Annotated in this window: 40 protein-coding genes and 1 tRNA gene; 9 read left to right on the top strand and 32 right to left on the bottom strand. The window is 53.8% G+C overall.

Annotation, left to right across the window (positions count from 1 at the left end; genetic code table 11):
• Positions 1–782 precede the first annotated feature (782 nt).
• Complete coding sequence (locus K5753_02315; protein ID MCR4726035.1) at positions 783–1,400, bottom strand: flavodoxin family protein; 618 nt, start codon at positions 1,398–1,400, stop codon at positions 783–785.
• 159 nt (positions 1,401–1,559) lie between these two features.
• Here K5753_02315 and K5753_02310 point away from each other — a divergent pair, with 159 nt between their 5' ends.
• From K5753_02310 to spo0A, 3 genes are all read left to right on the top strand, one after another.
• The gene (locus tag K5753_02310; GenBank protein MCR4726034.1) at positions 1,560–3,350 is read left to right on the top strand and encodes a flavin reductase; all 1,791 of its coding nucleotides are present in this window, start codon (positions 1,560–1,562) and stop codon (positions 3,348–3,350) included.
• Between the two features lie 20 nt (positions 3,351–3,370).
• Positions 3,371–3,526 (top strand): rubredoxin, encoded by a 156-nt coding sequence (locus tag K5753_02305; protein ID MCR4726033.1) that lies wholly within the window; start codon positions 3,371–3,373, stop codon positions 3,524–3,526.
• A 253-nt stretch (positions 3,527–3,779) separates the two neighbouring features.
• The gene (gene spo0A / locus K5753_02300) at positions 3,780–4,535 is read left to right on the top strand and encodes a sporulation transcription factor Spo0A (GenBank protein ID MCR4726032.1); all 756 of its coding nucleotides are present in this window, start codon (positions 3,780–3,782) and stop codon (positions 4,533–4,535) included.
• A gap of 123 nt (positions 4,536–4,658) precedes the next feature.
• Here spo0A and K5753_02295 read toward each other — a convergent pair whose 3' ends face one another.
• From K5753_02295 to K5753_02250, 10 genes are all read right to left on the bottom strand, one after another.
• Entirely contained in the window at positions 4,659–5,228 is a 570-nt protein-coding gene (locus tag K5753_02295) for an NUDIX hydrolase (protein ID MCR4726031.1), read from the bottom strand.
• A gap of 50 nt (positions 5,229–5,278) precedes the next feature.
• A complete protein-coding gene (locus K5753_02290) occupies positions 5,279–7,492 on the bottom strand; it encodes a bacterial Ig-like domain-containing protein (protein ID MCR4726030.1) in 2,214 nt (737 codons plus the stop codon).
• Between the two features lie 83 nt (positions 7,493–7,575).
• Entirely contained in the window at positions 7,576–11,016 is a 3,441-nt protein-coding gene (gene mfd / locus K5753_02285) for a transcription-repair coupling factor (GenBank protein MCR4726029.1), read from the bottom strand.
• A 44-nt stretch (positions 11,017–11,060) separates the two neighbouring features.
• Positions 11,061–11,621, bottom strand: coding sequence for an aminoacyl-tRNA hydrolase (gene pth, locus K5753_02280; protein MCR4726028.1), 561 nt, complete (start codon positions 11,619–11,621; stop codon positions 11,061–11,063).
• 1 nt (position 11,622) lies between these two features.
• Positions 11,623–12,444 carry a UDP-N-acetylglucosamine diphosphorylase gene (locus K5753_02275; GenBank protein ID MCR4726027.1) on the bottom strand — a complete coding sequence of 274 codons (822 nt, stop codon included), beginning with the start codon at positions 12,442–12,444 and terminating at the stop codon, positions 11,623–11,625.
• A 553-nt stretch (positions 12,445–12,997) separates the two neighbouring features.
• Entirely contained in the window at positions 12,998–14,605 is a 1,608-nt protein-coding gene (locus K5753_02270) for a glutamine--tRNA ligase/YqeY domain fusion protein (GenBank protein MCR4726026.1), read from the bottom strand.
• A 22-nt stretch (positions 14,606–14,627) separates the two neighbouring features.
• Positions 14,628–16,277 carry a formate--tetrahydrofolate ligase gene (locus K5753_02265; GenBank protein MCR4726025.1) on the bottom strand — a complete coding sequence of 550 codons (1,650 nt, stop codon included), beginning with the start codon at positions 16,275–16,277 and terminating at the stop codon, positions 14,628–14,630.
• A complete protein-coding gene (locus K5753_02260; GenBank protein MCR4726024.1) occupies positions 16,274–16,651 on the bottom strand; it encodes a GNAT family N-acetyltransferase in 378 nt (125 codons plus the stop codon). The genes K5753_02265 and K5753_02260 overlap by 4 nt, the downstream gene beginning before the upstream one ends.
• A 190-nt stretch (positions 16,652–16,841) precedes the next feature.
• Positions 16,842–20,342 carry an InlB B-repeat-containing protein gene (locus K5753_02255; GenBank protein MCR4726023.1) on the bottom strand — a complete coding sequence of 1,167 codons (3,501 nt, stop codon included), beginning with the start codon at positions 20,340–20,342 and terminating at the stop codon, positions 16,842–16,844.
• Between the two features lie 10 nt (positions 20,343–20,352).
• Entirely contained in the window at positions 20,353–21,402 is a 1,050-nt protein-coding gene (locus tag K5753_02250; protein ID MCR4726022.1) for a mechanosensitive ion channel family protein, read from the bottom strand.
• 253 nt (positions 21,403–21,655) lie between these two features.
• Here K5753_02250 and K5753_02245 point away from each other — a divergent pair, with 253 nt between their 5' ends.
• From K5753_02245 to K5753_02235, 3 genes are all read left to right on the top strand, one after another.
• The gene (locus K5753_02245; GenBank protein ID MCR4726021.1) at positions 21,656–22,327 is read left to right on the top strand and encodes a response regulator transcription factor; all 672 of its coding nucleotides are present in this window, start codon (positions 21,656–21,658) and stop codon (positions 22,325–22,327) included.
• Positions 22,324–23,556 (top strand): HAMP domain-containing histidine kinase, encoded by a 1,233-nt coding sequence (locus K5753_02240; protein ID MCR4726020.1) that lies wholly within the window; start codon positions 22,324–22,326, stop codon positions 23,554–23,556. The genes K5753_02245 and K5753_02240 overlap by 4 nt, the downstream gene beginning before the upstream one ends.
• Positions 23,557–23,701: 145 nt before the next feature.
• Positions 23,702–25,606, top strand: coding sequence for a carbohydrate-binding domain-containing protein (locus K5753_02235; GenBank protein ID MCR4726019.1), 1,905 nt, complete (start codon positions 23,702–23,704; stop codon positions 25,604–25,606).
• Between the two features lie 248 nt (positions 25,607–25,854).
• Here the strand turns inward: K5753_02235 and pyrB are convergent, their stop codons facing one another.
• The 21 genes from pyrB to K5753_02130 all read right to left on the bottom strand — a co-directional run bounded on the left by pyrB (position 25,855) and on the right by K5753_02130 (position 52,029).
• Entirely contained in the window at positions 25,855–26,946 is a 1,092-nt protein-coding gene (gene pyrB / locus K5753_02230; GenBank protein ID MCR4726018.1) for an aspartate carbamoyltransferase, read from the bottom strand.
• A 9-nt stretch (positions 26,947–26,955) separates the two neighbouring features.
• Positions 26,956–27,585 (bottom strand): orotate phosphoribosyltransferase, encoded by a 630-nt coding sequence (pyrE, locus tag K5753_02225; protein ID MCR4726017.1) that lies wholly within the window; start codon positions 27,583–27,585, stop codon positions 26,956–26,958.
• A gap of 18 nt (positions 27,586–27,603) precedes the next feature.
• Positions 27,604–28,305, bottom strand: a complete 702-nt coding sequence (gene pyrF, locus K5753_02220) for an orotidine-5'-phosphate decarboxylase (GenBank protein ID MCR4726016.1) — start codon at positions 28,303–28,305, stop codon at positions 27,604–27,606.
• Entirely contained in the window at positions 28,305–29,219 is a 915-nt protein-coding gene (locus K5753_02215) for a dihydroorotate dehydrogenase (GenBank protein ID MCR4726015.1), read from the bottom strand. Before K5753_02215 ends, pyrF begins: the two co-directional genes overlap by 1 nt.
• Positions 29,213–29,941, bottom strand: coding sequence for a dihydroorotate dehydrogenase electron transfer subunit (locus K5753_02210; GenBank protein ID MCR4726014.1), 729 nt, complete (start codon positions 29,939–29,941; stop codon positions 29,213–29,215). Before K5753_02210 ends, K5753_02215 begins: the two co-directional genes overlap by 7 nt.
• Before the next feature lie 10 nt (positions 29,942–29,951).
• Positions 29,952–33,143, bottom strand: a complete 3,192-nt coding sequence (gene carB / locus K5753_02205; GenBank protein ID MCR4726013.1) for a carbamoyl-phosphate synthase large subunit — start codon at positions 33,141–33,143, stop codon at positions 29,952–29,954.
• Positions 33,144–33,171: 28 nt separating this feature from the next.
• A complete protein-coding gene (locus K5753_02200) occupies positions 33,172–34,362 on the bottom strand; it encodes a dihydroorotase (protein ID MCR4726012.1) in 1,191 nt (396 codons plus the stop codon).
• 13 nt (positions 34,363–34,375) lie between these two features.
• Complete coding sequence (gene pyrR / locus K5753_02195) at positions 34,376–34,909, bottom strand: bifunctional pyr operon transcriptional regulator/uracil phosphoribosyltransferase PyrR (protein MCR4726011.1); 534 nt, start codon at positions 34,907–34,909, stop codon at positions 34,376–34,378.
• A 183-nt stretch (positions 34,910–35,092) separates the two neighbouring features.
• Positions 35,093–35,674 (bottom strand): hypothetical protein, encoded by a 582-nt coding sequence (locus K5753_02190; protein MCR4726010.1) that lies wholly within the window; start codon positions 35,672–35,674, stop codon positions 35,093–35,095.
• A 356-nt stretch (positions 35,675–36,030) separates the two neighbouring features.
• Positions 36,031–36,783: a hypothetical protein gene (locus tag K5753_02185; protein MCR4726009.1), complete on the bottom strand. Its 753-nt coding sequence runs from the start codon at positions 36,781–36,783 to the stop codon at positions 36,031–36,033.
• 293 nt (positions 36,784–37,076) lie between these two features.
• Positions 37,077–38,129: a hypothetical protein gene (locus K5753_02180; protein ID MCR4726008.1), complete on the bottom strand. Its 1,053-nt coding sequence runs from the start codon at positions 38,127–38,129 to the stop codon at positions 37,077–37,079.
• 15 nt (positions 38,130–38,144) lie between these two features.
• A complete protein-coding gene (locus K5753_02175; GenBank protein ID MCR4726007.1) occupies positions 38,145–39,122 on the bottom strand; it encodes a WYL domain-containing protein in 978 nt (325 codons plus the stop codon).
• 76 nt (positions 39,123–39,198) lie between these two features.
• Positions 39,199–40,470 carry an AAA family ATPase gene (locus K5753_02170; GenBank protein ID MCR4726006.1) on the bottom strand — a complete coding sequence of 424 codons (1,272 nt, stop codon included), beginning with the start codon at positions 40,468–40,470 and terminating at the stop codon, positions 39,199–39,201.
• A 380-nt stretch (positions 40,471–40,850) separates the two neighbouring features.
• A tRNA-Arg gene (locus tag K5753_02165) sits at positions 40,851–40,927 on the bottom strand.
• Between the two features lie 161 nt (positions 40,928–41,088).
• Entirely contained in the window at positions 41,089–42,924 is a 1,836-nt protein-coding gene (locus K5753_02160) for a glycoside hydrolase family 13 protein (GenBank protein ID MCR4726005.1), read from the bottom strand.
• A 68-nt stretch (positions 42,925–42,992) separates the two neighbouring features.
• Positions 42,993–45,413: a glycogen/starch/alpha-glucan phosphorylase gene (locus K5753_02155; GenBank protein MCR4726004.1), complete on the bottom strand. Its 2,421-nt coding sequence runs from the start codon at positions 45,411–45,413 to the stop codon at positions 42,993–42,995.
• Between the two features lie 27 nt (positions 45,414–45,440).
• The gene (gene glgA, locus K5753_02150; GenBank protein MCR4726003.1) at positions 45,441–46,922 is read right to left on the bottom strand and encodes a glycogen synthase GlgA; all 1,482 of its coding nucleotides are present in this window, start codon (positions 46,920–46,922) and stop codon (positions 45,441–45,443) included.
• 26 nt (positions 46,923–46,948) lie between these two features.
• Positions 46,949–48,058 (bottom strand): glucose-1-phosphate adenylyltransferase subunit GlgD, encoded by a 1,110-nt coding sequence (gene glgD, locus K5753_02145; GenBank protein ID MCR4726002.1) that lies wholly within the window; start codon positions 48,056–48,058, stop codon positions 46,949–46,951.
• A complete protein-coding gene (locus K5753_02140; protein MCR4726001.1) occupies positions 48,059–49,264 on the bottom strand; it encodes a glucose-1-phosphate adenylyltransferase in 1,206 nt (401 codons plus the stop codon). It abuts the gene before it with no gap.
• Positions 49,261–51,159, bottom strand: coding sequence for a 1,4-alpha-glucan branching protein GlgB (gene glgB / locus K5753_02135; GenBank protein MCR4726000.1), 1,899 nt, complete (start codon positions 51,157–51,159; stop codon positions 49,261–49,263). Before glgB ends, K5753_02140 begins: the two co-directional genes overlap by 4 nt.
• Positions 51,160–51,276: 117 nt before the next feature.
• The gene (locus tag K5753_02130) at positions 51,277–52,029 is read right to left on the bottom strand and encodes a sugar phosphate isomerase/epimerase (protein MCR4725999.1); all 753 of its coding nucleotides are present in this window, start codon (positions 52,027–52,029) and stop codon (positions 51,277–51,279) included.
• A 149-nt stretch (positions 52,030–52,178) separates the two neighbouring features.
• Here K5753_02130 and K5753_02125 point away from each other — a divergent pair, with 149 nt between their 5' ends.
• From K5753_02125 to K5753_02115, 3 genes are all read left to right on the top strand, one after another.
• Positions 52,179–55,238, top strand: coding sequence for a hypothetical protein (locus K5753_02125; GenBank protein MCR4725998.1), 3,060 nt, complete (start codon positions 52,179–52,181; stop codon positions 55,236–55,238).
• Between the two features lie 99 nt (positions 55,239–55,337).
• Positions 55,338–55,574, top strand: a complete 237-nt coding sequence (locus tag K5753_02120) for a DUF378 domain-containing protein (GenBank protein MCR4725997.1) — start codon at positions 55,338–55,340, stop codon at positions 55,572–55,574.
• Between the two features lies 1 nt (position 55,575).
• Positions 55,576–55,716: a hypothetical protein gene (locus tag K5753_02115; GenBank protein MCR4725996.1), complete on the top strand. Its 141-nt coding sequence runs from the start codon at positions 55,576–55,578 to the stop codon at positions 55,714–55,716.
• Positions 55,717–56,077: the final 361 nt, after the last annotated feature.

Genomic DNA, 56,077 nt, shown 5'->3' with positions numbered 1-56,077 from the left:
CGTTCGTCCTGAGCCAGGATCAAACTCTTAAGTTTAATCTTGGTTTTCCGCAGCCCTCTCGGACTGCGCTCAAAACTCATAATAAATTATGAATTGACAGAAATCACTTGCTTTAATTTTTTGCTCAATCTATTCTGTTTTGAAGTTTCGCTTTGTCGTCACCTACGGGCGACAACCTCTATATGTTAGCAAATAAAAAAAACAATGTCAACGATTTTTTTCGAAAATTTTCGAAATTTTTCAGGTTTTTTTAAGATATTTTTTTTCGCGAAAAAAACCACAACATATTGTGGATTTTGAAGGAAAAAAACACTATTTTTCAGAGAAAAACTTCCTTATTTTCCGAATGTTTTTTATTTTTCGCATCGGAATTTTCCGAAAAAAACGAAAAACCGTCGTACGGGGTGACGCGTTTCGCCGAAATTCCCGACCGCTCGCCGCCCGCCGCGCGAGGATTTTCTTTCGATTTTTTTCAAAAATCATTTTTCCCGCCTTGCCCGTTAGCCCGCCGAAAGAGCCGTTCGGGGAAAAGCGGATCGTTCGATGTCTTAAAATGAACAATAAAAAACGGGCATACTACAATAAAAGAAAAAGAAGTGAGCCTGATCCTGCGTAAAGCACTTTCAATTTCCCTTTGGGGAATATCTCACTTCTTTAATTAGTATATAGTCGTTAAGGTTAAAAGTCAAAGAGTCTTTCCGAAAAACGCCGAAACGCATCCTTAATAATATTGCGGGTGCGTGCGCGCTATACGCATACGCGCGCCCGCGCGACCCTTGCAATTAACGAATAAACGACGTCTTCGCGATGGTCTCCGCCTCGGGAAGCCCGTACTTTTCTTTTCCGAGCGCGATCGAACGCATCAAAAAAATCATATTTCTCGCGACGATACGCGCGTTCTGCAAACCTTCCTCGTCCGCTTCGATATCGCCTTTCGCGCCGCCGAACCCGTTATTCCAATAGCGGCCGCTCGCGATCGGCATTTGATTGATCGTAAAATACTTGTTGAGCTCGTCGAACGTGGCGACCGTTCCCGCGCGGCGGGCGACCGCAAACGCCGCTCCGACCTTCATCCTCTTATCGCAATGGGACGAGAAGAACAAACGATCGAGCAGGCTGACGACCGAGCCGTTCGCCGACGCATAATAGACGGGAGAAACGACGATGAACCCGTCCGCTTTTTCAAAGGACGCGGCAAGTTCGTTCACGCCGTCGTTAAACGCGCACTTCCCGTGCTCCGAGCAGTAGCCGCAAACGGCGCACCCGCGAATCGCTTTCGCGCCGATCTCGAAGATTTCCGTCTCGATCCCTTCCGTTTGAAAAATCTTGACCGCTTCTTCGATCAATCTCGAAGAATTCCCGCCCTTTCTCGGGCTTCCGTTTACGATAAGTACTTTCATATTCTTCCTCCGAATTCCGAAATTCTATTTTATTATACCACGCGCGCGGCGACGGGAAAAGATTTTTGAAAGAAAAGTTTACACCTTGCGTCCGCTCGCCCGGATGTGCTATAATTCTCTCATAAAACACGTCGGCGGATTTCCGCCAAAGGAGAAAAAATGAAAATCGCTCCCGAAACTATTTACGTCGGAGTGAACGATCACGAGATCGATCTGTTCGAAGGGCAGTACGACGTCCCGAACGGAATGGCGTATAATTCCTACGTCGTCAAAGATTATAAGATCGCGGTCATGGATACCGTGGACGCGCGCTTCGGACACGAATGGCTCGACAATATCGCCGCCGCGACGGACGGCGCCGCGCCCGATTATCTGATCGTTCAACATATGGAGCCCGATCACTCCGCGAATATCGTGAACTTTATGAACGCCTATCCGAATGCGACCGTCGTTTCTTCTCAAAAAGCCTTCGCGATGATGAAGAACTACTTCGGAAAAGAATTCGAAGATCGCAGGATCGTCATAAAAGAGGGCGACACCCTGCCCCTCGGGAAACACGTCTTGTCCTTCGTGGCTGCCCCGATGGTCCACTGGCCCGAAGTCATCGTCACCTACGACAGCTATTCCAAGGTCCTTTTCTCGGCGGACGGATTCGGGAAATTCGGTGCGCTCGACTGCGACGAAGACTGGGCTTGCGAGGCGCGCAGATACTATTTCGGCATCGTGGGAAAATACGGCGCGCAAGTTCAGGCTTTATTGAAAAAAGCCGCCGCGCTCGACATTCAAACGATCTGCCCGCTGCACGGCCCCGTTTTGACCGAAAACCTTTCCTACTATCTCGGGCTCTATAACGTTTGGAGCTCTTACGAAGTGGAAAGCGACGGGATCATGATCGCCTACACCTCCGTCTACGGACACACGAAAGAAGCCGCGACCCTGCTCGCCGAAAAATGCAAAGCGAAGGGTTGCCCGAAAGTCGTGCTTTGCGACCTCGCGCGCGAAGATATGGCGGAAGCGGTCGAAGACGCCTTCCGCTACGGAAAGCTCGTCCTTGCGACGACGACCTATAACGCGGACATCTTCCCCTTTATGCGCACGTTTATCGAGCATCTGACCGAGCGCGGCTATCAAAACCGCACGATTGCCCTCATCGAGAACGGCAGTTGGGCGCCGCTCGCCGCGAAAGTCATGAAAGGAATGTTTGATAGCTCCAAAAATCTTACCTTCGCAGAGCCCATCGTCCGCATTACGTCCGCGCTGAACGACCTTTCCAAAGCCGCGATCGAAGACCTTTCGAACGAACTCTGCAAAGATTATCTCGCGCTGCAAGACGCGACCGCGAACAAAAGCGACTTCAAAGCCCTCTTCAATATCGGCTACGGGCTGTACGTCGTCACTTCGAACGACGGAAAGAAGGATAACGGGCTTATCGTAAATACCGTCTCGCAGGTCACGAACGCGCCGAACCGCATCGCCGTCACGATCAACAAACAAAACTATTCGCACCACGTCATCAAGCAAACGGGCAAAATGAACGTCAACTGTCTGTCCGTGGAAGCGCCGTTCTCCGTCTTCGAGAATTTCGGCTTCCAAAGCGGGCGAACGGTCGATAAATTCAAAGGAACGGATATCTATCGCAGCGATAACGGACTCGCGATCCTTCCGAAGTACGTCAACAGCGTCATGTCTCTCGCCGTGGAATCCTACGTCGACCTCGGCACACACGGAATGTTTATTTGCTCCGTGACCGAAGCGCGCGTCCTGAGCGATCAGGAGACGATGACCTATACCTACTATCAAAAGAACGTCAAACCGAAGCCGCAAACCGAAGGCAAGAAAGGATTCGTCTGCAAGATCTGCGGCTACGTCTATGAGGGCGAGACCCTTCCCGAGGATATCGTCTGCCCGCTCTGCAAACACGGCGCGGCGGACTTTGAACCTATTCAATAAAAAAAAGGAGGAAAAAAACAATGAAATACGTTTGCAATCTTTGCGGCTGGGAGTACGACGAGGCGATCGGCGATCCCGAAAACGGCATCGCGCCCGGCACGAAATTCGAAGACCTTCCCGAGGACTTCGCCTGCCCGCTTTGCGGCGCGGGAAAAGACGAATTCGCGGAAGCGTAATTCAGAAAAAACGGGGCGGTCGCGCAAGCGATCGCCCTTTTTCACCGCCGTCTTCCCCGCCCCGCCGTTTTCAAAACTCGTTCAAAATTCATAATTTTGTACAAAATTCGAAAATTCGACAAAATTGCGACTTTTTTGTTCGAAAATACGTCCATTCTTGTTGCCATTCAGTATATTTTCTGTTACACTTGTATACATAAAAAAGGAAAATTCCCCGGAATTTGAACGACATTTCTATAATAAGGAGTCCAAAATGAAAGACATTAATATCGTAATCGTTGACGACGATCCCGAGTTTTCTTCCTCTGTAAAATGCTTCTTCGAGGGAGAACGAGGCTATAAAGTCGTCGGCAAAGCGGAAAGCGGAAGCGAAGGCGTAAAAGAGATCCTGAAATGCGAGCCCGATCTCGTGATCCTCGATATGATCCTACCCGAGACGGACGGATTCGAGGTCATAAGCGAAGCCCGCCTCGGCGGCAGCAAAGCGAAGTTCATCGTCCTTTCCGGCATCGGAGGCGACGAGTACGCGGCGCGCGCGATCAAAAACGGCGCAAGCCATTATATGCTCAAACCCGTCAGCTTTCTTTCCTTGAAAAACCGAATCGACGAGCTTTTTGAAAGCGTCGCGCCCGCGCCCGTCTCTCTGAGGCTCGTCCAGAACCGAATGCTCGACGAACGAATCACGAATATCTTCATCTCCGTCGGCATTCCCGCCCATATCAAAGGATATCAATTTTTGCGCGAAGCGATCAAAATGGCGGTCGCCTGCCCCGACATCATCAACAGCATAACGAAAAGGCTGTATCCCGAAGTCGCCGGTCGATTCGACACCTCGGCAAGCAAAGTCGAGCGCGCGATCCGACATGCGATCGAAGTCGCTTGGAACAAAGGCAAGATCGAAAACATCAATCAAATCTTCGGCGTTAAAGTCTATTCGGGCAACGAAAAGCCGACGAACGGCGAATTCATCGCGCTGGTGGCGGATAAAATGCTGATCGAGTGCGCCTGACGCGCGCACCGTTTCCGAAGAAAATCAAAGAGGAGAATCGGCGCAACTCAAAAAAAACGCCGCAGGGGGCATACGAAACGTATGCGCCCGCGGCGTTCTTTTGTTTCAAGAAAAGTCGTGCCTTTATTCGCGCGCTCCGTAGTATTTCAGGACGGCGACGAGCGTCTTTCCGTCCACGATCTCGCCCGAAAGGCACTTCTCCCGAAGTTCGTCGAGCGGGAAATATTTGATCTCCAAGAATTCATCCTCATCCGGCTTCGCGCCGACGTAGGTCAGACCTTTCGCGAGGTACAGGCGAATGATCTCGTTGCTGTATCCGACGGTCGGATAAAACGAACCGAGCGACGTGATCGATTCGGCTTCGAGCCCCGCCTCTTCTCTGAGTTCGCGGCGGATCGCGCTATCGGGCTCCTCCCCGATTTCGAGTTTACCCGCGGGGATCTCCCAAAGATGCGCGCCGAGGGGATAGCGGAATTGGCGAACGAGAGGGACGAACCCGTCGTCCGTAACGGCGAGAACGGCGACGCCGCCCCGATGCTCGATGAATTCGCGCTGCGCCGCTTTCCCGTTCGGAAGGCGGATCAAGTCGTTTCGCAGATTGACGATCCTTCCCTTATAGACGGTATCGCATTCCGTCGTCGTCTCGGTAAAATCTTTTCCCGCATTAAATTCTCTCTCTTCGTATTGAGCCATAATTCCCCTCTTTCAAAAAAAGCCGGCGATCAAGCCGGCTTCTTTTCTTCTTATTTCTCGTACGCTTTGATCAGATCTTTATACACTTTGTGATAGGAGATCTTCGCGTCTTCCTTCATTTCGTTTTGGTAGAACTCTTTCTTGAACGCGCCGGTCAAATCATTCTTCTTCTCTTCAAGGAGCGCATCCTTCAAGTAGTTTTCGAGCGTGCCTTCGTCGAGCTGATCCGATTCGGTCGCGGCTTTGTAATCCCAAATATCGGTCACGGCGTTCGCGGGAACAGCGTAATAACCGTCGCCGAGATCTCTCGCGGAATCCTTATCGAAGGCGTAACCCGTCAGCATAATGACGTGGATGCCGTACTCGGTGTAGCAATAGCCGTAAGAACCGACGCCTTCGCCGACGACGTTCCACTCCGCTTTTTCCGCGGCGTCACCGTACGCGAGAGCGCGGGAGAGCGCGGTGAAGTTCTTAACGTAGGACGATTCGTCCATCGAGAGCGAATAACCGACTTTTCCGTCCGTAAACGCGGTAAACGCGCCGTCGTCCTCGTTGCACATATAGATCCACTTGCGGAACTTTTCGACGATCGCTTTTCTGTCCGCGAAGGAAGAAGCGTTCGTAACGCTGCCGAGATCCGCGTACATCGCGTTGATAACGGCGTGGACGTTGATCGTCCCGTTCTCGTTTACGTCTTGCGCGGCGATATGATGCTCGGTCGCAAACTCTTCGTTAATAAATCTCTTATTCGGACACTTGACGCAGGAACAATTCGGATCTTCGCAAACGCCGGGGTTCTCGCCCTTGTAGTTTTCGCAAGCGACGCAGGAGCAATCCTCTTCCTCGCACTTCTTATCCTTATCGTACTCGACGTTGGAAACGTAGACGCCGACTTGATCGATCATGTCGTTCAAATAGGCTTCGAGCGCGTCCGCGTTCGCGGTTTTTTCGTTCTTGAACGCATCGTACTTCGCTTGGAGATCGTCCGTAATCTTGAAGAGGACGTGTTGGACGTAGAAGTATTTGCCGTCCTTATGGACGATTTCGGTCTTTTGGCTCGTGCCGTCGATCGCTTCGGAGTACTTTTTCGTCCCGAGAACGAGCGCGTTCTTTTGATCTTCCAGATCCTTCTCGTATTTTTCGAGGATATCCGCGCCGGTCACGCTCGCGGTCTTGCCGATCGTTTCCTCGACGGTCGAGACGGCTTGCGTCTTCAACTTGGTCAAATAATAGTAGGGATAATTGCGATAGTTGGTCTCCATTTGCTTTTCAAGTCTGCGTTTCGCTTCTTTGAGAGCTTTGAAGGCGTCGGTGTCGCCCGCGGTCTTCGCGTCGGCGATCTTCTTATCGAGCTCGATCTCGAAAAGCTCGGGGAGCTCGGTATCCTCTTCTTCGTCCTCATCCTTGGGCATAGCCGGGCGGGAGGGTTTCGCTTTGACGATCTCGATATCGAAGGTCGCGGAGACGCTTCCGAAGGTCACGGAAATCTCTTGCTTGTCGGTCACTTCCTCGCTCTTGAAACCGGTAACGGTGTATTCGCTTCTATCGAGATCGACGGTCGTGCCGTCCTTATATGTCACGGAGACTTTGAGCCCGTTCAGATTCAAAGCGGATTCGCCGACTTCGTAGGTCTTTTTCGCGGGTTCGGAGACGATATTGACCTTATCGATGTTTTCGACGGACGTCGTGGAACGGTTGCTGCTCTTGATCTCGTTCTCATAGGCTTCTTTATACTCGTCGAAGGATTCCTGCATATCTTCGTTATACGACTTTCTCGCTTTGACGAGGTCTTTCAAGGGAAGGACGTTTTCGATCTCTTTGATACGGTCGGCGACGCTGAAAGACTTTCCGACGGTGGACGCCGCTTGCGCCGCCGCTTTTTGCTCCGCCGTCCCACTCGCGAGGATATCCGCGTAAAGCTTATCGATGCATTTCAGCGTGTACGCCTCGGTCTGCGCCAAGCTTTCGTTCGCTTGATCGTAGCTCTTACCGATATTTTTTAAGACCGCCTGATAGTTTTCCGCGGTCATGTAGCCTTGCTGATAATAGCTGTAATACTGGTAGACGAACTGGTTGATCGTCGCGTTCAGGTCGAGCTTATCCACCTGAGCCGCTCTGCCCGCGAAAGAAACGTCCGCGGTGACCTGCGTCATATTGCGCTCTTCGTTTTTACGGATCATACCGTCGTCGCTGCAAGCGGCGGCCGCCGCCAACACGGCGACGAGAACGAAGACAACCAAAATCGTGAGTAACTTCTTTTTCATTCCGAACTCCTTAAAGGGGACTAACCCCTATTATAACTAACGCACTTGTTTATTATACATAATATAAAGCGTCCTTGCAAGTATTATTCGCCGATTTTATCCTCGGCGGCGTCGATCGCTTCGCCGCGCGCGGCTTTTATAAGCTCGATCAACGTCTCGACCTTCCGCATAACGCCTTGTTTCTTGGACGCGAGACGAAGTTCGCCGCCGTCCAGCCCGATGACCGTAAACTCGCCGCGAAGAACGTTCAAAGCGTTTTTGACGCTTGCGCTCGAAGCGACCGATTCATCCGAAAAAAGGAGCGTCGCTTCCTTTTGGGAGACCGAAACGCGACGGATATACAGCCCCGCGCACATCTTTTTCAAAAGCGCGATCAAGATCAAATTATGAACTTTTACGGGCGGCATCCCGTAGGCTTCTTCAAGCTCCGCAAGAAGCGCGTTTTTGCTCTTTTCATCGGATATTGCGGAAATTTTCTTATAGTAACGAATACGCGCGAGTTCGCTCTCGATATAGTCTTGCGGGATATACGCGTCCGCTTGGACGAGCATCTCCACGCTTGATTCGGAAGGCAGAACTTCGCCGTTGAGCTCCGCGATCGTCTCTTTCAAAAGGGTGCAGTACATATCGTAACCGACCTTTTCAATATGCCCGTGTTGCTCCGCTCCGAGGACGTTTCCCGCGCCGCGGATTTCGAGATCCATCATCGCGAGGCGGTATCCGCTTCCGAGGTCGCCGTTCTCCACGAGGGCTTTGAGCCTCTTTTCCGAATCTCCCGTCAAAAGCGTCCCGCTCGGATAGGTAAAATAGGCGTAGGCAAGCCTTTCGCTTCGCCCGACACGCCCTTTGATCTGATACATTTGCGAAAGCCCGAGCTTATTCGCTTCGAGGACGACGAGGGTATTCGCGTCCGGGACGTCGATCCCGTTTTCGATGATCGTCGTACAGATCAAAATATCCGCTTGCTTTTTATAGAACTTGCGAATATTTTCTTCCAGAAGCGACGCGGGCATCTTCCCGTGCCCGACGACGACCGAATGCTCCGGGAACGCTTCGCGAACACCGTCCGCGAATGCGTCCAAACGCGCGATATTGTTATAGAGGATAAAGACCTGCCCGCCGCGTTCGAGTTCCGCGGAAACCGCTTCTTTGAGCATTGCGGGCGTGTACTCCGCGACGATGGTTCGAACGGGTTTGCGGTTCTTAGGCGGCGTCTCGATGACGCTGATATCGCGAATCCCGGAAAGCGCCATGTGCAGCGTCCTCGGGATGGGCGTGGCGGACATCGAAAGGACGTTTATGCTCGTCCGAAGCGCTTTGATTTTTTCCTTATGCTCGACGCCGAAACGCTGCTCCTCATCCAAGACGAGCAAGCCGACGTCGTAAAATTCCACGTCTTTCGACAAAAGGCGATGCGTTCCGACGACGACCCCGATCACCCCGCTTTTGACCCCTTTCAGGATCTCTTTGGTCTCTTTCGGCGTGCAAAATCTCGTCAGACAGGCGCACTTTACGCCGAACTTATTGAACCGCTCGGAAAGGGTGGAGAAATGCTGTTCCGCAAGGATCGTCGTCGGCGCGAGGAAGGCGACCTGCTTTCCCGCGAGAACGGTCTTGAACGCGGCGCGAAGCGCGACCTCGGTCTTTCCGAAGCCGACGTCGCCGCAAAGAAGGCGATCCATGACCTTGCCGCTCTCCATATCCCGCTTAACGTCGCGGATCGCGTTTTCCTGCCCTTCGGTCTCCTCGAACGGGAAATCGTCCTCGAACGCTTTCATCAGCGGAGAATCGGGCGGATATTTTACGCCCTTGCTCTTTTCCCGCTTCGCATACAGTTCGACGAGGTCGAGCGCCATTTTGCGGATCGATTTTTTCGCTTTCGCTTTTTCCTTCGCGAAATCTTCCTTATTCGGGTTGGAGAGTTCGGGTTCTTTTTCCGAGCCCGTGTAGACCGTCAGCATATCCATTTGCGAGACGGGCAAATAGATCTTATTGCTTTCGGCGTACTGCAACGCGCAGTAATCGCCTTCGCCCGCGTAATTCTTAATATGGACGAGTCCCAAGCATCGCCCGATACCGAATTCGTCGTGGACGACGTAATCGCCGATCTTCGGAAGGATCAACGGGCGCGCGGGCGTGCGGAAAGCGGAAGTCTTGGACATAATATCGCCGCTGCCGACGATCGTCCGCTTTTGCGTTTTGGAAATAAAACCGTGTTTGAGCTTGTCCGTAACGAAAGTCACCGACTCGGCGTCTTTCCCCAAGAGATTGAAAAGCGTCGCGCGGTGCGTCTCGTTTTCGCAAAAGATCAGGACTTTTCGCCCTTCTTTGAGTTCTTCGGAGACGAAGGACGCGAGCATATTGGAATTTTTCAGATAGGAAGGAAGCGCGGAAGAACGGAAGGTAAACGTCCCTTCCCTGCCGCTGATCTTTTCTTCGAAAGAGGACAAGCCGAGTTGCGGCATCGCGGAAAGCGCGGTCATGATCTCCTTTTCAGACGCGATCGCGTTTTTATGCGCCGTTAAGACTTCGCCGTCTTCCGAAAGGCGTTGCACCCGCCCGTAATGATCGATCAAAAAAGAGGAAAAGCCTTCGAAGATCTTCTTCGGCTCGTCCACCGCGACGGAAAAGCCCACGGTGTAATCGAAGACCGTGGCGAGTTTTTCGCGCATAAAAGGGAGGAAATAGGAAAGGCCTCCGTCCGACGGGCAAGCGGCGGCGCGAAGCGAAAGGTCGGAAAGGATCTCGTCCGTCCGAAGCCGCGCGGCGCGGTTTTGCAAGCGACGCGCACTTTCGATCTTATCGAAAATAACGGGGATATCCTCTTCTTTCAAAAGGATCTCGGACGCGGGCGGGATCTCGACTTCGGAGACGCGCGCCAAAACCGAAAGAAAATCGGGCGCATACGCGCGGACGCTTTCGATCTCGTCATACAAAAAATCGATCTTATAGGGGCCTTCCGCGGAGATCGGGAAAACGGACAAAGAATCGCCGATCAAGCGGAATTCTCCTTTCTTCGGCGCGCCTTCCGTCCTTTCGTAACCGGCATAGGCAAGTTTTTTCGTCAGGAGCGGAAGAGAGACCGTCTCTCCTTCCGCGAGGCGGATCGTAGCCGCCGAAAGATCTTCGGGGCGCGGGAGATAGGAAAACGCGCCTTCCACCGTCGTCACGAGGATATCGGCGCGTTTTTTGACGATCTTTTCCAGCGCCGCGATGCGCGCGTAAGACAAAGCGTCCGTCCGCCGCCCGAGAAGGACGTCGCCGCGCGGAGGGAGATAAGCCGCCGCGCGCCCGTAAGACTCGATCTCTTCCGCGATCTCCTTTGCGGATTCTTCGGTCGACGCGAGATATAAAAGCGGAACGGGCGACGCCGCCGCAAGGTGCGCTTTTTGCGGGGATGAAATCCCGAAAACGAGCGCTTTTCGGGGGTCGGGTATGCCGAAAACCGGCGATTTTTTCTCGCCGGTCAGTTGCGCGTATAATTCGTCGTATCCTTCAAAGCCCTCTTTATAAAGACTCTTCATAAGCAGTGATTCGGGAGCGAGCCCCGCCTTTTCTCAAAAGAAGATCACGCGTTCTCGTTCAACGTCCTTTGCAGCGCCGCCTGATCCCCCGTAAGCAGATACCGCTCGATCGCGTTCGCCGCCTTTTCCGCAGCCGCGACGAGCTTTTCATTGGCTTCTTTTCCCGCCTTTTTCAAGACGTAAGACGCGAGATCTTCGCCTTCGTGCGGTCTGCCGATCCCGACGCGCAGGCGCGGGAGTTCGCCGCAAAGCGCGGTCACGTTTCGCATTCCGTTATGCGTTCCCGCGCTTCCCTTTTCGCGAAAGCGCGTTACGCCGAGCGGCAGGTCGATATCGTCGTAGCAGATCAAGACGTCCGTCTCTCCCTTGAACTTCAAAAGGAGCGGCTTTACGCACTCGCCCGAAAGGTTCATAAAGGTTTTGGGTTTCGCGATCACGATCTTTTTCCCGCCGACGTTTCCTTCCGCCAAAAAGCCTTGGAGCGAAGGCGCGTCCTTAAAGGATAGCGAGAGACGTTCCGCGAGCGTGTCCGCCACGAGAAATCCGACGTTATGAAAGGTGCCGTCGTAACGGTCGCCCACGTTTCCGAGTCCGATAACGATCATTTTATTTCTTTTTCCTTTCCTTTTCTTCCGCGCGGCTTCGCCCGATCACGAACGCGCCGTCCGAAACGTTTTTCGTTACGGTGGTCGCCGCCGCGATAAACGCGCCGTCCCCCACGGTGACGGGAGCAATCAAGTTGACGTTCGCGCCGATGAAGGCTTCGTTCCCGACTTTTGTTTTGTGTTTATTCTTCCCGTCGTAATTCGCAAAGACCGCGCCGCATCCGATATTCGTCTTTACGCCGATCTCCGCGTCCCCGATATAGGTCAGGTGCGCGGCTTTCGCGCCGTCCGCGACGAAGGACGCTTTGACTTCGACGAAATCGCCGATCCTGCACTTTTCCCCGATCGCGCTCCCCATTCGGATATAGGCGAACGGTCCGACCTTCGCGCCTTTTCCGATCACACTGTCATAGACGCGGGACTCGATCACTTCCGCGCCCTCCGCGACTTCGCTTCCGACGAGGGTCGAAAAACTGCGGATTACCGCGCCCGAGCGAACGATCGACCGCTCGAGTTTTACGAAGGCTTCGATTCTCGCGCCCTTTTCCACGACGCAATTCGCGGAGATCTTGACGAGCGACGGATCTTCGAGGATCACGCCCTCTTCTTGCAATCGCCGCGCGATCCGCTCCGAAAGCAAGGTTTCCGCCTTTTCACGGTTCCCGCTTTCCGCGAGATCGGTCAAACAAACGGAATGAAACGCGATCTTCGGCTCCTCGAAAAAGGCTTCCCTGCGCGCGATCTTTCCCCTGCCGAGTTCGGCGACCGAGATCGAGCGCTTTTCCAGCTCTTTTACGCAGGAGAGCAAGTACTCCTTTTCCATCAAGGCAAGCGACCGCGGCACCGCCGCGATATATCTCGCGTCGGGAAGGGGCGTCGCGATCTCGCGCGTTACGGTAAACGGCAGATCGCCGAGAGAGGATTCTATCCATTCGAGCGAGGTCTTCCCCGCGATGGGTTCTTCTTTGCGGGGGAAATCCTCTTCTATAATCAAAACGTGTAATTCGGTCATAGCATAACCTATGCCGAAAGAGACGTTTTTATTCTTTATCGCAACCGTTCGAGCGCACTTTTCGCGTTCGAAATACGCGGCGGCAGCAAACGAAGCAATCGCCCGAGCTTCCCCGCCAAGCGACTTCGGAGATCGAGGCGAATGCGAGGCTCGACAAGGAACGCGTAGGCGCGTACTCCTTGTACGTAACTGCGCCGTTCCGAAGTCAGTAAACGAAGCAATCACCCGAGCTTTCCCGCCAAGCGACTTCGGAGATCGAGGCGAATGCGAGGCTCGACAAGGAACGCGTAGGCGCGTACTCCTTGTACGTAACTGCGCCGTTCCGAAGTCAGTAAACGAAGCAGTCGCCCGATATACGAAGTCGCTACGCTTTGTAGCTGTCTTTTAACCCCACGATCAGATTATACTCCCCTTTCTTATTCTTAACGTAGTAACCGAGGCGCATAAACTGGAACTTATCCTGCGCTTTCGCCCCAGAGAGGAAAGCTTCCGCCTTACCGTGATAGACGACTTTGGTCACGGGGTTCAAGCGATCGTTGAAATCGCGCCCGTCCTCGATTTCGTCCAACAGGTAATCGTAATCGTTGATGACGACGTCTTCCGCAAAGGACGGCGCCCAATGCAAAACGCCTTTGACCTTGATCCCGGCGTTCGCTTCGCCCGACATCGTCTCGGGGATATATTCGCAAAGGACTTTCGTAACGTTGCCGTTTTCGTCCGTCTCGTGAGAAAGGTACTTAATGACGTACGCGCCTTTGAGCCTGACCATTCCGCCGACCTTCAAGCGGTGATACTTCGGGGGCGGATCCAAAGAAAAGTCGCTCTTTTCGATATAGATCTCGCGGGTCAGGGTCGCTTCGTGCGTCCCCGCTCCCTCGACCGCCGGATTGTTGTCGATTTGAACGGCGACGGGAGAATCGAGATTGACGATTTCGAGCTTTAAGGGTTCTTTGACCGCCATAACGCGGGTCGCGTTCGCGTTCAGATTTTCTCTGACGCAATGCTCCAACAGGCTCGCTTCGACCATCGAATTGCTTTTCGCGACGCCGATACGATCGCAAAAATCGAGAAGCGCTTCGGCGGGATACCCCCTTTCGCGCATTCCGGACAGCGTCGGCATACGGGGATCGTCCCAGCCGTCCACGACGCCGGTGTCGACGAGTTTTTTCAGATAACGTTTGCTCATGATCGTGCGCGTCAATCCGAGGCGCGCGAATTCGATCTGGCGGGGATTGTCGCCGAAACCGCAATTATATTTGACCCAATCGTACAGGGGGCGATGATCCTCGAATTCGAGGGTGCAGATCGAGTGAGTGATCCCCTCGATGCAGTCGCTGATCGGGTGCGCGAAGTCATACATCGGATAGATGCACCACTTATCGCCCGTGCGGTGATGTTTGGCGCGGAGAACGCGGTAGAGAACGGGGTCGCGCATATTGATATTCGGGCTTGCCATATCGATCTTTGCGCGAAGGACTTTTTCACCGTCCTTGAACTCGCCGTTCTTCATTCCCTCGAAGAGGCGAAGATTCTCTTCGATCGAGCGACCTCTCGCGGGACTTTCCACGCCGGGTTCGGTCAACGTTCCGCGGTTACGGGAGATCTCTTCCGCGCTCATATCGCAGACGTAGGCTTTGCCGTCCTTGATGAGTTTGACCGCGAATTCGTACATTTGATCGAAATAATCGCTGGCGTACAGCTCGCGATCCCAAGTAAAGCCGAGCCACTTGATGTCCTCTTTGATCGAGTTGACGTACTCCACGTCCTCTTTGGTCGGGTTCGTGTCGTCAAAGCGGAGGTTGCATTCGCCGTTGTACTTTTTCTTGATCCCGAAATTGATCGCGAGACTCTTTGCGTGACCGACGTGCAAATAGCCGTTGGGTTCCGGGGGAAAGCGGGTAACGATCTTTTTGACCTTGCCCTCGGCGAGTTCGCTTTCGATGATCTCTTCAATAAAATTCGTGCTTTCCATAGTTCTCCTCTTTTTCTTTTTCTCAGGACAAACCGTCTATGACGCCCTCTTCCGAGATCGTCATCTTATACGCGTTGGGTTCTTTCGGGAGCCCCGGCATCAGCATAACGGAGCCGCATTCGACGACGACGAAACCCGCGCCGCCGCGAACGGTGATATCGGTCACGGGGAAAGTAAATCCCGTCGGGCGACCGAGCGCCTTCTGGTCGGGGGACAACGAGTATTGCGTCTTCGCGATGCAGACGGGGAAAGAGCCGAAGCCCTGCTTTTCCGCCGCCGCGAGCTTTGCTTCCGCTTCGGGAGAGAAAGTGACGTCCTTCGCGCCGTAGATCCTCGTCGCGACCTTTTCGATCTTGACCTTCAAAGGATCGGTCAATTCGTAAGCGTAGGTCGGTTCGTAGGGCGTCTCCATCGCCGCAAGGACTTCTTTCGCGAGATCGACCGCGCCTTCGCCGCCCTTCATAAAGCATTCGTTGACGACGGCTTTTACGCCCCTTTCCGCGCAGTACTTTTGAACGAACGCGATCTCTTTATCCGTGTCGGTCGCGAACTTATTGATCGAGACGACGAGGGGCAAAGAAAAGACGCCCGTCAGGTTTTCGATATGTTTACCGAGGTTCGCGATTCCCTTTTCGAGCGCGGGGATGTTCTCGGCGGTCAGCGCGGATTTTTCCACACCGCCGTTATATTTCAGCGCGCGCACCGTCGCCACGAGGACGGCGGCGGAAGGTTTGAGCCCCGCGCTGCGCATTTTGATATCGAGGAATTTTTCCGCGCCGAGATCCGCGCCGAAGCCCGCTTCGGTCACCGTTATGTCGGATAAAGAAAGCGCAGTCTTGGTCGCGATCACGCTGTTACAGCCGTGCGCGATATTCGCGAACGGACCGCCGTGGATAAACGCGGGCGTCCCGCCGATCGTCTGGACGAGGTTGGGCTTGACGGCGTCTTTCAACAAAATCGCCATCGCTTCCTGCGCGCCGAGATCGCCGCAAGTAACGGCGGCTCCGTCCTCGTCGTAGCCGATGATGATCTTCGCCAAACGGCGCTTTAAGTCGGTCACGCTCTCCGCGAGACACAGCGTCGTCATCACTTCGGAAGCGGCGGTGATATCGAATCCGCCTTCGTGCGGCTCGCCGTCCGCGCCGCCTTTCGCGCAAAGGACGATCTTACGGAGCGAGCGCTCGTTCATATCCATCGCGCGGCGGAACGTGATCGTCTTGATCCTTTTCTCGTTGCCGAATTTGATATGGTTGTCGATGAGCGCGGCGAGGAGATTATTCGCCGCCGTGACCGCGTGGATATCCCCGGTAAAATGCAAGTTGATATCTTCCATCGGGAGGACTTGGCTGTAACCGCCGCCCGTCGCGCCGCCTTTGATCCCGAAGACGGGTCCGAGCGAAGGCTCGCGCAACGCCAAACAGCAGCGTTTGCCGAGAATGACGAACGCATCCGCAAGACCGATCGAAACGGTCGTTTTCCCTTCGCCGAGCGGCGTCGGATTGATCGCGGTAACGAGGACGAGTTTTCCCTTCCTGTCGCCGGGTTTTTGGTCGATCTTCGCTTTATACTTGCCGTAAAATTCCAAATCGCTCTCTCCGAGCCCGAGCTTCCGCGCGATCTCCACGATCGGGCGCAGCGTCACTTCTCTTGCGATCTCAATATCGGTCTTCATTTTGCCTCCTTGCACCGAGACGGAAATTTGATTTTTTCACTTTCTATGACCATACCGTCGCCGCTTTCCTCGAATCCGAATTTAAGAAAATAGCCGCTTTTGTAGCCGACCTCGAAGACGGGAAGCGAGCGCGTGTAGGCGTCCATCACCGCGCGGGTCAAAAAGTCTCCGAATCCGTTTTTACGAAACGCGGGAAGCAGGCAAACCGCTTCGAGACGCGCTTTATCTTCTCCGAAGGACACGCGCGCCGCGCCGATGAGTTCTCCGTCCGAGAACAAACCGACGTCGATCCCCGCGGGCAACGACGCGCCCGAAAGGACTTCTTCATAGATCTTTTCGCATTCGTCCGACAGACAGGGTTTGACGTGAAGCATTTTTTCTCCTTATAAACGGCGATGATTTCCGTATTTATAATCATAAACGCCTTTTCTTCTTTTGTCAAACCGCTAACGGAAGGAATAAATAAAATAAATAAAGAGAAAGTACTCCCACGCGCGCTCCTTTCCCGATGGACGAAAACGAAAAAAGGCGGCGAATTTTCGCCGCCTTCTCATTTTTTGTTCTTTATTCCGATATCCAATTTGCGTACAAGGTGATATACAAATCGTGGACGGGTTCGTCGAAATCAAACGGGATCATATGGTCGGAATCACGATACCAACCGTCGAATCTCCATCCGAAGAGCGTCGGATCTTCCGGTCGCGTCACGTAATCGCCGTCTTCGAGATATTGCGGCGGGACCTCACTGCCGCCGTCGCTGTCGAACCAAACTCCGATGAGTTCTTCCAGCTCGATTTCTCCGTTACGGATCACAGGACGGAACTTCGGATAATCGGAGAAGAGTCCCGCGATCTCATCGCCCTCGTTGTTTTCTCCGTAACCCGAGGTGACCGCGCCGCTCTCATACGATTCCGCAAGGAAGCCGATCTCACCGGTCCACGCACCGTCCACGACGATGACGGCGCCGGGTCCCAAACGGACGTTGCACTCCGCGTTGCCGGTGATCGTCGCTCCGCCCGAAACGAGGAAGGTCTGATCTTCGCTTCTGACGTAGACGCCGCCGCTGTTTTCATTATTACGGATCGCGCCGCCCGTCATTCGGAAGACGCCGCCCGGATCCGAGAAGAGCATATTGACGACCGCGACGCCCGACTTCTTGTTATTTTCGATCACGCCGCCCGTCATAACGAACGTTCCGCCGTCGATCACGATAATTCCGTCCGCTTCGGAATTTTGATAGAGATAATCGTTGGAGCTGTATGCGATCCTACCGCCCGACATCGTAAAGATGCCCGCGCCTTCGATGCCCGCGGAAGGCGCGCGGATCGTGCCCGCGCGGCAAGCCGCGTTATACAAAAGTTCGCCCGCGGACAAGGTAACGACGCCGCTTCCGCTGTACACCGCGCCGCCCGCGCCCTCGGAACCCGAGGAAGGCGAATTCACGGTGCTCGCCGTGTTGCCGATGAGGTTCGCGCCCGCGAGGTTCAAGGTCGCGTTTACGTTCGGCGCGCTGTAATAGACGCCGCCGCTTCCGCCGTTCGTGGCGTTGCCGATGATCGTCCCTCCTTTGAGGTTTACGACGCTGCCTTCTTCCGCGTAAATGACCGCGCCGTCCTCGCTCGTCATACAGCTGCTGATATAGCCGCCGTAGAAGATGCCCCACGGAATATCGGTCTCTTCGATGTGGCTTTGCTCGTGCTCTTCGTCCGTCTGCAATTCCGCCAACAGAGAATCTTGACTGATATAGTAATAATGCCCGACGCTGTCGTCGCACTCGTACAAACCGAACGTCGCGTTTTCTCCGAGATTCAGGAAGCGCGCGTCAAAAGCCTCCATCGTGATCGCGTGTCCGTTCAGGCAAAGGTTGATCTCTTTGCCTTCCGCGATCTCCCACGTCTCGGTCAGGACGACGTTTTCGGTCAGGTAATAGTTGCCCTCTTCCGCAGGCAAGCTGTCGCTCTCGTTCCAAGACGTAAAGACTTTGCCGTCCAACGAAGTCAGTTGCGCAAGATTCGGGTTCGAAATCGGCTCTCTCGCCGCCTCGTCCGCAAACGTCTTTCCGCAGACTCCGCAGACCCAGTGTTCGAGGCGACCCGCATGCTCGAAGGTCGCGGGAATCCTTCCGTAAAGTTCCATTTCGCGATGACCGAGAGCGGTGCCCTCGTAGGTAAAGACGTGATCTTCTTCGTAATTTTCTCCGTCGTACGTCGCCGACGCGGTGTAGGTCGAATAGCCGTCCGCGTCGCAGAGCGGCGCGGTATCCGCCTTATTCACCGCCGCTGCGGTGTCGAGGACATGCAAAGCGTCGCGTCGGCAGACGCAGCGCAAAACGGCGGTAAAGCCGATCGGAGTCTCGTCTCCGCTCGACGAAGGATCGTCCTGTCCCGCTCCGCTTACGATGATCGGATCGGAAGAATCGTAGACGGGCGTCCAGACGAACGCGGGCGCGCCGTAATCATGGCCGAGCGCGGCGACGATGAGGTCTTCTTCTCCGATCTCCGCCTTCGCCGCGTTAAAGAACTTTTCGCAAGACGCGCAGCAATAATAGGCGATCGAGCCCGCCTCTTCGCAGCTCGCGGGAACCGCTTCGATTAATTCTCCGTAATCGTGACCGAGCGCGGAAAGCGTAAGCGCGGAAAGCGTCGTTTCGCTCTTCTCTTCGTCGAAATACTTTTCACACGCCGAGCATTGATAATAAGGAAGAAGTCCCGTTTCTTCGCACGATGCGGGAACCGCTTCGTTAATCTCTCCGTAGTCGTGACCGAGCGCGGCGACGGTGAGGTCTTCCTCTCCGATCTCTTCCTTCGCCGCATTAAAGAATTTTTCGCAAGCCGCGCAGCAATAATGAGCGATCGAGCCCGCCTCTTCGCAGCTCGCGGGGATCGCTTCGATTAATTCTCCGTAATCGTGACCGAGCGCGGGGATCGCGACGGTCTTTTCTCTTAAATACCTTTGCCCTTCTTCGTCATAGATCACGGCGGAGAACAAAACAGACCCCGCTTGCTCACACGCCGCGGGAGTTTCCGCGCGCGAAACTTCGGGGAAAAGGACGAGGGGATCGCCGCCGCCCTGCCGAGGAACGGTGACGGTAAGTTCGCCGCCTTCGCCCCAATCCCAAATCGCGTCCGCATAGGAGTATAAAGGCTCCGAAGCGGCTTCCACCCGACACGCCGCCAAACTCGCGTTTCCGACGCGGACGGAGACGAAGACGCTCGTATTCGCTTCCAAACGGAAAGAGAACTCGGCGGGATCTCTCGTGTCGTCCGCGGCGAAAAGGATCTTTCCCGCGTCGTCTTTCGCCGTCACGGTGTACATCTCGTTCTTCCCGAGCGAGACGCCCGACAAATAAATTCGGACTTCGTTTTCTTCCGTCGCCACTTCGAGCGAAGCCGTCCTCGGAGGAATGGCGGCTGTGCAGTAGCTTTGGTTGACGTAGACCTTACCGTCTTCCCCTTTTACGGTCAAGAAGTATTCCTTATTCGGTTCGAGCCCTTCGAACGAGAACATGCAGTTCCCGACGACGGACTTCTCTTTAAAAAAGCCCCCGCTCCCTTCGAGCGTGGCGATAAAGGCGGGCATTTGCGCCTCGCCCTCTCCTTCGGACTTTTCCACTTCGACTTCCATTTGGAAAACGAGACGATCGACGTCCGCCAAAACCAAAGAAATATTGACGCTTAAAACGGAAAGAATGACGGTAACGACGGCGACCGCCGCTACGACCGCGGTCGCGACGACGCCGACCGCCGCGCCGATCCCGCTTCCGACGGTGGCGGTAACGGAAGTAACGTTAAGCGCGGGAGCGACAGGAGACGCGGGGGGTACGGGAGACGCGGGAGAAGCAGCCGAAGGCGCCGCATTGCGCCCGCCGGCTTTCGGAGCGGGACGTTTTGACTGCGCGAAAAATTCCTCTTGAACGGAAGAAGTCTCCTTTACGTCGCGCGTAAAGTTCTCTTTTATATAGCCCGACCTGTCGTTTGAATAGGAAACCTTACCGACGTTGAATGGTTTTTCCGACTTGCCGTCCGGGTTTTTTATCCCGTAATTGTCAAATTCGTCTTGTCTCACCGTTTACCGATCAAATATCGTTGACGTCTCCGTCCGCAAGTCCTTTCGAAAGCTCTTTCTGCTCTTCCACGAATTTTTCCGCGTCGCGCTTTTGCTTCTTCGTCACGTCCGCAAAAGAATTCGGCTGATTGACGACGACTTGCGGGAACGGAATGTTGATGTTGTTTTTATCAAACAAAAGTTTGAACTGGCGATTCATATCCCTTTCGACTTGGTATTTCACGTCCTCGACGCAGTTCGCGACGAAGCGAATGACGACGGCGGAATCGGCAAGCTCCGAAACGCCTTTGTAGAAGGGACCTTCTTTGATGTCGGGGATCGCTTCTTTGATCGCGGGCAGGTTCGCTTTCAAGATCGATTCCACCCTTTCGAGCGACTCGCCGTACTCGATGCCGATATCGCAGATCGCGAGAGAAAGCTGGTTCGTCATGTTGATGACCGTCTTCAAATCGGCGTTATTGATGATCTTGACGTTACCGCCGATATCCACGATCTGCGTCGTGCGGATGCCGATCTCTTTGACCGTCCCGCGGAAGCCGTCCACGACGATGATATCGCCGATCTCAAAGACCTTTTCGAAGACGATGAACAATCCCGCGATAATATCCGCGATCAACGGTTGCGCGCCGAGACCGACGACCAATCCCAAGATCCCGATACCGGTCAAGATCGCCTTCGTGTCCACGCCGAGTGTCTTCAAGACGAAGAACACGAGGACGATGACCGCCGCATATTTGATCAAGCTGCAAAGGATATCCACGATCGCTTTGCCTTTATGGAGCGGGATCGCGACGAGCCTCAACAAGACCCGAATGATAAAACTCGATCCGAGGAAAAAGACGATATAACTCGCGATTCGGATCGGGACGTTATAGACGCCCGCTTTCAGGAAAAAGTTCAAGCTGCGCCAGAACGAATTCATCGGCGAGAAGAAAAACTTGCCGAACGCCATCAAGACGATATACGCGATCAGCACCGCATACGCGAACGCCTTGATCAAAAAGTCCGCGGACAGTTTGAAGTTCTTAAAATAACTCTTGGTATTTTCGAGGATTTTCATAAAAAACTCCTTTTTGAAATTCTCCGCATTCCATTATAGAAAATCTCGATCGAAAAGTCAACGACGCCCGAAAGAAAACCCTTCGAAAACGGCGAACGGATCGGCATTTTTTCGCCACGCGCCTCGATTCGGGTCGCCATGCGCGCCGCGCCGCGCGTCCGATCGATTTTTTAAGTTTTATTTAAGTTTTCTGGCTTATAATCGTGATATAATAAAAAAAGATCGGGTTGAGATCCGATCGAAGGAGGGATTCATGCGCATCTTACTCGCGGAAGACGAACGGGATCTGAATCGCGCCCTCGTCGCGCTCTTTACCAAAAACAATTATTCCGTGGACTCCGTTTTCGACGGAGCGGACGCCATCGTCTATCTGACCGAGGGATCTTACGACTGCGCCGTGCTCGACGTCATGATGCCGAAAGCGGACGGGATCACCGTCCTCAAAACCATTCGCAAAGCGGGAAAGACCCTCCCCGTCTTGATCCTGACCGCGAAATCGGAGATCGACGATCGCATCCTCGGATTGGACAGCGGCGCGGACGATTATCTGACCAAGCCCTTCTCCGCCAAAGAACTTTTGGCGCGCGTTCGCGCGATCACGCGCAGACTGACGACAAGCGTCGACTCCGACTTGACGTTCGGAAATTGCAAGCTTTCGCGTTCGACGTATTTTCTTACGACGGAAGAGGGCGAAACGCGTTTGACGAATAAGGAATTCCAAATGCTGGAAATGCTGATGAGCGCGCCGGGGCAAGTCGTCTCGGCGGATCGCTTTATGGAAAAGATTTGGGGATACGACAGCGACAGCGAGATCGGCGTCGTTTGGGTCTATATCGCGTATCTTCGCAAAAAACTCGCCGCGCTTCACGCGAACGTCCAGATCAAGGCGATCCGAAACGCGGGCTACGCCTTGGAGTTACTATGATCAAAAAACTTCGAAAAAGATTTATCACGATCGCGCTTGCCGTGGTCGCTTCGGTCATCCTCGTGATCGTCGCGGGGATCGACGTCGCGAACGCTTTGAATATGCGGGCAAAAGCCGACGACGAGATCGCTTTTATCGAGCAACGAGGGAGCGCCGAGCCCTTTTTCGATCCGTCGAAAGGCGCTCCGTCCGCCCCGAACGAATCTCGGCAGCCGCCCAAAGGGCTCCCGAACGAAACGGCGTTCGCGGCTCGGTATTTTACGATCGAGACGGACGCGGAAGGAAAGGTGATCTCTTATAACCTCGATCGTATCGCGTTCGTTTCCGAATCCGACCTCGACGCTTTCGTAAAGAAGGCGAAGAGCGCGAAAGGCTTCGTCGGAAACTACCGCTACAAAAAAGAACGAACGGAAAGCGGAACGCATTATATCTTCCTCGATTGCGAAAAAGAGATTTCCTCTACGCGCGCGTTCATTCTTTCAAGCGCGATCATAACGGCGGTCGGGCTCGGCGTCATCGCCTTGTTTATCCTCTTACTTTCCAAAAAAGCGCTCGCCCCCGTCGAAGAAAGCTATCAAAAACAAAAACGCTTTATTACGGACGCCGGTCACGAGCTGAAAACGCCGCTGACCGTCATCGGCGCGAACGCGGAGCTTCTCGAAATGGAGATCGGCGAAGAGAACGTCTGGCTGAATTCCATCAAGGAGCAAGCGCAAAAACTCGGCAACCTGACGAAAGAACTCGTCTATCTCTCCAAGATGGACGAAGCGGACGCGGCTTTCGAAAAAGCACCGTTCGAGCTCGACGTCGCCGCGGAAGAGGTCGCGAAAACCTTTGAGAACGCGGCTCTCGTGGCGAAAAAGAAGATCCTCCTCGACCTCGCGCCGATCAAAGTCGTCGCGAATGAAGAAATGATCCGCCGCGCCGTTGCCCTTCTTTTGGATAACGCCGTAAAATACGCGGAAGGCGAAGAGATCCGCCTGTCCCTACGGAAAGAAGGAAACCGCGCCGTTCTCGAAGAAAGAAACGCCGCGTCTTTCCCGAAAGGAAATCACCCCGAACTGTTCGAACGCTTTTACCGCCCGGACGTTTCCCGCAGCAAAGAGACGGGCGGGCACGGGATCGGACTTGCCGTCGTAAAATCCACGCTGGAAGGAAACGGCGGCGAAGCGGCTTGCGAATCGGACGGCTCGGAGATCCTGTTTCGCCTGACCCTTCCCCTCGCCTGACGGCTTCCCCCTACGTTTTCGAAAAGGAATCTTTGTTCCCGCGTGAATAAAGATTCTTTTTTTTTATTTTTTTTTCGCCGTTTAAGTCTCGTTTAAGTTTCAACCGTCATACTGAAATCGAAAAAAGACAAAGGAGGAACCTTTTATGAAAAAAACAAGCATTCTTCTTATCGCGATTTTAACCTTTATCGCCCTTTTTGCGACGGCTTGCTCCGTCCCCGCGACGCAGATCGATTCCGCTTCGGGAGGAAGCGAGGCGCATTCTTCCGTCACGGAAGAAGAGCTTCGCGCGGCAAACGACGAAGTAACGAGCGTCGCTTCCGAAGCGTCCTCGGCGGATTATCTCTCGGCGGAATTCGTCTCCGTCTCGGAGGCGCAAGCGGTCGCGAACGTCTCGGAAGAAGGCGCGATCGAGATCGACCTTTCCGCCCTGACCGAGGAAAACGCGCCGAACGGAACGGCTTTCAAAAAGAGCGTCCTGACCATTCAAACCGCGGGAACCTTCGTCCTCTCCGGGACGCTGAACGGCGCGGTCGAGGTCGCGAAAAACGTCGAAGGCACGGTTCGCATCGTCCTGAACGGAGCGACGATCAAGACGACGGACTCGCAAACCGCGGCGGCGATCGTCTTTAAACAATCGAGCGACCTCAGGATTCTGACGATCGCGGACGGCACGATCAACGAGGTCTCCGACAGCGCGGGCGACACGGCGGCGGACGGAGACGGCGCGGCGATCCAAGCAAAAAAATGCTCGCTTACCGTAAACGGCGCGGGGACGCTGACCGTGACCGCGATCGGAGAGGACGCAAGCGGGATCAAAGTCAAAGACACGCTGACCGTCTTGGACGCGACGCTTCGCGTCACGGCGGTTAAAAACGGGATCAAAGCGGACAACGCGATCCTTATGAAAGGCGCGAACGTCACCGTTACGGCGGGGAACGACGCCATTAAAACCGATCTCGAACCCGAAACGGAAGAGGAAGCCATCGCTTACGCCGCGGATCAAACGGCGGGATTCATTTACCTCGAACACACCTCGCTTACTTTAACGGCGACGGACGACGGGATCTGCGCAAATAACGGTCTGTACATCGCGAACGGCGGCGACGATCTCATCACGATCCGGACGAACGGCGGCGCGCCGACGACCGTAACGGAAAGAAGTTCCGACGCCGCGGACGGGAAAGCGATCAAAGTCAGCGGAATCTTTATCGAAGCCGAAGACGGATCCGAGACCGCCTATCCCGCGACTTTCGACGCGGGCTATGCGATCGTCATAACGGGCGGCGTCTTCTCGCTCGATTCGAATGACGACGCGATCCACAGCGAAGGAAATCTTTTGATCGAAGGCGGCGAGATCGGCGTCTCTTCGGGCGACGACGGGCTCCACGCCGAGCGCCTCGTCAAGATCACGGGCGGTTCGATCACCGTCTCGAAGTCTTACGAAGGGATCGAAGGCGCGGCGGTGGAAATCTCGGGCGGGAGCGTAAGCGTTACCGCGACGGACGACGGAATCAACGCGGCGAACGCGGATCTCAAAGACGTGGCGAATTCCATCTTGATCACGAACGGGACAGTCACGGTCACTTGCTCAGGCGACGGCTTGGACAGCAACGGAAAGCTCCTGATCGCAGGCGGAGCGGTTACGGTGTTCGGCCCCGAAAACGGCGGAAATTCCGCGCTGGACAGCGAAACCGGAACCACGATTTCGGGCGGGACCGTCCTTACGACTTGCCGCGAATCGATGGACCCCGTCGGTTCGACGCAGTACAAAGTCACCGCGAACGTCTCGATCGCCGCGGGCGAAACCGTTACGCTTAAAGACGGCTCCGGGAAAACGATCCTGAGCTTCGTCGCTCGGAAAAACTGCCAAAATCTCTTGATCAGTACGCCCGAGATGACGGCGGGAAGCTACACTCTTTCCTACGGAACGGCAAGCGTAACGCTCACCGCGACGACGGGGACGAGCAGCGCAATGGGCGCCCCGGGAGGCTCCGTCGGAGACGGTGGTCGCGGAGGTATGCAGGGACAACCGCCGAGAAGAAACTGAGCGACACATAGACGTCGAAATGAGCGCGGACGCGCGACATGGAAAAACACGCAGGCGCGTACCTTAACCCACGTTCCTGCGTGTTTTGATATTAAAAAATGAATTCTCCGTTACGCGCCGTAAACGGGCGCGGAGAAGGGTCGCAGCTCTGAGGCTCGATGAAAAATCGCGCAGGCGCGTACTCCTTTATACGCAACTGCGCGATTCGAAATCCGTAAACAAAGCAGACGCTCGTTTATCCTCGCCCGCTATCTTTTGCGTTTTTCGCAATACACGCACCTGCAAATATTCGCCGCGCGATCGACGACCTTGAAAAGCCGCGGCAACTCCTGCTCCGTCCGAGAAATGCAGCGCGGGTTCTCGCAAGGCGTTTCTCCCTCGAAAACTTCGAATCCCGCGAGAAGATCTTCCCGAACGGGATTCTTTTTCACCTCTTCCAAAAGTTTCAGAATAAGCGCCATACGGATATATTTTCCGTTCTCGACTTGCTTGAAATAGCAGGCGCGCGGGTCGGAATCGACCTTGACGCTGATCTCGTTTACCCTCGGGAGCGGGTGCATCACGCAAGCGTCCTTCTTCGCGGCTTTCATCTTTTCCGCCGTCAGGACGTAGGCGTCTTTCAAGCGCTCGTACTCCGCGCGATCGTCGAAACGCTCCTGCTGGATCCTCGTCATATAGAGGATATCGAGCGACGGGATCGCGCCTTCGAGATCGGTCGTCTCTTCACACGCCATTCCCGACTTCTCGATTACGCCGATCTTGACGTAATTCGGAAGTTTAAGTTCCTCGGGCGAGATCAGGACGATCTTGATATTTTGATAGCGGGAAAGCGCGGTGATCAGGGAATGGACGGTTCTGCCGTACTTCAAATCGCCGCAAAAACCGACGGTCAGATTGTCGAAGGATCCCTTTTCGCGATAGATCGTAAAGAGATCCGCGAGAGTCTGCGTCGGGTGGCAATGCCCGCCGTCGCCCGCGTTTATGATCGGGACGAACGCGCTTTCCGCCGCGACGAACGCCGCGCCTTCCTTGGGCGAGCGCATCGCGATGATATCGGCGTAGGACGAAATCACGCGCACGGTGTCCGCGACGCTTTCCCCTTTCGCCGCCGAAGACAGCTGTTCTCCCGGGACGGGCAGGACGTTTCCGCCGAGCTCATACATCGCCGCTTCAAACGAAAGGCGCGTCCTCGTGGACGGCTCGAAAAAGAGGGTCGCGATTTTTTTCCCCTTGCAGGCTTCCGCGTACTTTTCGGGGCGGTCGATGATATCCGTGGCGACGGAGATCAACTCGTTGATCTCCTCACGGGAAAAATCGCAAATATCGATCAGACTTCTCATAACCTTACCTTAATGGATCCATCTTTCGTCGGACGGGTTGTTGCGGAAGGCGATCAAGCGCGCGATATCGCTCTCGCCGATATAGCCTTCTTCCGCGGCGACCTTCGCGATCGCGTCGAAATTCGTCAAAGAGACGTTCTTGACGTTCGCCGCCGCCAAGCGATCCAGCCCTTTTTGCATTCCGTAGGTAAAGATACTCGCGACGCCGAGGACGTCCGCGCCCGCTTCTCGAAGCGCTTCGACCGTGTCGATGACGCTGCCGCCCGTCGAGATCAAATCCTCGATGACGACGGTCTTTTGCCCTTTTTCAAGCTTTCCTTCGATGCGGTTTTGTCTGCCGTGATCCTTCGCTCCCGAGCGGACGTACCCCATCGGAAGCCCCAAAAGGTGCGCGGTGATCGCGGCGTGCGCGATGCCGGCGGTCGAAGTCCCCATCAGAATCTCCGCTTCGGGATACTCTCTTTTTACGGTTTCCGCAAGCCCGTTCTCCACGATGAGACGGATCTCGGGCGCGGAAAGGGTCAGACGGTTATCGCAATAGACGGGGCTTTTGATGCCGCTCGCCCAAATAAAGGGTTCGTTCGGGCGGAAGAAGACCGCCTTGACCGATAATAACGCTTTGGCAACTTGTGTCGAAATGTCCATAATTTCCTCCTTTCAATCCTCTGAGAATTCTTTGATCGCTCTTTCATACGCCGCCACGGGATCCGCCGCCGCGGTGATCGGGCGCCCCATAACGATATAGTCGGAGCCCGCTTTCCTCGCTTCCGCGGGGGTCATTACGCGCTTTTGATCGCCCTTTTCACCGTCCGCGAAGCGAACGCCCGGGGTCACCGTCAAGAAGGTCTCGCCGCACGATTTATGGACGGCGGCAGCTTCGAGCGGCGAGCAGACGACGCCGTCCAACCCCGCGTTCTTCGCCGTCAAAGCGTAATGACGGACGACCTCTTCCATCGGTTTTTCGATCAAGAGATCGCGGCGCATCGTCTCTTCGTCCGTCGAGGTCAGCTGCGTGACCGCGATCAGAAGCGGGCGCGTTCCGTCGGGGCGGGTCAGTCCCTCGATCGCGGCTTTCATCATCGCAGTCGCTCCCGCAGCGTGCAGATTGCAAATATCCGCGCCGAGCGAGGAAAGGACCGCCATGCTCTTTTTTACGGTGTTCGGAATATCGTGCAGTTTCAAATCCAAAAACACCTTGTGCCCTCTTTTTTTGATCTCGCGAACGATCTCGGGACCTGCGGAATAGAAAAGTTCCATCCCGATCTTGACGAAGGGTTTTCTCCCCTTGAAAAGATCCAAAAACGCGAGCGTTTTCTCCGCGCCGTCAAAGTCGCAAGCTATGATAACGTCTTTTGCCATTATGCCATCCCCCTTATTTCGTTTAAGGAACGAATTCCGTATTTTTCCATCGCCTTCGGAAGATCCTCGACGATTCTTTTCGACGCGAACGGATCCACGAGGTTCGCCGCGCCGACTTCGACCGCCGTCGCCCCCGCGAGAATCATTTCGAGGACGTCTTCCGCGCTCGAAACGCCGCCCATACCGACCACGGGGATCTTCACCGCGCGGCTCGTCTTATACACCATATTGAGCGCGATCGGGAAGACCGCGGGGCCCGAAAGCCCGCCCGTCACGTTTTTCAGGATCGGTTTCCGCGAACGGAGATCGAGGCGCATTCCGACGAGCGTGTTGATCAAAGAGACGCCGTCCGCGCCCGCTTCTTCGACCGCTTTCGCGATCTCGGTGATATCCGTCACGTTGGGCGAAAGTTTGATGATGACGGGTTTGGTCGTGACCTTTTTCACTTCGCGGGTCACTTCCGCCGCGACCTTCGGATCGGTCCCGAAGCTCAGCCCGCCGCCGTGAACGTTCGGGCAGGAGACGTTTACTTCGAGCCAACCGACCTGCTCTTCCTTGTCGAGGATCCGACAGACCTCGACGTACTCTTCGACGCCGAACCCGCTGACGTTCGCCATCACCTTTTTGTTAAAAACTTTTTTGAGTTTCGGAAGTTCTTCCGAGACGACCTTTCGGACGCCGGGGTTTTGCAGCCCGACCGCGTTCAGCATACCGGACGCGCATTCCGCGATGCGCGGCGTGGGATTGCCGAACCGCTCGGAAAGCGTCGTCCCCTTAAAGGAGAAAGTTCCGAGAAGATTGATGTCGTACAGTTCCGCGAACTCGTAGCCGTAGCCGAACGTCCCGCTCGCGGGGATCACGGGATTATCGAGTCCGATCCCGCAAAGATCCGTCCTCAAATCGCAGCTCACCATAAGATCTCCCCCTTTTTCATAACGGGTCCTTCCTTGCAGATCCTCTTATTCCCCGTAAGCGTCTTGCAGGAGCAACCCATACACGCGCCGAAACCGCACCCCATCCTTTCTTCGAAGGAAAGTTCGCCCTCGGTCGCCGTGGCTTTATAAACCGCTTTGAGCATCGGTTCGGGCCCGCAGGCGTAAAAGTAGGAATACGATTCGGGAAGGATATTCGTGACGAAGCCCTTTTCGCCGAGGCTTCCGTCCACGGTCGCGACTTTGACCGCCGCGCCGAGCGCTTCGAATTCGCGCGCGAAAAAGACTTCTTCCTTTTTGTTGAATCCGAGCGCGACGAAGGGGCGCGCGCCTTTCTCAATGAGCTTTTTCGCGAGATAGTAAAGAGGCGGGACGCCGACGCCGCCGCCGATCAAAAGCGGGCTTTCTCCGGACGAGGAAAGGTCGTAGCCGTTGCCGAGCCCCGTCAAGACGTCGAACGGATCGCCCTTCTTCGCTTCCGAAAGCTTCAAGGTTCCCTTCCCGACGACTTTATAGACGAGCGTCAATTCGTCCTCTCCGAGATCGCAGACCGAGATCGGACGGCGAAGATACAAGCCGTCGAGGCGAACGTTTACGAACTGCCCCGGCGCGCGGATATCCGAAACGTCTCCGCGGAAAACCGTCTTGAAGACGTTCGCGCAAAGGGATTCGGTCTTTTCGACTTCCAACAAAACTTGCTTCATTTCTCTTTCCTTACGCGTTGATCGTGGAGATCGTCAGGGTCGTCTCTTCAAGGATGTCGAGGAGGACTTTGACCGTGTCGAGCGAGGTAAACATCGTAACGTTGCTTTCCGTCGCGTATTTGCGGATCTCGACGCCGTCGAGCTTCGCGCCTTCCGCGCCGACGGACGAAGTGTTGATAACGTAAGCGATATGCCCTTGGCGGATCGAATCACGGATCGCCAAACTACCCTCGCTGATCTTTTTGAGGACGTGCGTGCGGATCCCGTTCTCCTTCAAGAACTTCGCGGTGCCGGAGGTCGCCTCGATATTGAAGCCGAGGTTATAGAAGCGGCGGATCAAGGGAAGCGCTTCCTCTTTATCCGCGTCCGCGATCGTCGCGAAGACCGTTCCGTAGTTTTGAAGTTTCATTCCCGCCGCCTGCAACGCTTTGAAGAGCGCGCGGTTGAGTTTGTCGTCGTAACCGATCGCTTCGCCCGTGGATTTCATTTCGGGGGAGAGATAGGCGTCCAGCCCCTTGATCTTATTGAAGGAGAAGACGGGGACTTTGACGTAATAGCGTTTTTTCTCCTCGGGATAAATGCCGAAGATGCCCTGCTCTTTCAAGCTCTTGCCCATAATGACTTCGGTCGCAATATCCGCGAGGGAGTAGCCCGTCGATTTGGAAAGGAAAGGTACCGTCCTCGAAGAACGGGGGTTGACCTCGATGATATAGACCTTTTCGTCTTTATCCACGATAAATTGAATATTATAAAGACCCTTGATGCCGATGCCGAGACCGAGCTTTTTCGCGTATTGCAGGATCGTCCCTTTGACCTTATCCGAGATCGAGAAGGTCGGATAGACCGAGATGCTGTCGCCCGAGTGGATACCCGTCCTCTCGACGAGTTCCATAATTCCCGGGACGAAGACGTCCACTCCGTCGCAAACGGCGTCCACTTCGACTTCTTTTCCGACGATATAGCGATCCACGAGGACGGGCTTGTCTTCGTCGATCTCGACCGCCGTTTTCAAATAATGGCGAAGCGCCTTTTCGTTGCCGACGATCTGCATCGCTCTGCCGCCGAGGACGAAGCTCGGGCGAACGAGGACGGGATAGCCGATCCTTGCCGCCGCTTTTACGCCGTCTTCGATCTTCGTGACCGCCGTGCCTTCGGGGCGCGGAATATCGAGTTCGTTCAAAAGCTTCTCGAAGAGGTCGCGGTTCTCCGCTTTGTCGATCGCCGCGCAATCCGTTCCGACGATCTTTACCCCGCGGGCGTTCAAGGGATCCGCGAGGTTGATCGCGGTTTGTCCGCCGAGGGAAGCGATGACGCCTTCGGGCTTCTCGAAATCGAGGATCGCCATAACGTCTTCGGGGGTCAGCGGCTCGAAATAGAGTTTATCCGCCGTCGTGTAATCCGTGGAAACGGTTTCGGGGTTATTGTTGATAATGATTGCTTCGTAGCCCGCGCGCTTCAAGGTCTGGACGGCGTGTACGGTCGAATAGTCGAATTCGACGCCTTGCCCGATGCGGATCGGTCCCGCGCCGAGGACGACGAGTTTATTCTTGTCGGTCAAGCGGGATTGATTTTCGACCGTCTTATCCAAGAGGTTCAGATAGGTCGAATAGAGGTAAGCGATATACTTGCCCGTGTGAAGCGTGTCCACCATGCGGAAGACGGGCGTAAATCCGTTCTCCTTGCGGAGAGAATAGATCTTGATCTCCTCCGTTCCCCACAGGCTCGCGATATATTGATCCGAGAAGCCCATCGTCTTCGCCGCTTTGAGCGCGTCGAGATCAAAAGGTTTCGCTTTCAGGATCTTTTCCATTTCCGTGATGGACTTTACGCATTCGAGGAAGAGCGGCGTGATCATCGTGATCTTATAAAGTTCCTCGATCGAGACGCCGCGGCGAAGCGCTTCGGCGACCGCGAAGATCCCGTCCGCGCGGAAGTTCCCGAGATATTCGAGGATCGCCTCGGTCGTCATCTCGTCGAACTTTTTGAGATGGACGTGGCAAACGCCCGTTTCGAGGGAGCGAATGGATTTCAAGAAGCATTCGGAAAGAGTGGAGCCGATACCCATGACTTCGCCCGTCGCTTTCATCTGCGTGCCGAGGATATTGCTCGCGTTCGTAAATTTATCGAAGGGGAAACGCGGGAATTTCGCGACGACGTAATCGAGCGAAGGTTCGGTCGCCGCCGTTCCTCCCGCGACGGGAATATCTTTGAGTTCCATACCGACGGCGATCTTCGCGGTCACGCGGGCAATCGGATAACCGCTTGCCTTGGAAGCGAGCGCGGACGAGCGCGAAACTCTCGGGTTGACTTCGATCAAATAGTATTCGGAAGAATTGGGATTCAGCGCGAATTGGACGTTGCAACCGCCCGCGATTTTAAGCTCGCGAATAATCTTGATCGCGCTGTCTTGAAGCATTTTGAGGTCGTGCTCGTTTAAGGACATGATCGGCGCGACGACGATCGAATCGCCCGTATGGACGCCGACGGGGTCGATGTTTTCCATTCCGCAGATCGTGATCGCGTTATCCGCGGAATCGCGCATAACTTCGAATTCGATCTCCTTATATCCCTTTACGCTCTTTTCGACGAGGACTTGATGGACGGGAGAAAGCGCGAATCCGTTCGCCGCGATCTCGCGAAGCTCCGTCTCGTTATTCGCGAAGCCGCCGCCCGTTCCGCCGAGGGTGAACGCCGGGCGCAGGACGACCGGGTATCCGATCCTATCCGCTGCGTCCGCCGCCGCGTCCACGTCATAGGTGATCTCGGAAGGAATGACGGGCTCGCCGATGCTTTCGCACATCTCTTTGAAAAGTTCTCTGTCTTCCGCGCGCTCAATGCTTTCGCTGCTCGTTCCGAGGAGTTCCACGCGGCATTCTTTCAAGACGCCTTTCTTTTCGAGTTGCATCGCGATATTCAGACCCGTCTGCCCGCCGATCCCGGGGACGATCGCGTCCGGGCGCTCGTAACGCAGGATCTTCGCGATATATTCCAAGGTCAAAGGCTCCATATAAACCTTATCCGCGATCTGCGTATCCGTCATGATCGTGGCGGGGTTACTGTTTACGAGGACGACCTCGTAGCCCTCTTCCTTCAAAGCGAGGCAAGCCTGCGTGCCCGCGTAGTCGAATTCCGCCGCTTGACCGATGACGATCGGTCCCGAACCGATGATTAAGATCTTTTTGATATCCGTTCTTTTTGCCATAGCTTTTTCTCCTTTGACAGCTTATGTTTTATTGTTTTTTATATCGAACCGAACCGCGCGAAACGGTCAGGTAATTGACGCCGAAAACTTCTTCGCCCGCAAAGGGAGTCGACCTTCCCTTGGATAAAAATTTCGCGGGGTCGATCTTTTCCTTTTCCGAAAGCGACCACACGGAAAATCCTTCCGACGCGATCTTGAAACGCTTGCGGGGATTGACCGCCATCAGCTCGACGAGTTTTTCGAGAGACAAAACGCCCTCTTTAACGAGGCGGGTATAGAGAACGGGGAACGCCGTCTCCAATCCCACGATTCCGAACGCGCTTCCCGAAAGCCCTTTCGCCTTTTCTTTCGCGGCGTGCGGCGCGTGATCGGTCGCGATCATATCGATCGTTCCGTCGAGGACGCCCTCTATCAGCGCTTCTCTGTCTTTTTTCCCGCGAAGCGGGGGATTCATCTTGAAATCTCCGCTCTCTTGAAGATCGTTTTCGTCGAGGACGAGATAATGCGGCGCGGTCTCGCAGGTTACGTCGATCCCGTCTTTTTTCGCGGCGCGGATCAAAGCGACGCTCTCCGCCGTCGAGATATGGCAGACGTGAAACGCCGCGCCCGTCTCCTTCGCGAGGCGCAGATCGCGCTCGATCTCGACGAATTCGCTCGCGGAAGAGATCCCTTTATGCCCGTGCGCTTTCGCGTAGACGCCGTCGTGGATATAGCCCCCTTTCAAAAGCTCGTTCACTTCGCAATGCGCGGCGACGATCTTTCCGAGCGACTTCGCTTTCTCCATCGCGCGGCGCATCCTCTCTTCGCTTTGCACGCCCTTTCCGTCGTCCGAAAAAGCGATCGCGTCCGCGGCAAGCCCTTCCATATCGGAAAGGACTTCGCCTTTTTCCCCTTTCGTGATCGCGGCGTAGGGATAGACGGGGATCACCGCGTCTCTTTCGATGATTTCGAGCTGCGCCCGCAGCGCGGAAGGCTCGTCCGGAACGGGGTTCAGGTTCGGCATCGTGCAAACCGCGGTATATCCGCCGCGCGCGGCGGCGAGAGACCCCGTGCGGATCGTCTCTTTATAAGAAAAACCCGGTTCTCTGAAATGGACGTGCACGTCGCAGAAACCGGGAAAAACCGTATATTCTTTTTCGGGATTCAAATCGGAACAAAAAGCGGAGATCGCTTGCAGGGTCGTTTGATCGGAAAGATTAAAAATCGTTACGTTTTTCATTTCGCTTTCTCCCTTACTCCGCGTCGTTTACGATAAAGACTCCGCAATCCGAACCTTCTCCGTCCATAACGACGGCGATCTTTTCCTGCCTCGAAGTCGGAATGTTCTTTCCGACGAAATCGGGGCGAACGGGGATCTCTCTGTGACCCCTGTCCACGAGAACGGCGAGTCGGACCGCTTTGGGGCGACCGAGCGCGAAAACCGCTTCGATCGCGGCGCGCGCCGTCCTTCCGGTGTACAAAACGTCGTCCACGATCAAAACCGTCTTGCCGTTGATGTCGCACGGGACGAGGCTTTCGCCGACCTTCCGACGCTTTTCTTCCTGCGTAAAATCATCGCGATACATCGTCGCGTCGATATAGCCGCAAGGGACGTCCAACCCCGCGAATTTCTTTAAGTTTTCGGTCAGAATGCGAGAAAGGCGAATGCCGCGGGTCTTGACGCCCAAGATGCAAAGAGCATCGTCGTTTCGCTCCAAGATCTCGTGCGTGATCCTCGCGAGCGAACGCATAACGGTTTCTTTGTCCAAGATCTTGACTTTCCGCATCGCTCTCCCTCCCCGTAAAAAAAGTCTTGCCGAGACGGCAAGACGGATAGCACGGAATAACGCACAAAATGCGCTCTATGATCGACCTTGCCGACCTCTCCGGATCGACTTAAAAGTATCGTTGTTTTCATTGTAACGAACCCGCCCGAACAAGTCAACCTTTTTTCGGGTAATTCCCTTCCTTTACGCTCGCAGATTCAAAAGATTCCCGACTTCGGCGCGAATGACGTAATAGGCGACCTTTTTCTTTCCGTCGAGAAACAGCGAGATAAAAATATCCGATTTCTTATAGAAGTTGGATCCGACTTCCCTGAACCCCGCGGCGGAAAGCGCTTTGTCGAACTGCTCAGCGGTGTTTCCGACGGAGCACCCGTACAGGCGATACGCGGGATCCGAACACTCGATATAAGTGATCCGCTTCGACTTGCAAAGCATATCCGGATACGCCGTTACGTTATAATAGACGATCGGACCGTTCAAAAGCATCATCGTTCCGTCGCGGCGGATCGATTCGTTTCCTTCGTTCAGATAGGAAAGGTCGAAATAGGAGACCACGCCGACGCCGCCGAGACAACCGTACTGCTTATTGTCGAAATTCGGCTTGTCGAACAGCTTAAACGGAAGACTGAGTTCCCGATTGATCTGACGCGCGGCGGCGCGCTGCGGGACCCTTTCGAAAAAGAACACGCCCGTCCCGAGCCCCGCGATGACGACGATAAGAACGATTAAGAGTATTACGTTCGATTTATTCCTTATTCGCCCCATACGCCCTCGCTTCGGAAAAAGCCCCCCTTCGTTTTCGTTTCGGCGCCGTTTCGCCTGCCCGTATTATAGCGCGAACGAAAGAAAAATGCAACCCGCCCTTCTCCCCGAAAAAGGAAAACCGAGCGCGACCGAACGCACCGCGTCGGCATCGCGGCGAAATCCAAATTCTTTGTCGTTCGCCTGTTGCGGAAAAAAACGGCAAAAAGGATCCGTCCTACCGCGATTACCGCTACCGGGAGGAGAACGGTTGACCGGATAAAGAAACGCCTTGGAAGAAAAAGTAAAACCGCGAAAAGCCGCTGAAAAGAAAAAGCGGGAGCCCGAGCTCCCGCTTTCTTTTTTCGCTTTCGCACGCCTCAGCCGAGCTTTGCGGCAAAGGTCGTAATGACCGACATCCAGTCTTCAAAGGAGAATGGACTCGGGAGATAGGTTACGCCGTAGGTCGAGGGTCTCGCGAAGACGTCCGCGGCGATCGTTTGATCAAACTTGTAATCGGAGAGCGCGATCGTGTACTCCTCGGGATCGTCCCCCTCTTTTTCGGGTTCGAATTTCGCGTAAAGCCGAACCATAACTTTGTCGTTGTACCAAATCGAGACGGTTTTCCCGTTGATATCGATATCGTAACGGTAGGTCGTTTCGCCGTCGATCGTCTCTTTCTTCGCCTTGGTCAAGAGCGCGGCGACGCTCGTCAGCAAAATGTTTTGCGTAACGTGATACAGGATGTTGCCCTCGTCATCCACGGCGACGCCGTCCTTCACGTGATACGAGCCCGAATTCTTCGTTACGTTGATCACCTCATACAGCTTGCCGTCGGCGTATATGTTTTTATAGGAATCGTAGAGAGCCTGCGGGCAAGAGTAGACGTAGGCGTATTCCGCGCCGCCGTCCGCGGTCTGCTTATAGCAATCCATATAGACGACGGTTTCCGCATCGCCTTTTTTATATTGAACGTTCATCTTGAAAGAAAGCGACTTCGCGCCGGATACCTTCCCGGGGAACGTCGCCTCCGCGCCGCCGAGCTTTCGCGTCAAATCGCATCCCGTAAGCGCGATTGCCGAGAGCGCGACCAATGCCAAAACCGCCGCCACGACCTTTATCACTCTTTTCATAGCGATCTCCTTTCACCGATTTTTGTCCTCGGACGCCTTGCGCAGCCCCGCCGCGCTGTCACCCGAAAACACCTCTATTATATCCCCCTCCGAATCGAAATGCAAGACCGCGGTGCGAAACTACTATCCTTTATTTCAGCCAATCGCGCCAAATAATTCCCAAAGGATCAGTCAAAAAAACAATACGAGCCGCGGGTGTTTCCCTTGGTTCGTATTATTCTTGCTTTGCTGTGCTTCACAAAATAGCTATCACTGGTGCATCATAAGCATTAAATCTCTCTTATTTCAATTTGTTAACTTCTTAAATAGTCTTCCCAAGTTATTGTTTTTAACAATCGAGCAAGTTCTTCAGTACTCGGCAGTTCACCCGTTATGTTAAGCAGTTTTTTCAAATCAAAGACGCGAGATCCCATCGGAGCACGCAAAGATGTTTTTTTAAAATCTGTTTCATAAAACTTATCCACGAAGAAATATCGGTGTTTAATCGTACGAAGATTCCAGCCCTTTTTCGCGGCATCCTGTATTGCACGTTCGATTACTGCTTTTCTTTCATCGGTTAACTCTCCACTTTCAACCTCGTAGACCATCGTGCCCGCCTCGTTTACAAGCGCAGTGATGCGCGCAATAACCTTCCCAACAGCGCGTACACTTTTGTCACAATACAGCCCTAAATAGTCGTGCTTACCGAAGCCCCTATCGGCACCATCATAATAACAGTTTTCTTTCACATTGAAATCGATCGATTTTCTTGCCAATTGAACTCGCATATTTTTTTCTGTTATTAAGTTAGTGTTTACAAGAAATTCTTCATAATCATTTAACACTTCTTGCATTTGAAAATCATTATCATCCAAATGTTTTCGAATGTCGTTTGCGAGATCCTCAAACGTTGTATAATTAAATCCGATAGGGCGAACCGGTTTCTGTTTGGCCTCTTCCGATATATTTTGGTTGTGGGCGTCCAGTACTTTTATAAACTCGTCAATTGTTTTATCCGCCATTAATTCAGAACATAGCGCCAAAACCGCTCGATGGTTTTCATTTGTAAATGATGTTAAATGTCTTTTTAATTGATCCGTGTAAAACCAATCTTTGATTTTCGTTTCTATAACGATTTTAAAGCTTTCTTGAGTAATGGTCGCATCGGGAATGCTTCGTTTATCTCCGCTTTTTTCTTGAAGTCTAAACTGTATTTCCGGTTCAAAGGTATTTGAGAAAAACTCGTCTTTTATAAATTGGAAAAACTTATCAGACGAATATTGATAAAATCTTGATAACAGCAACATCGTATTTGCCGTAGCCACGTTTTCTTTTTGATGATACCGTTGGAAATAGTGAATTTTCATATTTTTTCTCCTTCTTTATTCATATTTCTTTATTGCTTCTTGCAACCCGCTCTTTATCCTTTCTCGCAAGGACAATGGGGAAAGGATCTCTACTGCCTGCAAATACTGCAACGCCCAAAACTCCATCGCGTTCAAGCTGACCGTCACGCTCACCTTATACCGCTCCCCATACGGCAGGAAGGACGCGCTTTTCCCGAACCAGTCCATCACTTGATCGATCATCCATTCGTCGCAAACAAACTCCACCGTCTCCGGCTTGTCTGCGAACATATACGGGAGCGCGGTGGAAAAGCGTTTGTAATCGATCCCGTTTTGATAGCCGTCGATGGACTTCAACGGGGTTGCCGAGACGTCAACGATCCGCGCTTCGGTAATGCGGTCCAGGCGATAATAAGTGATGTGCTTCCACTTCTCGTTATATGCCATCAGGTAGTAGCTTTGGTTTTTCAGAACCATTTGATAGGGCGTAACAAGGTGGTGCGCCACACGGTGAAGTTTCTTGTCCGCGCCATATCGGTTGAAGTCGAAGGCGATCTGTTTTCCGTTCTCGATTGCCTCGTCTATGATGTCAATGGTATAGAATACCGCCACGTTATCTGTCTTATTCCACTCACGCACCGAATAGATATTCTTCACATGGTTGCGGAAGTACTTATTCCCGAGGGCGCACAGTTTTTCGATCAGATCGGCAGAATGCTTCGCGGAGATAAACCTTCCGGAAAGAACGCCGTCTATCAAGAGACGCAACTCGGAATCCTCAAACTGCCGCTCAGCAAGATAAACGCCTTCGGCGAGCTGTTCTATCTCGAATCCGGCTTCTTTGAGTAGGGAGATATTCCTCGAAACCGCTTTACGTTCCAACTCTATGCCGTAGTCCCTGTCAAGGATTTCGGCAATGGCTTTCTGCCCCAGCGGGTGGTCTATATCGCTATACTTTTCGAGGATCTGAAGAATGCGCAAAAGCGCAAGTTTTTTCGGCTCAAAATCAGACAATGTACTCGTCTCCTCCGTTTTCATTCGACAAATACAGTGTACCATATCCGGTGCACACATTCAAGATCCCTTTTTGTCAAACATGCAAGTTCTTCTTAATCTCGGCGATATCGGTGGCAAAGATCGTTTCTTTCTCAAGAAGCGCCGCGGCGACTGCGTCTAAGAAATCCCGATGATCCGAAATGATCGTTTTCGCAACCTCATAGCACTTATTCATTTCCGCGCTTAAAACGTCATCCGCTCTTCTACGCGTCGCATCCGAACTATTATAATCGGTTTGAGATTCAAAACCGAATGCCGCGTTTTTATCTCGGAGTTTTTCAAGAGCATATCTTGCTGTCTTGATGTCGTCTCTCGTTCCGATGTCTGTTTCTTCGAAAACGATCTCCGTTGCAGCCTTCCCTCCGAGGGCTCCTTTCACCTGATTTATCACGATTTCAAAGCTTTTCTCCACTCCATCGCAGAAGCACGTGACCCCGCCGTTGGAGGACTTATATGCTTTGATGGACACCAAACTGACTGTATTCGGATCCAAAACCTCTCGAACCACAACATGTCCGGCTTCGTGATACGCCATCCGTTTCCGCTTTTCTTCGCTGTAATTCCTTGCGGTATCTACTCCACCGAAATGATGATTCAGGCAAGCGAAAATGATATCGTCACGCGTAACGGTATCGCGGTTTTCAAACGCGACCTTGATTGCAGCATCGTTGATGATCTTTTCCAGTTCGGCACAGGACATCCATCCACCGATAATATCTTGGATCTGCTCGGGCGGGATCTCTTCCAAAAATGATTTACTCCCCAAGAAGTATTTTATCAATTTGATCTGATCATCTCTATCGAGGCCTTGCATCTCGAGGTTGATGTCGAAACGCCCGGCACGAAGGAGCGACTCCGGTAAGTTATATAGATCATTGGTCGTGGCAATCACGAAGACATTTTTTCCTTTCACGTTATCGATGCAGGACTGCACCGCGACATATTCCTCCGCATTTCTATGGTCTTTGTCTTCATTGGCAAATTTGTCCATATCATCGAGAAAAACAATAGCGGGCGCAGCTGCAACGGCTTCGTCAAAACATTTTGTCATATAATCAATGAAATCTCCGTCCGCTTTATCTTTCCTGCATAGAAAATGCGGTACTCCGCACGCTTCGATAAAGCACTTAGCGAGGAGCGTCTTGCCATAACCGGGTTCGCCTTGTAGCAAAGCACCGCTCGGCATAACGACACCCAGCCGCTTGTACTTCTCAAATTTGCGCATCATATCGCAGATGGGCATCAACTTTCTTTTCTCGTCATCATATCCGATGACCTTGTCAAACGCTTTCAAAAAATCTTGCATATTGGGTTCTCCTTTTGTTCTCGTCACTAAAAAAAATACCATGTCTATTGTCCCAAATATGGTGCATCGAGAAGGTCTAAAAGAATAATTGTTCACGAAATAGTGCATACTGTATGCCTCTTGCATTGAATAGGTCTTGTCCGAATGATCACGCGACGACGCTCATATCATCACGATTGATAAATCTCGAAAATCATCAACTCGCAAGATTTGCCTATTATCAGTGCCAAAGGCGATGTATATCATAAAACCAAAGCGAATTCTTTTATACACGGCTATGCCGTGATGATATGCAAAGGCTCACGCCTTTGATGATATGCCAAACCGCGCTTCGCTTCGGTTCGGATACAAAAAAATCTCGGAAAAATCCGAGATTTTTTTGGCGCACCCGATTGGATTCGAACCAACGACACCCGGCGTCGGAGGCCGGTGCTCTATCCAGCTGAGCTACGGGTGCAAGTGTGCCATATTTGATTTTTCGAACTCCGCGCGGCTCTTAACGAGCGCGGAGAAAACGGCTTAGGCGAACGCTCCGCGAGGGCGCGGAAGGGCGCGTCCTCACGCAACCGACGCAAACGGCGCGGTAGAGACGCATAATCGCCCTTATACGCGCTCGCTCTATTCGAGGGGCTCCAATATCATATACCCAAGCGCCGGGATCACCGTGCAATCCCCCGTCTCAAAGACCTTTCCGCACTGCGCGCAACGCGAGCTTTTCATCTTTCCGTAGCGGAAATTGCGATCCTCAAAGGTCGGGTTAACGACGGCGTAAAGGGATTTTCCGTCCTTGAAGCGGTGCAGGATCAAGAGTTCGCCCTGCTCCCAAACGCCCGTTCCGCCGAGCAAAATATCGCGGTACTTCTTGCGGAACGCGCCGAGGAAACGGTAATGCTCCAAAAGCTCTTTATCCTCTTTGCCCCAAGGGAAGGTCGCGCGGTTCATCGGGTCTTCATAGCCCTGCAAACCGACTTCGTCTCCGTAATAGACGCTCGGGACGCCGGGCAGCATAAACTGCAAAAGCGAAGCCATCTTCAAACGCTTTTTCGCAAGCGTCAAGACCTCGCCGTCGAGCGTCATTTCCCTGCGCTGTTCCTTGGTCGTGTAACGGACGTCGACGCCGGAAAGCGCGTTCAAAACGCGCACGGTGTCGTGCGAACCGATCAAGGTCATCGAGGTGTTCAATGCGTCCGCGGGATAATTCTCGCAGATCTTCATCACCTTCTTGCCGAAGGCTTTCGCGCCTCCGTACGAGCAGAAAGTCAGGATCGCTTCTTTGAACGGATAGTTCATGACGCCGTCAAGTTCGCCTTTCGTAAAGTAGGGGCGCAACGTCCCGTAGCTGGACTTGACGCTCGCGTCTTCCCACACTTCGCCGATAACGACGACGTCCTTATTCGCTTTTTTGATCGCCTCGCGCAGAAGATCGACGAAGTCGGACGGAAGCTCGTCCACGACGTCCAGACGCCAACCGTGCAAGCCGAAATGCGTCCATTTGTCGATCACGCCGCCCTTTCCGAAGATCAATTTGCGGTAGCCTTCCGCGCTCTTGTTCAGCGTCGGGACGACCTTACAGCCCCACCAACTGTGATATTCGTCGGGGAATTTCGAGAAATAGTACCAGTCGTGATAGGGGGAATCTTCGCTTTGATACGCGCCTACGCTGTCGTAATGCCCGAGTTGGTTGAAATAGATGCTGTCCGCGCCCGAGTGATTGAAGACGCCGTCCAAAATCACGCCGATGCCGCGCTTTCCCGCCTCTTGGATCAACTCGCGGAAATCCTCTTCCGCTCCGAGGAGCGGATCGAGCTTCAAATAGTCGCCCGTGTCGTAACGATGGTTGGAACTCGCCTCGAAGATCGGCGAAAGATAGATCTCGGTCACGCCGAGACTTTCGATATAATCGAGTTTGGACGTAATGCCCTTGAAATTACCGCCGAAAAAGTCGTTTGCTTTATACGATCCGTCGGGCTCGACGACCGTCACCTTTTCGCCCCACTTTTTCAGATAACCGAAACGCGGCTCGACGTCCTCTCCGACCTTCGCGAAACGATCCGCAAAGATATGATAAATGACGCCGCCCTGAATGGTCTTCGGGACGTGATAGCTGCGGGAATAGACGGTGAGCTGCCAATCGGGCAAGTTTTCGCCGGCGATCGCGTCGCCCTCTTCGCCCGCGCCGATATGATGGACGCCGCCGCCCACTTCGCGGACTTCGAAGCGATAGTAGTAAATGCCCCATTTTTCGACGGAGAATTCACATTGGAAATAGGTCAGATTGCCGTCGTCCCCGCAAAAGTGAAGCGGGATCTCCCGAATATCTTCGTCCTTTTGAAGGAAAAGGCTGACTCCTTCCACCCAAATCGTCCGCATGACGGGGAACACGATCTTGATTTTTTCTCCCTCTCGAACCGCGCCGAAAGGGGTCTTATGCACGCGAGAATTAAACTTAAACATCGTTACACGTTAATGCCGCCGCCCCGAAGGACGGCGGTAAAATTTTATCGGTTGCTCTTTTTTTTTGCTTATTTAACGGGTCTCAAATGCCAGATCCTGTCGCCGTACTCTTTGACGGCGCGATCCGCGGCGAAGAAACCGGATTGCGCGATATTCACAAGGCTCATCTTGTTCCAGACGAGAGGTTGATTATAGGTCGCTTCGAGTTTCTTTTGCGCGTCGGAGTAGCTGTCGAAGTCGGCGAGGCACATATAGGGATCCGCCATGCCGCCGCGACCGATCGTCAAGAGATCCGCAAGCTCCTTGAAGCTGACGCCGCCGATGCCGTTTCTGAGCATATCGATGACTCTGCGGATGCGATAGTTATTGCGGTAGTACGCCGTCGGCTCGTAGCCGCCTTGATACAGCGAATGGACTTCGTCCGAAGAAAGACCGAAGATAAAGATGTTATCCGCGCCGACGTGCTCGAAAATCTCGACGTTCGCGCCGTCCATCGTTCCGAGGGTGACCGCGCCGTTAATCATAAACTTCATATTGCCGGTACCGGACGCCTCTTTACCCGCGATCGAGATCTGCTCGCTTACTTCGGAAGCCGGCATAATGATCTCGGCGAGAGAAACGCGATAGTTTTCGAGGAAGACGACCTTGATCTTATCTTTGATATCGGGGTCGTTATTGATCACGTTGCCCATCGTGTAGATCAAGCGAATGATGAGTTTCGCGACGTAATAGCTCGAAGCCGCTTTCGCGCTGAAAATAAAGGTGCGGGGCTTCATCTCCATATCGGGATTCTCTTTGAGGTCGAGATAGAGATCGAGAATGTGAAGCGCGTTCAAAAGCTGTCTCTTATACTCGTGCAACCTCTTGACTTGGACGTCGAAGATGCTGTCCGTGCTGACCTTTACGCCGTTATTGTCGTAAATGTACTTCGCAAGGACTTCCTTATTCGCCTTTTTGATCTCGGCGAGCTTATTCAGGACGGTCTTGTCGCCGGTGAACTTCATAAGACCGGAGAGATCCGCGTCTTTGATGAACTTATCGCCGATCAAGGTCTTGATATAATCGGAAAGAAGCGGGTTCGCTTCGGCGAGCCAACGGCGGTGCGTGATGCCGTTCGTGACGTTCGTAAAGCGCGCGGGCGTCAATTTATAGATGTCGTTGAAGACGTCTTTCTTCAAAATGTCGCTGTGCAGCGCGGAAACGCCGTTGATCGTGTGGGACGCATACAGGCAAAGGTTCGCCATACGGATCTCACCGTACGCCATGATCGCGGCTTTGCTGACCTTGTCCCAATCGTTCGGGAAGGCTTCCCAAAGCTCGATGCAGTAACGGCGGTTCATTTCCGTGATGAGCTGATAGATACGCGGGAGCTGCTGCTCGACGAGGTTTTGCGGCCATTTTTCCAACGCTTCCGCCATAACCGTGTGGTTGGTGTAGGAAACGGTGTTGCGGACGATATCCCACGCCTTTTCCCAACCGTAGCCGTATTCGTCGATCAAAATACGCATAAGCTCGGGGATGCAGAGCGTCGGGTGCGTGTCGTTGATGTGGATCGCGACGAGATCCGCGAGGTTATCGAGGTTCGGATTGTGGCGCAGATGGTTCTTCACGATGGATTGAATGGACGCCGAAACGAAGAAATATTGCTGTTTCAAACGAAGCATTTTCCCTTCGACGTTGTTATCCGCGGGATAGAGGACCTTGGAGATGGACTCCGCAAGCGCTTTGTTTTCCGAAGCTTTCAGGTATTCGCCTTGGTTGAAGAGGTGCATATCGAAATCCATCGGGGATTTCGCGCTCCAAAGGCGGATGCGGTTGACCGCGTCGGTATCGTAACCCGAGATATGCATATCGTAAGCAAGCGCGAGGATCGGCGTGTAGTTTTTGAGCTCGACTTTGAGGTTTCCGTCCGTCCAAGTCTCTTCCACTCTGCCGCCGAAATGGACTTCGAAGGTCTCTTCGGGGCGCGGAGCGAGCCAAACGTCGCCTTTTTCAAGCCAACGGTCGGGCATTTCGACCTGCCAACCGTCGACGACTTTCTGCTGGAAAATACCGTAATCGTACTTGATCGAGAAGCCGCAAGCCGGATAGCTTTCGCTGGTCAACGCGTCCATATACGCCGAAGCGAGGCGACCGAGACCGCCGTTTCCGAGACCCGCGTCCGGTTCGATCTCTTCGATCACGTCGAGATCGTAGCCGAGGTTTTTGAGCGCGCCGCGCATCTTGTCGGTGAGTTTAATATTGAAGAGGTGGTTTTTGAGGGATCTTCCCGGCAAAAACTCCATCGACATATAATAAACCTGCTTATATTTCCCGTTGTGGATCTTGTTTTTGAATTCCACTCTCTGGCGCGTCAAGATGTTTCTGACGACCATACAAACCGCTTCGTACATTTGCGCGTTGGTCGCGTCTTTCGCGGAAATACCCTGCTGTTTTTCGACTTGCGCCTCGATCAATTGTTGTAATTCTTTTTCAGTGTAGTTTTTCATGCAAGCACCTTTCTTCCTTCTCCTGTCTTATTTAATCAATGATTTATAAAGTTCCGCGTAACGTTTCGCCGAATTCGACCAACTGAAATCGCGGGTCATACCGTTTTTCATGACGATATTCCAATCCTCTTTGTTGTTGTAGTACGCGTCCACCGCGCGCCAGATCGCCCAAAGCATATCCTGCGCGTTGAAGGTCTTGAACGTGTAACCGACGCCCGTCTTCGTCTCGGGGTTGAAGGGTTCGACCGTGTCCTTCAAGCCGCCCGTTTCGCGGACGACGGGGACCGAACCGTAACGCATCGCGATCATCTGCGAGAGACCGCAGGGCTCGAACTTGGACGGCATCAGGAAAATATCCGACGCGGCGTAAAGCTTGCTGGCGAGGTCGCGGCTGAAATTGATGATGACGCGAAGTTTGTTTCCGAAGCGATGTTCGAGATCTTTGAGGCGGGTCTCGTACTTCCAATCGCCCATTCCGAGGACGACGAGCTGCACGTCGGCGGAAAGAAGCTCTTCCGCGACGGCGAGGACGAGATCCAAGCCCTTTTGCGAAGTAAGCCTCGTGATCATCGCGATCAAGGGGCGCGTCTTGACGTACTGCAACGAAATCAAGCGCAGGAAGGCCTCCTTGTTGACCTCTTTTCCGCTGAGATCCACGACGGAATAGGGAGCGAACAAAGCTTTATCCGTCTTCGGATCGTAATCCGCGACGTCGATGCCGTTGATGATCCCGCTGATCTTATACGCGCGGTTGCGAAGAATGTCTTCCAAACCGTAGGCGTAATAGCTGTCCATGATCTCGCCGGCGTAGGTCGGGCTGACGGTCGTCACGCGGTCGGAGCATTCGATACCGCCCTTCATATAGTTGCAGGCGCCCGCATACTCCAAAAGCTGGCGGCGCGATTCGGGAATCCCGAGGACGTCGCTCGCCATGTGGCTGTCGTACTGACCTTGGAACTCGATATTATGGATGCTGTACACCGTCTTGATATCCGCATAGATGGAATTCCCGCGATAGAAGCAATCGAGGAAGACCGGAACGAGCGCGGTCTGCCAGTCGTTGCAATGAATGACGGCGGGACGGAAGTCGATCAGCATTAACATTTCGAGGACGGCTTTGGAGAAGAACGCGAAACGCTCTCCGTCGTCATAGTGGCCGTACAAGCCGCCGCGCTTGAAATAGTACTCGTTATCGATGAAGTAATACTTGACGCCGTTCGCTTCGCCCTCGTACACGCCGCAGTATTGGTTTCTCCAAGCGAGCGGAACGTAGGTATAGGTCACGAAGCTCAGCGTCTGGCGAAGTTTATCCGGAATGTCGGAATAGAGAGGAAGCACGACGCGCACGTCGAGTCCTTCTTTCACGAGAGCCTGCGGGAGCGCTCCCGCGACGTCTCCGAGACCGCCCGTCCTGATGAACGGAGCCGCTTCGGACGTAACGAATAAGACGCCCGTCCTCTTTCTCGGCTGACGGGGCTTGCCCTTCGCCTTTGCGTTTCTCTTTTTCATTTTATTCATATCAATCTCCTTTTCAATCATACCGTTTTATCCTTTACAATGACGACGGGATAACTCTCGTAACCGCTGATCGTTCTGCCCGAACTGATCGTTACGTTCTTATCCGTGATCGCATAACAAACGGAAGCGTTTTCCATAATTCTTCCGTCTTCCATAACGATGGAATTCCTGACTTCCGCACCGCGCGCCACCTTGACGCCACGGAACAAAATGCTGTTTTCGACCAAACCGTCGATCTCGCAACCGTCGGCGATCAAGCTGTTTTTAACGGCGGCGTTCTCCTTATAGATCGTAGGAACGCTGTCCTTGACCTTCGTGTAGATAACGCTGCCGCCGTAGAACAGGTCTTCGCGAACCTGCGGATCGAGCGCTTCCATACTTTCGTTATAGTAAGTGCGGACGTCGTCCACGATCGCGGCGTGACGCTTCACCATAAAAGCGTTGATCTTCAACGCGCCGAGTTGCTTCATCAAAATGTCTTTCTCGAAGTCGACGTGACCGCGCGCGTACTCGTGCTCGACGAGAGACAGGAGCAGGTCTTTTTTGATGAGATATACGTTCAATCCGAGGGTCTTTTCTTCGGAAGACGGCGTCTGCGAGAAGTAAAGATCCTTTACTTCGCCCGCGTCCTCTTCCACGACGAGACGGCGGCTCGTCGTCGTCTTCGCGCGGTGGACGAGCATCGTCACGTCCGCGCCCGATTCGGCGTGCGCCTTAAAGACTTCGTCGTAATCGATATTCATCGCGATATTGCTGTTCGAGAGGAGGACGTAGGATTCCTGCGAACGGCGAATAAAGCCTTGGATCGAATAGATCGCCTCGATCTTCCCTTTGTACATTTCTCTCGAAGAATTCAAGACGAAAGGCGGGAAGACGGAAAGTCCGCCGTTTTTACGGTTCAGATCCCAATCGCGACCCATTCTTATATGGTCCATAAGAGAGGAATAGTTACTCCTCGTCACGATGCCGATCTGCGTGATGCCCGCATTCACGAAATTGCTGAGCGCAAAGTCGATCAGCCTGTATCTTCCGCAGAAAGGAAGGGAAGCGGTCGTCCTGTGGATCGTAAGCTCGTTGAGCTTGTTTTCGTTATCGCTTGCGAAAATGACACCCATTACGTCGTTCATTTATTTGCCCTCCTTGACCATTTCGGCGGGAGCGACGACGACGGACGGAGCGATCTTCGCGCCCGGTCCGACGACGGCGATCTGCCATTCGCCTTTGACGGGTCCTTTTTGTTTTTCTCCGATCTTCGCGCCCTCTCCGACGACCGCGCCTTCCGCGACGATCGCGTGGCGGATCACGGCGCCCGCTTTGACGGTCGCGCCGGGAAGGATGACGGAGTCTTCGACGGAAGCGCCGAGCCCGATATACGCGCCGTGAGAGATCACGCTTCTCTTGACGCTGCCGAAGATCATCGCGCCCTCGGAAACGATCGAAGAGACGATCTCCGCGGAGCCCGCCGCGAAATGAGGCGGTTCCGCGCTGTTACGCGCGTAGATCTTCCAAGAAGAATCGTTTAGGTTCAAGCCGCTCGCGGGATTCAAAAGATCCATATTCGCTTCCCAAAGGCTGGAAATCGTCCCGACGTCCTTCCAGTAGCCGCTGAACCGATAGGCGTACAGTTTGAGCCCGTCGGCGAGCATTCCCGGAATGACGTTCTTCCCGAAATCGTTTTGAGAATTCGGGTTGTTCTCGTCGTCGATCAAATAGCGACGCAACACGCTCCAAGTAAAGACGTAGATTCCCATGGAAGCGTTCGTGCTTTTCGGTTGCTTCGGCTTCTCTTCGAACTCGTAAATACGGTCGTTCTCATCCGTGTTCATAATGCCGAAGCGCGTGGCTTCTTCCAAAGTGACGTTGATAACGGCGATCGTGCAATCCGCGGCTTTCTCTTTATGCGCGCGGAGCATCTTGTCGTAGTCCATCTTATAGATATGATCGCCGGAAAGGACGATGACGTACTCGGGATTGAAGCGGTCGATGAAGTTAATGTTTTGATAGATCGCGTTCGCCGTCCCTTTATACCATTCGCCCTCTTTTCCCTTGACGTACGGCGGGAGAACGTAAGCGCCGCCGGTCAAGCGGTCAAGGTCCCACGGCTGTCCGTTTCCGATATACTGGTTGAGTTCAAAAGGCTGATACTGCGTCAAAACGCCGATCGTGTCGATATCGGAATTAACGCAGTTGGAAAGCGGAAAGTCAATGATGCGGTATTTCCCGCCGAACGGTACCGCCGGCTTCGCCACGTCGTGCGTCAGGACGCCGAGACGCGTTCCCTGCCCGCCCGCGAGGAGCATTGCCACACACTCTTTCTTGTTTCGCGAATTCATTCTTTATTCTCCTTCTTTTTTCTCGGCGCGCTCTTTTTGAAGAAAGTCGCGCTATATGCGGGGATATGCATTTCGAGATAGAACTTTTCGCCGTGGCACTCGCCGACTTGCGCGGTCACGCCGAATTTGTCGTTGGGACCGCCGAACTTCTTGCTCTCGCTGTCCAAAACGACGTTATATCTGCCCTTCTCGCGAACGCCGATCTTATAGTTATAACGCGTGATCGGCGACATATTGAAGACGCAAAGGATCGAGTCGCCGTTCGCCGCGATGCGGTTGAAGGCGAAAATGTTCTGGGTGTTGTCGTCCACGACCGCCCAGCGGAATCCGTCGTACGACGTATCGCACTCGAAGAACGCGGGTTCTCTCTTATAGAATTCATTCAAAGCCTTGACGTAGGTCTGCATATTTTTATGCGCCGGATAGTCGAGAAGCATCCAATCGAGCCCTTGATAATACTTCCATTCCGCGAACTGCGCAAACTCGCCGCCCATAAACAGAAGTTTCTTTCCGGGGTGTGCCATCATATAGCCGAAATAGGTTTTGAGGCTCTTGAACTTCTCGTCGTAATCGCCCGCCATCTTATTGATGAGCGAGCCTTTTCCGTGGACCACTTCGTCGTGAGAAAGGGGCAAAATGAAGTTTTCGCTGAAAGCGTACATAAGGGAGAAGGTCATGCAACCGTGCTTATATTGACGGAAGAAAGGATCTTCGGAGACGTAACGCAGCGTGTCGTTCATCCAGCCCATATTCCACTTGAAGTTGAATCCGAGCCCGTCCATATACGGCGGCTTCGTGACCTTCGGGAACGCCGTGGATTCTTCCGCGATCATCAAACCGCCTTTATGCTTGGAAAGAACGGCGCTGTTGAGCTGCTTCAAAAAGTCGATCGCTTCGAGGTTGTAGTTGCCGCCGAAGCAGTTTCTCTCCCAGTCGCCGCCTTGGCGCGCATAGTCGAGATAGAGCATGCTCGCGACCGCGTCCATACGGATTCCGTCGACGTGATAGAGGTCGAACCAGAACATCGCGGAAGAGATCAAAAAGCTTCTGACCTGCGGCTTGCCGTAATCGTAGACGACGGTGCCCCACTCTTTATGCTCGCGCTTTTTCTCGCTCTGATATTCGTATTGGAACGTTCCATCGAACTTGTACAGACCGTACTCGTCTTTCGGGAAGTGCGCGGGGACCCAGTCCACGATGACGCCGATGCCGGCGCGGTGGAAAGCGTCGATAAGCTCCATAAAGTCGTCCGGCGTGCCGTAGCGCGAAGTCGGCGCGAACATACCGGTGACCTGATAGCCCCAGCTGCCGTCGAACGGATATTCGGTCACGGGCATAAATTCGACGTGCGTATATCCCATTTGCTTGACGTAGGGAACGAGGGTCTTCGCGAGGTCTTTATAGGAATAGACGTTCCCGTCCTCGTGGCGGCGCCAAGAGCCGAGGTGGACTTCGTAGATATTGATCGGCGCGTTATAGGGCGAGTAGTTCTCGCGGCGCGCCATATACTCCGCGTCTTTCCACTTGTGGCGGAATTTATAGATCTTGGAGCAGTTGCCCGGGGGCGTTTCGGTGTGGAGCGCGAAGGGGTCCGCTTTGTAGACGACGTTGCCGTCCGCCTGCGTGACCGCGTATTTATAGCGATCGTAGACCTTCGGGGTCGTCAAAAACGCCTCGAAGAAATCGCCCGTGCAGCGGTGCATCACGTTCGCATTGGGATCCCAGCCGTTAAAATCGCCGACGACGGATACGCTTCTTGCGAAAGGCGCCCACAGGCGGAAGGTATATCCGCGCTCTTTTCCGACGGAAGTCGGTTGCGGGCAGAAGAGTTTATAGCTCTCGTAGTTCGTCCCGGCGTGAAATAAATAAGAAGGATAATCAAGATTTTCCGACATAAGTTCCTCCAAAATAAAATGGGTTATCGTAATTATATCACAACAACCCGCCTTTATCAATAGTAAAATGCAAGAATTTTAGGGCATTTTGAGAAAAATCGCCCCAAAACGGCTTTCTTAACCGAAAATTTGCTCCAAACGCGCCTTTCCATCGGACAAAAAGTCCGAAATATCCGTATATTCCGGTGTTTGGAAAGCTTCGAGCGTATAATCGCCTTTATATCCGAGTTTTTTGAGCTTTTCCGCAAGCGCGGAGAAGTTGAAAACGCCTTTTCCGAGCATAAAATGGCAGTCTTTTTTGCCGTCTCCGTCCGAAAGATGGGTCGCGATCAAGCGATCCGCGTAACGCTCCGCCATCTGCCCGTCTTCGTCTCCGAACATCAGCGCGTGACAGGTATCGTAGCAAAAATACGCATCCTTTACGGCACGGAAAAGTTCGTCGAACGGCTTATCCCCGACGAGGTTTTCGAAAGCGATTTTGACGCCTTGTCCCGCCGCGAATTCCGCGATTTCTCCGACGTTATCGATGACGGCGGGCGTGACTTCGGGAAGGTGCGCCACGACGATCTCCACTCCCTGTTCTTTCGCGTCTTTGACGTAAATTTTATGCGTTTTGACCGCTTCTTTCGCTCCGTAATATTTGTTGGCGAGATAAGGCGCGTACTTGATCGGGCAATGCGCGTAAGAGAGTTTTAACCCTTGCTCGCGCAGGTATTTGAATTGCTCGTACTCCGAAATACCGCTGTTCGTGTTAAAATCCGTGTGGCACCAAACGGCGGTCTTGTCAAACCCCGCTTCCTTGATCTTTTTGAACCTTTCTTCCGCCGTCAGATCGAACCCGCAATACGCATACACGCTGAACTCGTTCATTTTTTCTCCTTTTCGCGGCGCGATCGCCGCTTGAAAGTATTGTACCATAAGCGGACGCGCGGCGCAAGTATGCGCGAGGAGCCTTCTCGGAATAATTCTTCTTAATATTTCTACCAAAGATAAAGTGCTTTGTTGTATAATAAATCCGTATGAAACCGAGCGGAAAGCGACTTTCGGCTGCGATATGCCTTTTATTCGCCCTTATTCTCTGCCTGACGGCGGTCTTTTTCGCCTGCGACGGCAAGGTCACGCTTTCCCTTACTTTGGAAGGGGATCTGTCGCCCGGCTCGGTCGCGGAACCCGCCCTCGTTTTTTCGGGCGCGGAACGCAAAGTCAAAGTTTACTCCGAAAAAGATTACGTTCTCTCGATCACGCAAGGGGAAGAACTCGCTTCGATCGCGGACGGGAAAGTCAAGATCAAAGAATCGGCGACCCCCGGCGGAGAATTTACCCTTCGCGCCGAAGTCGGCTCTTTATTCGCGGAAACGAAATGCCGCGTGGCGGCGTCCCCCGTCGAAAAGGTGGAACTCGTCGCCCCCGAGACCGCGGAAGCCGGCGAAACGATCGCCCTTTCCGCTCGGATCGAGCCGAGCGGCGCGGGTAACGTCTCCGTCCTGTACGAGCTCGTTTCGGGAAGCGCGTCGATCAGCGGCGCGGATTTGACCGTTTCCGCAAGCGCGGATTTCGGCGAAGAGATCGTCCTCCGCGCGACGGCGGGCGGGATCCGAAGCGAAGAAAAGACCGTTCGGATCTCGACGATCCAACCCAAGAAAATCCTTTTCTCTTCGGACGGAAGCACCTGCCTTCCGGGGAAAAATCTCTCCGTTTTGATCGTAAAGGAGCCGGAAAACGCAAGTTTTCCCATCGTCGTTTCCGTCGTTAAGGGGCAGGAAATCGCCTCGTTCGACGCAGAGCGCGGCGTCCTTTCCGTCCTCGAATCGGCGCAATTGAAAGAAGAGATCACCCTTCGCGCGACCTGCGGCGCGCTTTCTGAGGAAGAGACCTATACCGTGGATCGCCCCGCGATCCGCTCCATTCGCGCAAACGGCGGGAAGACGGGCGTTCGCCCGGGCGAGACCCGCAGCTTTTCCTTTACCGTCTTCCCCGAAGAAGCCGACCCCGCCGGCGTTAAGATCTCCCTCGTTCAGGGGATCGAAAGCGTCGAATGGCGTCAGGGAACGGAATTCACAGTCTATTCGGACGTCGAGGACGGCGAAGAGATCGTCTTCCTCTTGGAAGCGGGCGAAGACGCCTACTCCACCGTTACCTACGTCGTCGAAAGAACGGGCGTGGAAAGCGTGGAACTCCTGTACTCGGGAAGCGCGTCTTACTTGAAATGCGGAGAAACGATATCCCTTTCCACCGAGATCCTACCCGCGACCTATCACGGAGGCGTTTCCTATCTCGCGACCGAAGGCGAAGACCTCGTCACGATCTCCGGCGACCTCGTCACCGTCAAAGACGGCGTGGGCAGAGGCGTCGTCCGCATCGTCGCGGAAGCCTTGGACGGGACGCGCTCCAACGAGATCGTTTTGACCGTCAGCGGGCGCTATTCTCGCCGCGCGTACTCTTCTTGGCAAAGCGTTTCGCTCGCAACGTACGACGAAAACGAATGTATTTGGATGGTTCTTCCCGAAGCGAAAAAAGCGGGTGGGATCACCGTCGTCGTCCCGAGCGAAGTCAAAGACCTCGTGATCGAGGGCAGATATCAAGGGACGGAAGACACCCTTTACGAAAACCTTTTCTTCTACTTCCGAAACGCGGATCAACGAACGGTCACGCTCGTCAATTTCGGGACGAAAGCCACCTTCGGGCTCGGCGGCACCGTCCTCGATCTCGGCTCGAACGGCAAGACGGAAATCATCCTCGAAGGCGCGAATCTCGTTCGCGCGGATTCTCCGTTTTATTTGGATAATTCGGGAGAAATCATAGACGGCGTCTGGCGCGCGAACTATTCTTACGCATCGCAGATCGCGGTCAAACGCTCGGGCGTAAGCGGCCATAACGGAAGCGCGGGCGGGACGGCGATCGCGGGCTTCGACCTCTCCTTCTCGGGGAGCGGCTCGCTGACGGCGATCGCGGGCGACGGAACGGACGGGCTCGCGGGCGGCAACGGCGCGGACGCGGAATATGACGAAACCGTTTTGACCTACGTTTCGGGCGCGGGCGGCAACGGCGGCGCAGGCGGCGACAGCGGCGCGGCGATCCGCGCGCACGCCGTGGATATCTTATCTTCCGTCTCGGCGGTTCCCGGCAACGCGGGCGCGGGCGGAAAAGGCGGCAAAGCCGGTTCGATCGCCGCGCTTGCGGGGCAAAACGTAACGGCGACTGCGGGCGCGGACGGAAGAAACGGACCGAACGGCAAACCCGTTCCGGCGATCGACGCGGCGCGCATCACGGGTTATAACGGCGAAAACGCCTCGGGACGCGTCCTTTCCCGCACGCAAAAGATCCAAGACGAAATCGCGGATATCACGGACAAACTCGCGCGGTTTTACGGCATCGGGCTGTATTACGGAACCGCTCTCTATAATCCTTATAAGACGTTGCGCCCAAGCAAACGCTACAATATGGAAATCCAGACCGACCCCGTCGAACTGATGCGGCAGGCGAATTTCCTTGCCTACACGCTCTCGCAAATGCCGAAAAACTGCTGGCGCGAGATCGATTTTATCAGCGGGAAGACGGTCTCGATCTACTTTGCGAAATCCATAACGTCCGGTTCGGGCAGCACGATCCTCGGTTTGACGAGCGACGCGAATCGCGTCTGGTTCGCGACCTTCAACACCGAGATCCGCGGCGTCCTTTACAGCGGATACTTCAACATTATGCTGCACGAATTTACGCACGTTTTCCATTATAATTTCACTTCCTCGGCGCGCTCCGCCTTCGAATCGAAGCTGAAATCCTATAATTTCGGGCTTTCCTACTCTTCCTACGGATCGACCGAACGCGTGTACGGCGTCAGCGGCGAATACGGCGCGTCGAACAGCTGCTTCCTCTCTTCCTATTCGAGAAAGACCGTTATGGAAGACGCGGCGGAGACGGCGTCCCTCGTCGCGACTTTGACGTTCGCGCCCGACTTCCTCGCTCCGAACACTCCGATCCGCAAGAAGTACGAATGCATCGCGACCGCGCTTGCGGGCGAATTCGAGACCCTGTCCTTTACGCACGTTCCGAATCTCTTCGCCTACCCTTATCTGTACTGACGAAAAATCCCCTTTTATCGAGTTCCGCGAAAGGTTCCGTATAATCCTTTCCTTTTTGCGTATGCTATTCTCGGAGCATAAGCTCAAAGGAGAGTAACAATGATCACTTTAATTGCTTTAATCATCACCATTATCGGCGCGATAAACTGGTTTGTGATCGGGATTTGCGGCTTTAACCTCGTTGGCTGGATCACGTTCGGTAGCCAGATCGCGGCAAGGATCGTCTATATCCTCGTAGGCGTGGCGGGCGCGTGGCTCATCTACTTCATCTTCCGCAAGAAAGGCAGAGTGGACAGAGAATTCCCCGAGCAAAACGCAAACGAAAGGATCGGCTGAAATGGGCTTTTTCGAAAAGACTTTCGCAAAAGCGAAAAACGCCCTCGGACGGATCAAAAGCAAGTTCGATAAGGGCGGCTCTTACACGGGCGCGCCCTCGGACGGCACTTCCGAGCCCGAACAGGACGCGGATGACCTTTAAGAACAAGTCGCGTGAGATCACGCGGCTTTTTTCTACCATAAAAATAGAAGCGCGCGTAATTGCCGCGCTCTATCCTATATAAGATATCTCTCTTCCGAAAACGGAATACCACAAAAAATACGATCCGTCAATAAAATAAAAAAATCCCCGATCTATCGGGGGATTTCGCGTTTCACCGTAGTTTAGAATAGACTGAACAAGAAACGGCAAGCGTTCTTGGTTTTGGATTTTTAACCCTTCCGTAGGGGATATTTCAAGGCATATCTGCCAACCGACGTTTCCGCCGGCTTAGACTTAAAACCGCTTTTGCGGTCCTTAAAAGGAGGTGATCCAGCCGCACCTTCCGATACGGCTACCTTGT

The organism is Clostridia bacterium (genome assembly GCA_024685775.1).
Classification (GTDB): Bacteria; Bacillota; Clostridia; order Christensenellales; family CAG-1252; genus CAG-1252.
This window is presented reverse-complemented; position numbering and strand designations above follow the sequence as displayed.

Bases quoted from the DNA above. Each gene is read 5' to 3' on its own strand.
- K5753_02140 (MCR4726001.1), bottom strand. From the start codon at position 49,264: ATGAATTCGCGAAACAAGAAAGAGTGTGTGGCAATGCTCCTCGCGGGC.
- K5753_02240 (MCR4726020.1), top strand. From the start codon at position 22,324: ATGATCAAAAAACTTCGAAAAAGATTTATCACGATCGCGCTTGCCGTG.
- K5753_02275 (MCR4726027.1), bottom strand. From the start codon at position 12,444: ATGGAAAAGGAGTACTTGCTCTCCTGCGTAAAAGAGCTGGAAAAGCGC.
- K5753_02290 (MCR4726030.1), bottom strand. From the start codon at position 7,492: ATGAAAAAGAAGTTACTCACGATTTTGGTTGTCTTCGTTCTCGTCGCC.
- K5753_02250 (MCR4726022.1), bottom strand. From the start codon at position 21,402: ATGAAAATCCTCGAAAATACCAAGAGTTATTTTAAGAACTTCAAACTG.
- K5753_02160 (MCR4726005.1), bottom strand. From the start codon at position 42,924: ATGTTTAAGTTTAATTCTCGCGTGCATAAGACCCCTTTCGGCGCGGTT.
- K5753_02315 (MCR4726035.1), bottom strand. From the start codon at position 1,400: ATGAAAGTACTTATCGTAAACGGAAGCCCGAGAAAGGGCGGGAATTCT.
- K5753_02115 (MCR4725996.1), top strand. From the start codon at position 55,576: ATGGGCTTTTTCGAAAAGACTTTCGCAAAAGCGAAAAACGCCCTCGGA.
- K5753_02200 (MCR4726012.1), bottom strand. From the start codon at position 34,362: ATGAAAAACGTAACGATTTTTAATCTTTCCGATCAAACGACCCTGCAA.
- K5753_02215 (MCR4726015.1), bottom strand. From the start codon at position 29,219: ATGGTGAGCTGCGATTTGAGGACGGATCTTTGCGGGATCGGACTCGAT.
- K5753_02185 (MCR4726009.1), bottom strand. From the start codon at position 36,783: ATGAAAAGAGTGATAAAGGTCGTGGCGGCGGTTTTGGCATTGGTCGCG.
- K5753_02120 (MCR4725997.1), top strand. From the start codon at position 55,338: ATGATCACTTTAATTGCTTTAATCATCACCATTATCGGCGCGATAAAC.
- glgB (MCR4726000.1), bottom strand. From the start codon at position 51,159: ATGTCGGAAAATCTTGATTATCCTTCTTATTTATTTCACGCCGGGACG.
- pyrB (MCR4726018.1), bottom strand. From the start codon at position 26,946: ATGAGAAGTCTGATCGATATTTGCGATTTTTCCCGTGAGGAGATCAAC.
- K5753_02265 (MCR4726025.1), bottom strand. From the start codon at position 16,277: ATGAAGACCGATATTGAGATCGCAAGAGAAGTGACGCTGCGCCCGATC.
- K5753_02125 (MCR4725998.1), top strand. From the start codon at position 52,179: ATGAAACCGAGCGGAAAGCGACTTTCGGCTGCGATATGCCTTTTATTC.
- K5753_02210 (MCR4726014.1), bottom strand. From the start codon at position 29,941: ATGAAGCAAGTTTTGTTGGAAGTCGAAAAGACCGAATCCCTTTGCGCG.
- K5753_02190 (MCR4726010.1), bottom strand. From the start codon at position 35,674: ATGGGGCGAATAAGGAATAAATCGAACGTAATACTCTTAATCGTTCTT.
- K5753_02305 (MCR4726033.1), top strand. From the start codon at position 3,371: ATGAAATACGTTTGCAATCTTTGCGGCTGGGAGTACGACGAGGCGATC.
- mfd (MCR4726029.1), bottom strand. From the start codon at position 11,016: ATGAAGAGTCTTTATAAAGAGGGCTTTGAAGGATACGACGAATTATAC.
- pyrR (MCR4726011.1), bottom strand. From the start codon at position 34,909: ATGCGGAAAGTCAAGATCTTGGACAAAGAAACCGTTATGCGTTCGCTC.
- spo0A (MCR4726032.1), top strand. From the start codon at position 3,780: ATGAAAGACATTAATATCGTAATCGTTGACGACGATCCCGAGTTTTCT.
- pth (MCR4726028.1), bottom strand. From the start codon at position 11,621: ATGATCGTTATCGGACTCGGAAACGTGGGCGACCGTTACGACGGCACC.
- carB (MCR4726013.1), bottom strand. From the start codon at position 33,143: ATGGCAAAAAGAACGGATATCAAAAAGATCTTAATCATCGGTTCGGGA.
- K5753_02310 (MCR4726034.1), top strand. From the start codon at position 1,560: ATGAAAATCGCTCCCGAAACTATTTACGTCGGAGTGAACGATCACGAG.
- K5753_02270 (MCR4726026.1), bottom strand. From the start codon at position 14,605: ATGGAAAGCACGAATTTTATTGAAGAGATCATCGAAAGCGAACTCGCC.
- pyrF (MCR4726016.1), bottom strand. From the start codon at position 28,305: ATGGCAAAAGACGTTATCATAGCTTGCGACTTTGACGGCGCGGAGAAA.
- K5753_02155 (MCR4726004.1), bottom strand. From the start codon at position 45,413: ATGAAAAACTACACTGAAAAAGAATTACAACAATTGATCGAGGCGCAA.
- K5753_02170 (MCR4726006.1), bottom strand. From the start codon at position 40,470: ATGCAAGATTTTTTGAAAGCGTTTGACAAGGTCATCGGATATGATGAC.
- K5753_02260 (MCR4726024.1), bottom strand. From the start codon at position 16,651: ATGCTTCACGTCAAACCCTGTCTGTCGGACGAATGCGAAAAGATCTAT.
- K5753_02180 (MCR4726008.1), bottom strand. From the start codon at position 38,129: ATGAAAATTCACTATTTCCAACGGTATCATCAAAAAGAAAACGTGGCT.
- K5753_02295 (MCR4726031.1), bottom strand. From the start codon at position 5,228: ATGGCTCAATACGAAGAGAGAGAATTTAATGCGGGAAAAGATTTTACC.
- K5753_02130 (MCR4725999.1), bottom strand. From the start codon at position 52,029: ATGAACGAGTTCAGCGTGTATGCGTATTGCGGGTTCGATCTGACGGCG.
- K5753_02245 (MCR4726021.1), top strand. From the start codon at position 21,656: ATGCGCATCTTACTCGCGGAAGACGAACGGGATCTGAATCGCGCCCTC.
- K5753_02235 (MCR4726019.1), top strand. From the start codon at position 23,702: ATGAAAAAAACAAGCATTCTTCTTATCGCGATTTTAACCTTTATCGCC.
- glgD (MCR4726002.1), bottom strand. From the start codon at position 48,058: ATGAACGACGTAATGGGTGTCATTTTCGCAAGCGATAACGAAAACAAG.
- glgA (MCR4726003.1), bottom strand. From the start codon at position 46,922: ATGAAAAAGAGAAACGCAAAGGCGAAGGGCAAGCCCCGTCAGCCGAGA.